We start from the raw sequence: 47563 nt of genomic DNA, 5'->3' as shown, positions 1-47563 counted from the left end.
TGTAGCGCGCTTTAGCTAGAGCTGGTTTGTAGGTACGAACTGGCATTATTTACGCTTTGCTAATTTTGCCAAGCTAAATCCATTTGCCAATCCTAATAGATAAGGAGTTATTAGTAGCATAAAAGGCATAAAATGTTTTGATGATATTCCTGCCCAGATGCAAACTCCTAGCCATGCTAATGATGTAAGAACTATAGCTATTTTCATTAATTCAATCCGTTTGCACTAGCCAAATGTTTCTTGACATAAACCACCGACACTAATGCCATGCAAATCATGTAAAAAATCTGCTTCCTAAATTCCTCATCCTCAGCAGTAGCATCCAGATTGCAATCTTTGAGTAGAGTTCTGGTTTTATCGGGATACATTGCCAGGTACGCAACCGTATCGAAAATGAATTCTCGTACTTCCTTGTTTGCAAGCAAATCTACAAAATTGCGATCGCCCCTCCACTGCAAAGGGCAGAAATCTAACTCTAGCTGCTCGGTAGGAGTATTGCTGTGCTTGATGGAGAATTGGTAAGCATTTTCTACAATTCTCGGTGGTAGGTGCGTAGCAATTTTAGCAAACGATTGAGCTTGATGCTCGTAATGTTTATGAATTTGTTGGTTGTTCATAATCTGTAAAAGGCATTAACTCATCAGCTAAAACATCAATTGATGGCAGATTGGCAAAATGCGTAAATAGAACGTTTAGAGCTTCTACTGGTGTTTTGTCACATCCAGCAATTCCAGATTGTAAATCTTCTCCGATTAAAGCGTACCATTCATCGCCGTCTTTAAAGACTCGAATAGTAAGCTTAAGCTCAAACTTTTGTGATTGCATCATTGCTGTTGTTCTATCTCTCGTATCATTTGCTTCATTCTCTTTTGTAACTTAATAGAATAAACGAGTATTGTAACTAAATAGCCAAATAAAATTACTCCAGCAATAAATCCTACAATTCCACCAGCAAGCATCAGCTTAGGACAGATTACGCTAATAGCTATCATTATGGGAAGCGGAAGTGTTTTTCTGAGGAGCTGTTGGTATGTCATTGCAATCATGTTTTAAACTCAAAGGTTCTAAAGGATTTTCTATCGATTCATGAAGTTTTAAAGCTTCCTCCAAATATCCTAATATCCAAGCATCTCCATCAGTAAAATGTCCTTTTTTCGCTTTGTATTCTAGTTTAGCTATTACTCTCTTTACTGCTGTTTCTAATATTGACATTACTGCTGCCCCTTTACTTCCTGCTCTATCTGTAACATCGCGCCTTGTACTGCTTCTTTCAGAGCATCCTCATAGCTCGTATCTTTAAATGCTAGTAATAGGATATCAACCATGCGTTGCGCTCCTGCTAATTCTAATGCAGCGCGATCGCTAATAAACTTCATCTGTTCGCGTTGTGCAGCTGATGAACGGGCTTCACGCATCAAGCTAGGCACGAGTGCAAACAACTTAATAATGTCAGGATCGAGTTTATTCGGCGCTTGCTGGTAGGTAGAAGTCAGCTGACGTACCATAGCAAGAGCAATACCTTCTACGCTTTGCAAAGAGCGATCGCCTTCTAACCCATCGTAAGCTTCAGCTAATTGATTGAGCATCTGAGCTTGAGCGCCAATCTCTTTGTAATCATTCCACCATTTGTAACAAGCAGAAAGACAGATATCGTATCCGTGCAAGATGAGCCATTTGTGGATTTGGGTGACATCCGTGTTAAACCGAGCCAGTTTGTCAAACTCGCGGCGTTCTCCTACGCTCATTGATGCGCGGATTTTGTCTAGTTTGTGCTGTCGTTTGCTACGGTTCAAAGTGAGAAATTTTGCTCTTATTTCTACTCCATTATGCGTTTAAACTTTTTAAGGTAAATCGGGGTTGAGATTTTGACTGGCTTCGAGTAATCCAAATTCATATGCTTCTTTAACTGCTAAGATCGCTTTATCTAGTAACTTATTTGCTTCTTCCTGTGTAATTTCTGGATTTATTCTCATTAAGCTATCAATATGTTTCTGTCTGTCGCTAATACCTTCCTGCATAAACTCCTCTTTGCTCTCCATACCTTCCTCCAAATGCCAATCTCGCTCTCGCAGCATCCATCGCTTTTTGAGTAGTTTCGTTCTGAAATCCAGCTTGCTGCATGGTTTTTTGGGTATCCAGATTCATTCCCAGTCGTTCTGTTTCTCCTTTTTGAGATTCGGTTGCTCTCCGTTCCTCGCTGCCTAATTGCATTCCCAACCGAGATGTTAAGCCTGCTTGCTCTCCTGCTGCTACGCGCTCGGTAGATCCGAGTTGCATTCCCAATCGGTTAGTTTGCCCTGTATCGGATAATCGCGCCAAATACTGCTGATTTCCAATATCGCGCTGCTGGTAGCCAGTTCTAAAATCGATATCTCTTTGCTGTTGCAATTCAGTAGAAGCAATTCCTCTTTGCTGTTGCAATTCAGTAGAAGCGATACCTCTTTGCTGTTGCAACTCTTCTGAAGCAATCCCTCTTTGCTGCTGCAATTGTTGATTCGCAATATCAACATCTTGATATTGTCTGTTGTAATCAAATTGTTTCGCTGCTGCTTGCATTTGATATTTAAAAGCACGTTTCTGAGCTTTTTTTCTGCTGCCTCCACCAAACAAGCCACCTAGTAAAGATGCTGCACCGCCTACTAAAAATCCAGTCATAATTAATTACTTGGAGTATAAGAACCAAATACAGTAGAAAATCCGCCAGTTTTGCCAAAAGCCTTACTCAAGCTCGCTATTCCTGAAATCGCAGCATCACGCTCCATCTTTTTATTCTCATATTTCTGCACTAATTTAAGTTGCTCCTCTGCACTCATCGGAGTTTGATAGCCGAGCAGATCGCGAGAGATGTAGATATTTCCATCGTTGCCAATTCTCGCTCCTGCTTGGAAGCTGTTATCGCGATCGCTCGTATCAATACTTCCTGCTGACGTACTCGATTCAATTTGAGGAGGAGCATTATCAGTTTGAGTTTCGGTACGATTGTTCAAAACGTATTGCAAGCGCTGATGTCCGTAATCGTATTTAGGAGAAGCTGTAGATGCTCCGGTTATTCCTGAATTAACTTTAGGCATGACCGCTTGTAATGCTGTCATTCCTGGGTTACTACGAATCATAAAAAATCTCACTCTTTACAGAAATTTTAACCTTCATCCGCACAACTACAGACGACATTTTTATGTAAGTTTCAGACGATAGATGTAACGAATGTTAAATGTGTGACAAATGAAACTTTTAGGATTGGCTATTGCAGTAACAATTTTAGTAATTCCAAGTACAGCTAAGGCAGAATGGATTTACGTATCTTCCAGCGAAACAGCCGATGTTTATGTAGAAGACAGATCGATAAATCAGCAGCAAGATATCGTTCAATACTCGAAGTTGGATGTGTTTGCTAAACCGCTCGGAGGTAGATTTAAAAGAGTTGTATCTCAAAATGCTATTAGTTGTAGTAGCAATACTACAGTTACTCTACAATCTAACGGTTTTGCTAGCAATGGTAGACCTTTAGATGGTAATCCTTACACTCTCAACCGCGTAACAGACATCGTTCCTGGCACTGTAGGACATGCAATTGAGCAAATGGTTTGTGGAAACTGATTTCAGCTTTTTGAGCTAAATTAGAGTGTGAAAAATTTTTGGGGTATCGAAAATTTCGAGCAATTTGCGTCTGCCAGCTAAAAAAAAGGTTTATGAGCGATCGCGGTATACTAACGATCGCAACCTCAATCCAGTTTTATCAAACAGGTTACCGTTTCAAACTTATCCTCTAGAGATGAGAAAGCTATAACTACAGCGCAATTGAGAGGATTGTAATCGTCAATAGCTGAAAGTATTGCTTTAGTTCTCTCGTGTTCTAATCCCGCTCGTTCCCATTCAGCGCGAGAATTGTAAATTAGCCAAAATCTGCCATCAGATAGCTTTAACCAAACCGCACCCCTACCTTGATTGATAAATCCAGTCCGAGAGATCGCACCAATCTCGATACATCGCTGGTAAATTACCTCTAGTACCCAAGTATTGTAAACTACGCTGCTACCATCGTTCATCTTCATAACAAGCTAAGATACAGCACAAAGAGTAGTAAACCAGGATTGCAACAATTGCTACAATTGCTGCAAGTATAACGATCCGAATCATCTACGTATACTCCGAGTAACAGCAATCGCGATCGCGCTGACAACAATACCGCCAACAATAATTCCTTTAGCAAAATTAACCGATGATGGTTCAATCAAGAAGATTGTCAATCCGATAAAAGCTACAGAAATTTGACCGAGAATAATTTGGAGAATAAATAACTGTCGAGCAATATCAGCTAATAACTTCTGCTCTAAGTTGTGCATAAGATAGAAGCGAGTATAGAAGTTTCCTCTACGATATTAGCTTTGTTTTATTCTTGAATTTCTCGCGGTCTTGCTAAGATTGTAGTCTGTTGGGAATCTACTGCTACATTGGTAGATTCTTTCTTAGCTCCGCTAGGATTTGGATTGACCCATAACGCTACACAACTACCGAGCAATCCAAAGTAAGCAGAATCGTTTCGTCGATCTGAATTAGATTGTCCTGATAGCTGCGACATGCAAAATAGGGCAACTCCAGCGCTGAAAGCTACAGTAACGACAAATTTGTAAAGTTCGATTCGTTCGTTTAAAGTTAAGTTATTTCTACTCATAGCAATTCTACAGATGGCAATACACAATTTAACAAAGATAATGTGTATTGCAAATATAGTTTAGATACTTACATTTACTCTCCTCGATCCCCGTCGAGGATTATTTTTATGAATACTCTTGAAACAATTGTTACTCCTGTTAAGTTGCAAGATGCCTCGATTGAAGTTGTTAAAGCAGTCCAATTAGAACTAGTCAGGATAGGATTGCTGGATAAAGTGGATGGAATTGCTGGAGCGAAGACGATAGGAGCATTTCATCAATTTAAACAATTAGCAAGTTTGGGCGATTACGATACTCTAGGGCAAACGACAGCTAAAAGATTGTTGGAGTTTCAAGTCAAGCGCGGTATAACTCCCGAATCAGTACTAAAGATCGCAACTTCCTACCTCGGATATAAAGAATCTCCTCCTGGTAGCAATCGGACAAAGTTCGGCGAATGGTATGGAATGGATGGACAGCCTTGGTGCGCCCAATTTGTAAGTTACTGTTTCTATATCGCTGGATTGCCTTTACCTGCTACTACTTCTAAAGGATTTGCTTACTGTCCTTATGGTGTAAATTGGTTTAAGCAACTGAAGCGATTTTATACTACTCCTGCGGTAGGAGACGTTGTATTTTTCGATTGGGGTAAAGATGGTGTCAGCGATCACGTTGGAATTGTAGAAGCAGTAAACCTTGATGGGACTGTAACCACGATAGAAGGAAATACGAGCGCGAGCAACAATTCTAATGGTGGAGAAGTACAGCGCCGCAAGCGATCGCTATCCCAGATTCAAGGGTTTGGCAGACCGAGCTATAAATAATGTTTATGATTCTGCATCCTTTATGCAACAGAGGTTACAGAGGTTACTAAAACCGCCATTATCGCAACCAAGTAATATTATCCTTACTGTCTGGTAGACTATCCAGCGTATAAACTGGCAGACGGTAGGGATGGAAATAGATAAAGTATCGATTACTAAGTTAGAAAAGCGTTACAGCATTGCTAAATCGGTATTGTACGATCGGATGAACGCGCTCGGTATCAAACCTGAGAAGATAGGCAATCGCTCCTATTTAAGCGGAGAGCAGTTGCAATTACTCGATGAATTGCAAGAGCATATGAAATCTGGTGGTAGTTTGGCAATGTTTGCAGATCGAATAAGCAAGCAGACAGCCGAACAATCAAACATGATGGTAGCCGGACAGACTACCGAACAATCTACCGAACAATCTGCCTTACTAAGAATCGTAACTGCGTCTTTGTTAGATCGACAACCTGCACCTACTACGCTAGATCCATTTGAAAATCGCCGTAAGCTTAAAGAAATAGCAGAGGAAGGATGGCATATCTCTACATCAGAATTGCTACCTCTACTCGGATTGAAATCGATTCCACCCCTTGACGACCACAACCGATTTACGCGCATGGGATTTGTATTTTGGAAGGTAGGCAAAGTAGGTAGAGAGTACGAATGGCGGATAACTAAAGTTCAGTCCTAGATTTCTGCGTTTGTGCTACCAACTTCTCTACAGTTTCGATTAACTCGATAATCGCTTGTGATTGCAGCGTCGTTACTGTTAATAACTGCTGCGCTACTTTTTGTTGAGTTAAGGTCGCTTGTGCTATTTGTCCTGCAATCTGTTGCAATTGAGTGTAGTTATCCGCGTTCATGCCAAGATATCATTACGGCAGTACTTTTGTATTATCGCGCTATGGCAGCAGTTAAAACCATCAAAATAGATAAGTTGCAACCGGACACGAACAATGCAAACGCTCATACTCAAAGAGGTATGGGAGTTTTAGAGAAATCGTTGCAGAATTATGGAGCTGGCAGATCGATACTTATCGATCGCAATAATCGGATTATTGCTGGTAATGCTACTACTGAGATAGCTTATTCAATTGGGTTAGAAGATGTATTAGTAGTAGAGACGCGAGGAGAGCAGCTCGTAGCAGTTAAAAGATTAGACCTGGATCTAGACGATCCAAAAGCGCGTCAACTAGCTTTGAGCGATAATCGTGTAGGAGAATTAAACCTCAGTTGGGATGTCGAGCAATTAGTAGCAGATTTCAATCTACTCTCCTCCACTAACTTATGGAATGAGAAAGAATTGCAACTCATCCAAGATGGAGCAGATTTATTGCAATTTGAAGCGATCGCAGCAGGAGAAGCAGTAGCAAAAGAGGAAATATCAACCTCTACTGCGACAGAGACAACTAAAGATGAATCGGGATTGTTACCCTTCCACGTCCTACTAAGCCAGCAGCAGCGAGAGCGATTGTTTACCGCAATATCTGAAGCTAAGAGCAAGCATGGGTTAGAGACGACAGCAGAAGCGTTAGATGTCATCGTACAGGAGTATTTAGGATGAAAAGCGATTTTGCAGATTATACAAATGTCAGATTTGAAACTGAAATTGAGACTAGAATTGCTCACGAACTGACTCAAAAGTTAGTTGAAAATCAATTGAAAATTATTGAGAAAGCGCAAAATCTAGTTTTATCAGATATAAATTCAACCAAAATATCTATAGTAACCGAAGCGATAGAAGGATTAGAAATATTGCTGTCAGGATTAAAAGCTGGGGATTTTGTCATAGTAGCCAAGCCATGAATAAATCATTCATTTCTTACGAATTGGAACACAAAAAGCTTGTCGATCTGAGCGATGATGAATTCCCGACTAAATTGCGGATGTGGAATGGCAAGGAAGTATCGCTTAACCTACCTTGGTCGGAATATTTTACTCACTTCGGATATGTTTACGAAGGGGTAATTAGATTGCATAACTCCTGCGGGGATAGTTACGAATTACGAGCAGGAATGTATTTCAGTTTGCCAGGAGGAGGAATTATCTGGGGAGATGGAAGCGGTATCGTAGTTACTCATCTGGAGTACAAAGGAATGTTTAGCATCGGTGGACCAGTAGAGGAGACGGGCAGGTTGCGCTATGTCTCAGGATGTACTGATAGTTTACTGATTCCGCCAGTCATGAAGGGCGATCCGTGTTTTAACGCGCTGTACTTTCCTCCACATATCGAGCAAGTACCCCACACACACCCAAGTATAAGAGTAGGTATGGTAGTCAGTGGTGAAGGGCAATGTGTTATGCCAGAAGGAGTAACGAACCTAGAACCAGGTCAGGCTTTTGTCATTCCTGCTAATCAGTTGCACTCATTCTGGACGCTAGAGCAACCGCTCGTAGTTGTCGCGTTTCATCCTGATTCTGACTATGGTCCTACTCATGAAGACCACCCGATGCTAAACAAAACAATAGTAGATGGGGTGTCAGCTGCAAAACTGGAGAGAGTACGCACCCATGCCAGTTAAGCAGCATATCGATAAATCAGTCTACGAGATGTCATTGGAGCGAATTCATTTACTCTACGACCGCTTCGATACAGTTGTCGTCTCCTTTAGCGGCGGGAAGGATTCTACAGTATGCTTTAACTTAGCTTTACAAGTAGCAACCGAACGCAACCGGCTACCTCTAGATGTCTGTTTTATTGATGAGGAGTGCTTGACTCCTGAGACTGAGGAGTATTTAGAGCGAGTGAGATCGCGTCAGGATGTCAGATTTGCTTGGGTGTGCGTACCAGTCAAACACCGTAATGCTTGCTCTAGGACTCAACCCTATTGGTATCCCTGGCATCCCGACGAGCGATCTTTATGGGTGCGGCAGCTACCAGCAGGGGCGATTACCAGTATTCCAGGATTTCAGGTAGGGATGAATGTCCCCGATATCATGGCGCTGCTCTATCCCCCTAAGAACGGCAATGTTGCTTGTATTCGAGGTATTCGGACTGCTGAGAGTATCAGGCGGTTGCAGTCAGTAACCAAGCGCGAAGTAGATAACTGGATTTGCCAGAATGCGACGGGGAAGTATGGAAACTACTACCCTTGCTCTCCGATTTACGATTGGAGCGTCTCAGACGTGTGGGTTGCACCGCAGCAGTTTCTCTGGGATTACAACCGCCATTACGATATTCAAGCGATGGCAGGAATATCTAAGAACCTGCAACGGGTAACGCCGCCATTCGGAGAGGAACCGCTGAATGGATTGTGGCAGTTTGCAACTTGCTGGCCGGAGCTATGGGAGCGGATGCTACTGCGAGTTGATGGAGTAGCAACCGCTTGGAGGTATGCACTGACTGATTTGTACGGTACTTCCCCCAAGGAACCGCCGCCAGGAATGAGCTATCGCGATTGGTGTTACTCGCTCATCGAGCTATACGAACCGGAGGATAAGGCGCAGATAGCAGCTAGCGTTACGCAAATGATTAAACTGCATCGCTCCAAGACTAAACGCTCAATTCCCGAAACTGAAGCAGATCCAGTTAGCGGGTTGAGTTGGAAGTGGCTTGCTAAGTGTATTAACCAGGGAGATTTGAAAGGGAGGAAAGCAGGGCAGCTATTAAAACACGCACAAGTTCGATGCGACAAGCTAGGAATAACTTATGAGGAGGCGCTGAAGCTAGATGATAACGGATTATAAGGATGCTCCTCCTGCAACAGTAGGACTCGTATTTCGAGAAGGATTGCGCGCTGCAATTATAAATCAACTTCAAGAACGTAAAGCTATCGTTAACGGCAATACCGTAAACATTTCAAGTTTTGGCACTTCTTTGAGCTTTCTTATCTACTTCGATGCCGAACAGGAAGAGAATTGCTTGGAATTTACAGATAGAGACGTATTAAGCAAGTATCTCAATCGGCGCGAAGATCCTCAAGCTTGGATGATGGTTTTACTTGGATTTCTAGAGAAACGTTACAAAGCTGCTTCGTGCAATCCTTCCTAATATGACTAAACTAGCGATCGCTAATACATACAATCAACCAATCGCTCAAGTACATTGGCTTGATCGCGATTTACTCGATCCTAATAATTACAACCCAAATACTGTATTTGCTCCAGAATTAGAACTACTCAAAACATCCATACTTGAAGATGGCTGGACGCAACCGATTGTTACTCTACCTGAACAGAATGGTAGGTATCAAATCGTAGATGGATTTCATAGATGGAAAGTATCAGCTGATGATGAAGTGTATCGATTGACAAATGGATTCGTCCCTACAGTCCAGGTCAAACTAGATCCGGTACACCAGCAAATGTCTACAATTAGACATAATCGCGCCAGGGGTACTCATGGAGTGCTGAAGATGGCGAGTATAGTTAGGGAGATTCTAGCAGCCGGAGTAAGCGAGAAAGAGCTGATACAGCGATTGGGAATGGAGCGAGAGGAAGTAGTTAGGTTGAATAACCGCGCGGGAATGCCAGAGCAAGCAGGAAAACAGGAGTTTGGGAAAGCATGGATACCGAAATCTAATCGTTAACGCCGTTTGAATCTCAGTTTTTTCATAGAAATACAGTTAATCTCCTGTGTCTCAATTACAGGATAGTTAGAAGATGTTAAATCCACGAAATTCTCCTGCGACTCCAGCCCAGGATAAACGTTAGATGTTATATCGGTCATCTTGAAACCTATTTGTTTTTTATTCCGCTCTCCATCATACATTAATCCTCCATATTCTTCTACTTTTCGCTTCCAAAAGACAATAATAGAACAATAACGTAAATATTTTTTAATAATTCGTTCTTCGTGCAGTTGAGAAATTATTTCACCAAGAGATCTACGATAAGCGATTATCCAAGCAGCACGAATTAAGCGATTAAGTTTTTCGTCTTCAACCTCAGTGTCTATTTGTTTATAATCTAACTTTGTTAAATCCAAATACTTTACAAGTAATTCTCCTGCATCTTGTGGATATGGATTGGGAGTAGGAGGATAACGCAACCACCTATCAAGATGTAATAGCGGATCGCCGCAATTTATACGTATACCTTCACGTTCATGTCTCCTAATATCAGAAAGTGACATTTCGCGGAGATTTCCGCAATCGCATTGAAATCGCCAAGTCGGTTTTCTGGAAGAATCTTTCTTTCCTGTAAGTGCAATAGCTGTCAAGTTTCCAAATTTTTGCCCAGATATATTTTGAGGACGACGTTTATTATCTATCAATCCTAATCTTCTAGCACATCCACAAGATGCTCGCTGATAAGAAAAACGGTCAAAATTTCCTCTAGGACGTTCAATTATAGTTCCGCAATCACATTGCAAGAGCCATAATTGCCTATTCCTTCCATCAGATGTACGCCGCCATTCTCCCTTACCTAAAACGGTCAGCATACCGAATCTCTGCTTAGTACAATCAGGTTTTGCTTTCATCTTTTCAAGCAAAACCTCCACCATTTTTTACCCTCATTAATATCCCACTCTATAGCTATTTTTCCGTTGTCAAAAGCTATTTTGTACTTATCAGGATATCCAGCATACAACTTCACAAAATCAGCTTGAACCCATTCTGGACAATCTAACGTTTTTTCAGCATAGTTAAAAGTCATAATCTACAAAATCTTCTATCTCAGAACAAAAATGTAAACCAAAAAAACTAACCCCACCAGGAACGAAGCTCATAATTGCTAGCGTTAGAGTTAACACAAATAAGCTATGATTAAAAGTTTTCTCATCTTTGGGATAGAGGATGAATTCATCTGCTCTCAAGATTAAGTGCATTGGATAATTGGGATTTTCATCTTCGCACTGTAACCAACAGCGTTCCTCATTACTCACACCGCCTCTATCTTTAATGTGCGTAATAAATTGAGGAACGTTGTGAGCAAGAAGACGTTGCATTTGATGAAACCAAAGTTGTTGCCGATCCAAATAAGTGACTCCAAATATCTTAAATAGTATATTAGTACTAAATCACTTTATTTATTAATGCTCCTCCACCACGACCCACACTCTCTACACGTTTACACGTCTGCTGGTCGGCTTTATCGAATTGGTGATCGCTTTTACCCAGGAGTCGGTACGATTCAGGATGCGACCAACCCAGAACAGACGAAGAAGTGGGAAGAGTGGCGCAAGATTCCTGAGAATGCTGCTAAATCCAAAGCTGCTTGCGATCGCGGTACGCTGTTTCATCAAGCGATGGAGTTTGAGATAATGGGGTCGCTATGGATAGAATTCAGCGTATATCCAGACACGTTTGCTGCAATCTCTTCCTATATCAAATCAGTAGAATCAGTTTTACCTAAAATTACCAATCCGCAGCTAGTTGAATCCGCTATCTGGCACGATGTAGGATGCTACGCCGGAACTGTCGATTTAGTAGCAGAGTATGAAGGAGAACTCAGCATTATCGATTGGAAAACATCGGAGCGACCTAAAGATGGAGTCGGCGATCGCTATCCTCTACAACTTGCTGCTTACTGCGGCGCGATTAACCGGATGTATGGAACGAAGATAAAGCAAGGGGTAATCATTGCTGCTAATGCTGAAAGTGAATGCCAGGTATTTAAGTTTAACCTGAGTAGTTTCTGGCGGATGTGGATCGAGAAAGTTAAACAGTATTGGCGAACAAAAACACCTGACTCGTTTGCCGAGCAGGTGCTAGAGGGATTGAGAGGAAAGTATTAGTTATTGTTCTACCAAACTATCAATAACGCTACCTAGCTCGTCACAATAGACATCCGATACTTCTTGCTTTACTTTCCATTCTAGTTTTTTAATAGTTGCTAACTGCACTGTATAAGTATCTAAAATTCCATCGTATTTAACATATACGTAACCTTTAAACTTAGCACCATTAACTTTAAATTTTAATCCATCTCCCATGTCTACATATTCTCTCGCCCCCCAGCAAAACATCTCAGTTTTTGCTGTCGCTCTTAGCTGTTCGTAAATCGTTTGTCCTACTGTCATTACCTTACATCTTTTATTTGGTAGTCAGACAGTTTAGAGACGTGTCTAGGTCACTTAATTAAGCTACTTGATTAACGTATTCTTTAACGTTTTTCAGCGTTCCGATTGTATGAGTTAAATATTTCTTTCCAGCTACCGTAACAACGTAGTGGCAAGCTTTGCTGTGGTATTTAGCAGTTGCTACAACTTCGTCATTCTCGTTTACAAACTTTACTGATTTGAACTCTTGACCGATTTGCTTTAACATTGTTTTATCTCCTTTCGCTCTCATATTACTATAATAAACTCATTCCAAGAAAAGTAGGTAAAGCAAGTATAAATCTTTTGCTTTAAAATCTTTATCGGCGCTTTACCTACTTACATTCAGTTGAGTTGATAATAGTATGTAGAAGCAAAAGAGTTAAACAAATGACTATTTTAATTGAACTTACTAGCTGTGGAGATTTTGAACATTTTACCGTACAGCAAGAGACAGAGAAAGCATGGAAGATTAACGGTCAATGGTTTCCCAAAAGCGGATTTACTGAAGATGTTAGCGAATGGGTAAACTCAATCGATAAAGTTACAGTTATGAGAAACGTATCTTACAGAATTAAACCCTGGCTCTACAAGAAGTTAGACAACCGACAGCAGAAAGCTCTCGGATTGTTAATGTAAATGACAAAACCATCTTACAAAGGTGGTTTTTTATTCTCTATTTGGATCGTCCAGGGGAGCTATAAAAAATATACCCCAAGGATAAATTCTTTCAGCTTTACATTTGGGACACTCAAAGTAAGGACGATCGCCATAGGTAGGATGATTAACGATAGATTGAATGCATTGCGATTTACAGCGAGAGCAGTTCTTTAGATGTTTCATCTGTCGATACCTTCCTGCAACTTTTACACTGATAGCGTTGCCGACCTTTGCGATCGCTCCCTAGCTTGCGTGTCTCTCCCTCGCAATGAGGGCACGTAGGAGAATCGCTTTTAGGTCTGCCAACTGATAGCGCACCATCGACAAATTGATAACCGCAATCTTTGCAGAGTAGAGCTGGCTTACCTCTACGGATACCAGCTTTGACGACGTGAGTTGAATTACATTTAGGACAGTTCATATTAGAGTTAATCTCCGTCAAATGACGGAGAGATTAATTTATTTACTTAAAACGTTAGAAACTAGAACGGTAACAGTAGCACTTCCTATTAAAGCGAAAGCGAGATTGACAACTTGACCCATAGCATTTTTATAAATTTCTACTTTGTCATTTACATCTTTCATCTCTGTTCTTAATTCTTCAAAGTCAACTCTTAGCTGTTCTACTTCTGACAAATTACTTTCCATGAAAGTACCCCCATAATACTGCTACATTCATAATTACAATCAGAATCCAAGATAACCAAATCATTATCTGTATTCTGTCAACCATAGTTTTACCTCCTTAACTCATACTACTATTCTACACTCAGCTTAATGCAAATAGGTAAAGCTAGGGTAAACTCTACTTATTTAGCTGCTATCAATCTTTGCCGAATCATTACATAAACAAAATTAAGCTCTTGATAAAATTATTTTATAACATTAGATATTTGGTAGTATGAATGATTTTGACACTTCTAAATTTGTATTAGCGGTAATTTGTAAGCGCAATTACGATTGGAATCAAACAAGACAAAGCTTACGCTACACATCTACTCGTCAATGTGTTGAATGCCAAAAAGCTTGGGGTAAAGAATATAGACCAAGATACTATGCAGAGAATCAAGATAGATTGCAACGCAAAGCTAGAGAATACCATTGGGAGAATAGAGATAAACGATTAGAGCAAATGGCAGAGTATAGTAAAACAGAATCTGCAAAAGCTAGCAAAATTAAACACAGAGAGCAGAACAAAGATTCTTTAAATGCTAAGACGAGAAAATGGAGAGAGCGCAATGCTGAACACGTATCAAGTTATAATCAAAAGCATTACCAAGAAAATTTAGAGTATCACAAGCAACGAAGTCAAAAGTACCGTCAAGACAACCAAGATAAAATATCTACTTACGAGAAAAATCGGCGGCAGCAGAATCGAGATTTCTTTATTTCCATTAACAGAGTTTACCGTCAGACAGAACACGGTAAATTAGTTCGCTTGCTTAACGAACAGCAACGCAAAGCTCGGAAGTGCAATGCTTATATTCCTTATACTGCAAACGACATTAAAGCTAGGTTTAATCAGTTTGAGTACAAATGTGCTTATTGCGGAAAACAGGAATCATTAACAATTGACCATGTAATAGCTATCAGTAAAGATGGTAAAGATTGTATTTCTAACATAATCCCTGCCTGTCTTAGCTGTAACTCTAGTAAGTACAACAGGGAAGTTTATACTTGGTATGCCCAACAATCTTTCTTTGATGAAAAACGCTGGGCAAAAATTCAAGAACTGCTATTTGATGAAGTATAAAGCTTGTTTAGCGCGAGTATATGCAACATACTGGAGGTTGGCTTCCTGCGTCCTTTCCCATTCTTGCTGATTTTGCCACTTTAAAGGTAGTTTGTCAGGTTGCAGTATGAATACTCGATCATTCTCTAAACCTTTGCATCGATGTACCGTAGAGAGCATGACAGAAGCTCTACCATCACTAAATAGAGATTCGATTTCTCTGCACAATTCCTCTACTGAATTAACCTCAAAAGCTTCAAAGCAAACCTCAATTCCTTGAATGCGATCGCGTAACGATTCAATTTGAGATTGAGCGTTTTTCTTCTGCTCTAATTTCGCTACTTTCTTTTCCTCGTACTCTTTTAGAAAAATGCCGAAGTCGTCAAAGGTAAAATCAGGATGCTTTGCTACTTCTTTGACAATTGTAGTTAAACTTTTACCGATATCTCTACCTCTTACCCGTGCTGGTATCCTCTTAGCGATCAGCTCGATGCAGAGTTTAATGACGGGAGCAGTGCATCTGCTAATAACTAAATCCCCTTCTTGGATACGATCGCTTACTTTATTGCGCTTAATTTCCTCAATAATTCCTTCTGGTGCGTTCTCTCTCGCAACGATTGTCGGAACGATAGTTTGAGCGAGTTTGATGTGAGAGCTAGGGCAGCGATAGCAAATCGAGAGTGGTAGTACAGTTGCATTGGTGCGCTTAATGATTTGCTGAATGCTCTCGCTCGATGCTCCAGCGAAGCCAAAAATCGCTTGACTCTCATCTCCGACAAATAGCATCCGACCTCCAGGCGATCGCAACTTGAGAACTAAATCGAGTTGAGCTGGGGATAAATCTTGCGCTTCATCACACATAACCCACTGAACTTGTTTAGGAATTAGCCCCCAAGCATGAGGTAGGTAGAGCATATCGTCATAATCGATAACTCCTCTATTTCCTGCTAACCTATCTCCTTCCCTCAGCATCCCCAGCAAGGGACGGTAGAGCAGATCGAGAGTAAAATCATTCTCTAGCACGCTGTAGTGGTAGCAGGTTTCTTCTACAGCTGCGCGATCGCTTACATCAGTCAAGGTAACGCGGATAAAGTGAGCGAGTTGCTTGAGTTGGGATGCAACAGCAGCAACAGTTGGCGGTTCGTCTGGTTCGGGAATGTCTTCATCCTCTAGCTTCTGTTGATTCCACATCTGCAAATCTTGGATGTAGCGATATCTCAATCCTTCTGCTATTTCTTCAGCATAGAGTTTAGCCAACTCTAAGTATTTATTCTCATCTAACACGACTCTACCTAAATGCGATCGCAAAGTAGTGTGACCGATGCTATGGATGGTTTTACAAATCATATTGCTGACTCGTTTGGATAGCTCATCGGCGATATGCTTGTTAAATGCGAGAAATATCGCGCTATCGGTATAGAGGAGTTTGGATGCTTCTACTAGCGTCGAGGTTTTACCCGATCCAGCTGCTGCTTTTACTACTGCATCTCCTCGCCCTTCTTTGATCCAATTGAATATCGCTTGCTGGTAGTGGCTAGGGGTAAATGTTTTCTGTAATATTTGCATATAATTAACCTCGCAAACTTTCCCAATACCCTATTTGGCTTAACTTAGAAATTGCCTCTTCAACAGAAATTCTTTCTAGTTCGCTAACAACCAAAGCTTGCTTATATCGCTGCATTAAAATGTAAAAAGCTTTGCCAAACGGTAAATTGTGCTGTTCTGCTACTTTCATAACTTCGGCATGAATGGCTAACTGTATTTCTATTGGCACATCTGGTAGAATTTCCATTTCTCTAATTCCAACTATCGATTAATTCTTCTGCTGCGAATTCAGCTTGGTCTAAACTTGGGTATGGATAACTACTTACTATGTTCTTCTGATTTGGCATTTCAATCGTTGTCTCATACCAGAAAGTCTTCTGTTGAAAATCAGTATTAAGCAAAATATTAATCCAAAATCCTTTGTATTGGTATCGCTTGCTGTGTTGAGCTGCTCTACATTTAAAATTCATATTGATGCGAGTAATAGTTTGAATAAAGCAGTTTTAAATCTTACTCAGGACACTAAGTTAAGCTGCTGCAACCTCGTGAAATCTACCTCCTACTTGCCAGTTCTTAAAGTATTCATTCAATGAACCGCAAGCTAATGTAGAGAGCGTAGCGTAGATATGTTTGCAACACCTTGTAGATTTCATTACCCGCCATAAGTAAGGATGCTGAGGTAAATATTCAGCCATTTCTTGAAAATCTTTACACGAGCAGGTAACTAAATCTGGAGTGGCGATAACTAAATATCCTGCTTCTGTAATATCTCTGCTATTAACTACATTGAATTGTGCGGGGTTACTACGCTGCGTTACTACATACTCGCTAGCTCTTTCTTTTCTCACTCCCATCGCTAGCTTAAGAAATGCTCTAACTGATACGAATAACGAGCAGATGCCTTTAACCGTGCGGTACTTTACCCACACACAGCAAGTCATAACCTTAACTTCCATCACTTTTAAAACTTCAATACCTTGAGCAACTAAGATTGCTAGAGCGCGGGAAGCTGTATAAACGTATTTCAAAATCCCTTTCATTTGAATATCCTTTTATCTGGTATATCATTATTATACTAACCCGTTAGTTTATTGTCAACAGGTTAGAACTAATTGGTTAGAATGTTTTGACAAAAAGAAAGCTCTCACGATAGAGAGCTAACAGAGTATGGAGTTAAGTAGTTTTGTTATGCGACTAAAGTATTTGCTTCGCTGTAGATGCTCTTAACAGCTTTGTACAGCTCCTCTAAGGTGCAATCGTATAGCTGACAGAGCTTGACAAATTGATCTATCCGCAACTTAGGAATCGTTTTGCCTTGCTCCCAGTTACGAACCGTACTCATAGCAATATCCAACTCAACAGCGACCTGTTCGGCTTTTAATCCGCTTTTCTTCCTTAACTCCATCATGGGACTACGCATATACAACAGATTCTTGACTCTTTTATCCATAGGTTAACACTAAACGGTTAGAACTACCAGTATTATACACTAATCGAGTAGCTCTAACTAATTAGAACTAATCTGTTGACAAATAGCTAACCAGTTAGTATATTAGATATATAAGCAAACGAGACAGCACCTAGAAAACCAAATAGCCAATTCAACCGCCCTGGTTGGGGGTACGCAAGGGGAGAGTGGCAGTAGAGCAAAAGAAAAACCCCGCCCTTGCAACAGACGGGATACCAAATAAAAGGATGTAACTAGTATGACATACGTAACAGAAGCAACAGTAGACGAGATTCCAACTTTGATTTCGTTTTTAGCGGTAGGAGGAATTCAAACCTATCGCTACTTCGTACAGCTAATAACGGTAGCGCAAACGATAGACGATGATTTCTACCAAGTACCTGTAGATCATAAAGTGCTTGATGTGGTGGTAGTTGAGCAAGGTGCGAAAGCGATTGAAGAGTTACTAGAAGAGAAAGGATATCTTAAGGGTTGGAAAATAGTTTGCTTTTGGCAACCTGAAGAATGCGATTGTTTTTAAGTTAACAAGGGTGGATGGTTGATAAAGGGGTGAATGCGATTCACCCCAACAACCGTTTCTATCCACCTCTATTTTATTAGGAATAGAGCAATGAGTGAAATAAACGAAATACGATTTCTATCCAGCATTCCGAAACGTGGTGATTATTATGTTGTATCCGAATACAAGGATGAAAAAGTTTTCTGGTACGCTGCTAAAGGATGGATGGGGATAACACCAATCGAAAGCTTTGTTGAATATGTAAAACGAGGACAATGTAAAACTGTTGTGATTACAGACAAAAATGCGATCAAACCAGTAAAGCTTTCATTCATTAGGAACAATCATGACAACTAAATATGCATTAGAAATGTCGACAAACAACGGGATGAATTGGCAACTAGTAGCGATATTCGATGAGTATTTTGCTGCTACGAGAGCGCAATCCCAGTTCATGTTCAACTATCCTGCAACTGCAATATTCCAAGTTAGGTACATTTACGTATGAGAACTAAAAACATATCCGTTACCTATGGTAGGAAGTTTAACTTAGGTAACTACGAATCGTTAGAGTTATCAATTCAAATGTTTACTCAAGTTGATGAGGATGAAGACCCTGAAGCAGTAGCACAATTCTTATGGATGCAAGCGCGAGATAGCGTAAAATTGCAAGCAGAGCCGATACTTAAAAAAGCAAAAAATCGAGTTAACGTTAAATATAACGTTAACAGTTTTGAAGAACTATTACCCGATTTAGGAGATTGTTATGAGCGACAATAAAGCAGCATTGTTTCAAAAAATACTGGCAGTTCAAAAAGCATTAGAACCGTTAGAAAAATCTGGTAAGAACACTTTCCAAAATTATAAATACACGACTGCTGGCGACGTACTCTTACCAGCTCAAGCAGCTTGTAACGAGCATGGATTAGTTATTATTGCAGATGTCATCGAGAGCAAAATAGAACCAGGAAAAGCAAGCTGTATCGTACAACTTACAGTTATCGATACAGAAACGGGAGAATCACATTCGATTACTGCTCCTGGATACGCTGAGGATTTTAGCTGGAAAGAAGGTAGACCGACAGGAGATAAAGCGATTTACAAAGCGACAACGGGAGCGACAAAATACGCGGTTCGCTCGTTTTTCCTCCTACCATCGGAAGACGATCCAGAAAAAGTTCCTAAATCCGTTCCTCAAAATCTAAACTTACTGAAAGCTAGCGATGCCGAGTTAAAGCGTTTAGGTTGGGGTAACGAGAAAGGTAAATTGTTTTTACAGGAAAAATTTGGTAAGTATAGCCGCTCTCAACTTACTGAAATTGAATTGCAGCAATTTATTGCACATTTAAAAGCTTTACCTACTCCAGTAGTACAAAACGCTCAGAGCTAGTTATCTTTACAAGCGTGTTTTTCCACAATGTAATCAATAATCATTTTGGCTAAACGCGCTACTTCTGTTTGAGGTAGCTGTCGCACAGTTAGCATGATATCTTCAGCTATCCAGTACTTTTGTTCTGTCTCGATTAGGTCTTCCTCTTGCATTGCGATCGCTTGCAACTGACGAACCGTGAACCCAGTATGAGGTGCTAGCTTTTCTAAAGTCGAGTATTCTGGCATTTTAGAATCTTCGATTTCAATCCTGCGAATGACTCCATGACTAATACCTGTAATTCTCTCAAATTCTCGATAGCTCGAATTGCCCCTCGCTTGTCTGCAAATCTTTGCTAGCTTCTTTAATCCGTTAAACGTATATCCTCTACCATTGATGCTCATGTTACTATAGTCGTTACATTTGATACAACATAAGTAACATGAGTTACGCTACTTGTCGATAGTAATTACTACAGACGTATATCTATCTCTAGAGAGATTACAAAGCTAAGGTAGCTCAGAACCTTTTTGTTCCGCCGCCGCTGCCGCAGAGTCGATAATTTTAGCAACGACTAACCAAGCTGCATCATCTGTTTGCTGATCTTCAGCTTCCTTATGAGCATAATTACTTAAAGCTCTTAAAATTTCGCTAAATCGGCATTTTTGCTGTTCTAGCGTTCGCGTCCAAACTTCAATCATTCCAAGTAAAATCGAGCGATGATAGTAGTTTGTTATACCTTCCGCAACTTGCAAATCTATAGTAGCCGAACGACGCTCTAATTGAGTTGAATCCAGTTTTTCTGCTGCTGTAGCTAATAAAGAACTAACTAGTTTCCAGTTGGGATTTTCAGTTTCTTTATTACTTTCAATCTCAGCATATTCAGCTAGAGCTACTAGCACATCGCTGAAATACAGATTTTGATGGTTCTTAACGAACCGGATGGTTTCGCGAATCATATTGAGTAGAGTCAGTTCTTTCGCATACTCCGCCATTCGTTGCAAGACTTCTGAATATTCCATTCTGTAACTTTCTCCTCTACACCCTAAACTGAGATCTTGATTCAACCGTAAAAACACGGATTTTTCCTCAAGTACTAATTTTACTTTTACGTAATTTTACGTTTTTCTTTACTGTATTTACAGTAGTAACGTTTGTATCTAGAATAAATACAAAATATTTTACCGAGATTAGCGATGGAAAATTCTCAGCTCCAAAGAGGAACTCCTACATTTATCCGTATTGATAGTGGATTGCGGCATAAATTGAGACATCAAGCGTTTGCTCAAAATACTACGCAATACGATTTACTAAACAAAATCGTAGCTGAATGGTTAAATTCTCAAGCACAAATGGCAATACAGTAGGAATTGCAAATGAGGAATTTTTTGAAACAAGAAAATGCTAGATTGTTGCAACAAATTGAAATATTACAGAATTGTAATGATGCAAAGAATTTAGAAATTGAGCGATTGCGACAACGGATTAGAGAATTAGAGCAACATCTGAACCCATCTGCTGTATAGGAGGAATATGGAAGCGATTCTGTATCAAGGGCAATTTGCAGCATGGTGCAAAGGTGGATGCGGTAGGTTTAGAAAACCGCATTGTTATGTAGAAAACTCGCCAATTTGCTGTATGTGTGCTCGTTCGATGGAGTTGGAGTTAGTAACACAGCCTAAGTTTAAACGGCGTAACAACGTCATGACTGTTGGTTCTGGTAATTCCCTTAAAAACCGAGAAATGCGAGTAGCCGATCGTTTACTCAAATTACTAGTTCAACCGCAGCGATCAAGCGATTTAGCGCAAACTTTAGGATGTAACTCTCAACATTTAACGGCAGTAGCGCGAAACTTAATTGAGGAAGGAAAAATTATTGCAGCAAGGGAGCAATCGAAAAATCCTAAACTGTGGTACGCATTACCGGAACAGCGAGAACAGCTCATTCAACTTACAACCAATGGCAAATCGAACTACTAGGAGAGCGTATGATTTCAAGCAAATGGCGCGAGATGCTTGGAGCGAATGGGAGTGGCTCGATGTTGCTAGCCATGAAAAAGCTCCTCACGATCTACTCAAAGCTTGTTTGAATAACGTTTATTCGGTGCAATTTTTCCAAAAATACACTGCTTGGGGAATCATCAACCATCTGATGGTACGCCGTCACGATGCAAAACCGATCCGCTCCTGGTCGGATATGCAAAGGATTAAAAACGAGCTAATCGGGAGCGATCGCGTAGGAGTTGAAGTTTACCCTTCTGTTACTGACGTAGTAGATGATGCCAATATCTACCACCTTTGGGTTCTACCTGCTGGATATACTTTACCCTTTGGATTGCATTTATGACACTGACTCACGTTTCTGAAATTGTCTCGCCTCAAGAGCAAGCAAAAATTCTCAGCGCTTGTCCTGCCGCTCACACGCTCGAAGGTATATCGGTTGAGGATATCGAAGCAATCTTACAATGGGCTGAGACAACTAGGTTAGCTAATCTCTGCTTGGATATGGCGATCGCAGGACAGCTCAATATTATTTTGATTAACGGCGAACCTTGTTTTAGTACGGCTGAAGATGTTAAAGCAGCATGAGCGAGAAGTAACTGTAATTGCTCCCAACGGCAATACCCCATCCTTACCGATGGGGTGGACGGTGATGGGTGAGGATAAAGAAGGAGAGCGAGCTATCTTTTACCATGAAGAACTGGAGCGGATTAGCTAGCTTGAAGTTCTGCATCAAATTTTAATGTTTGATCTAAACTCTTTCTTATTACCTCTGAAACCGCAATATCAAGCCTTTCCGCTTCTGCTTTTAAGCGTTCTAGCTCTTTATCAGTTAATCTGACCCTAACCACATTTTCTCTTGCCATGACCGTAGGACAAATAGGCTACAATAGAATTATACTTTAGAAAAGCTACCTGATCTGCGTCAACAGATCAGGAGTTACACAATTAACATACGTTATATCTATGATACCCAATGTAGATCGATTGGAGTACGGTGCGCCGCATAATACAGAAGCGGAAATCGCGCTGATCGGAGCTTTACTATTTGATACAGCAGCATTCGCGCAAATTGGCGATTTAGAACCAGAGCATTTCTACCACAACAACCATCAGCTGATATTTACCGCGATTAAGGATCTAGCAGCGCGATCGCAACCAACCGATTTGGTTTTCGTGACAAATTACCTGCGAGAGAAGACTTGGTTAAAGACGGTTGGAGGGAAAACAGCATTAGCTAAAATCTGCCAACAATGCGTAACATCGATAAACGTTGCAGCATATGCAGTAGAAATCAAAGCTCATTGGGAGCGGCGGGAGTTAATACGACAGGGAGAGGAGTTAATTCAATCCGCAAGAGATGAGTTTAGAGCAGTAGCCGAACCTGTAAAGAAGTCAACAAAAGCTGCAAGGGCAACGTCTGTAAAGTTATCCTTTGAGCAGTTGCTCTCTAAAGTAGATGAGATGTTTGAGCTGTACGAAGATGACCCAGCTCGGTTTGAATACGAACTATGGCAGATGCATCTAGAGTCAGGGATGCCAGTGTCAAAGATTCGCGCTCTACATCGGCTACACAAGGAAGGAAAGAAGAAATTCAACCCGATTGACGTTACAGATTTCCTAGCTAATGGACCATCCGAGCGGGAATGGCTGATCGGTAGCTTGATTGGCAAAGGAACCACAATGGTATTAGTTGCTGATGGTGGAGTAGGTAAATCGCTTCTCGGATACGATATTTGTAAAGCGATCGCGACGGGACAGCATTGGAACGGATACCCAACGCAGCAAGGCAAAGTTTTAATCGTACAGACTGACGAACCAGAAATCGATACTAGGGAAAGATTGGATATCGCTCGATTTGGTGAGATTCCTAAAGGTACGGTAAGCATTATTAATGATTGGCAGTTTAGCCAAATTAAGCAATTAGAAAAATGGATTGAAAAAGAGCGTCCGGCTTTTGTCATGATTGACAGTTTGAGCAGCGCTAACCGTACGGCTGATGAAGATGAGAAAGATTCATCGTATGCTTATCCGCTCTACGATCTGCGTGATATAGCGAACTCGTATGGATGCTCAATTGTAGTGTTGCACCATGAGAACAAAGCAGGATTATCGAGAGGAACGACAGCAATCAAGAATGCTGTATCGGAGATGTGGCGATTACGGCGCGGTGAGAAAGTAGAAGCATTAACCCCGAATCAGCGCATCTTAGAAATTGTTAAAACTCGCTCTGTAGATTTCTCTGCTATAAAAATTGAGCTGAATGTAGAAGATTATAGCTGGCAGCACCAAGGAGAGTTTGGAGATTACACGCTGGATAAAGGTAAATTACCTCTATCCGCAAGGGTTTTGCAATACTTACAAAGCTCACGCGGAGTTAGATTTGAACCGGAGGAGCTAACCCATGAATTTGCTGGTAGTACTAGGGATGCAATTCGCATGGCGTTAGAGCGGATGCGGAAAAAAGGATTGGTACTTTCTGAAGAACGACTTAAGCATCGAGACAATGGAGCAGTTAGATACAAAGTTTATTACTGCCCTTTACTAAATCGTTCAGCAGATACTCAAATTCAAGCACCATCAGACATTGAGCTGCTGAACGCACCTCAAGAGCTGCTGAACGCATCCGAAATACCGTCTTCTAGCGTTCAGCGGCTAGACACTACACAGCAAGGGGATTCGAGAGCTGCTGAACAACAAAATTCGATAGATGCGATAAATGTTGAAACACTTCCTCCAGTTGGACAAAAAGTAACAATCTCATCCGGCTCTGAAAACATGGATGGTAAGGTAGCCATTGTTAAGGAATACTCTAATGAGCCAGATGGGATTTACTGTGCTGTCGTAATAGAAACTGAATGTGAATATAAAGGGTATAAACTTCATTACAAACCAGAACATTTGCTGTGGTAAAATATGATACTAGTACTTCTTATGTATGTATCAGTTTTTATCTCAATCGGACAGATATCGAATTCCAGAGCTAATGTATTCTGATGCATTAGCAGCAGAAATAGGAGGCAAGCGAGAGGTAGTATGCGGAGCTGGACGGATAGATGTTTTAACTAGTAAAGAAGTAATTGAAGTTAAGCGCATAGCTAATTACAAAGAAGCTGTAGGACAGGTTACGCTTTACGGAACGTACTATCCAAGCTTAGGCAAGAGAATTCATCTAATCGGACATCCTACATTAGAAGAAAAAGAGGATATTGAAATCGTTTGTAATCGAGCAGGAATAAGAGTTACATGGGACGAAATGAAAGTTGGAGTATCTGTATCCTTACCGAAGTTTTTAAAAGACCATATCGATCAAATTACTCTCCTTTACGAATTTTTAAAATGGTCTGCACCTAGAGCGTGGGAAATTTTTTATTTAGCATTAAAATTTAGACTTGCACCCGAACATTGTCAGCAATTATGTCATTCAATGTTAATTGAGAAAATGGTTGAAATAGCTCCTTTAAAACCTTGGGATGAAAGCCAATCTTTTTACATACCAATCTTAAAGGATGAAACTGTTAGATTTGGTAATGATGTAACTCGCTCTGAGATTTTTGAATCTTTTATGCGTAGTAGAAATAATTAAGTAATGCCATAATGCATGAATAGTTAACTTGTACTACTCATGCAGCAACTCGATTTATTCCCCGTGCCCGAACAGCCGCAGCCAAAGCAAAACCGATCCTTAAGGGTAGGCGATCGCATCCGCGTACCTACTTGGGGATGGCAAAAAGCAACCGTAATCGGATTGAAACCTGTTGTCGTAAGGTTTGATGGTAGAGAGGAGGAAACGCGCTTATCAGCTCAAAATGTTAAAGGTGTGGAGCTAATAGAAGATGCAAGCTAGCTTTACCTCTCCCTTGCCACCTACTTTAAACGAGCAAATCGACTATGCCCGTGGAAATCGCTACAAAAGTGCTGAAATTAAAAAGCGCTGGACGAACGCGATCGCGACCGAGTGCGGTGTTGCAAAACTTCCGTTTTTTCCTGGGCTAGTATGGCTGAGCTTTGAGTGGCAGGTAAAAACACACGCTAGAGATCCCGACAATATCGCTGCCAGTAGTAAATACTTACTCGATGGCATGGTAGCAGCAGGGGTAATAGCTAAGGACAACTTAACGATTATCCAATCTCCAATCATCCACCACTACGTTAAAGGAAGCGATCGCGTCATCGTCACGATTAGCGATACTTACATTTGTGGCGGCGGCGGAAAATCAAGCGGGTAAGCTGCCCGTTTGAAGTTCAACCCATACAGGAAATCTTTGTGAAATTGAAAAGTTCTGCCAGCCTGACAATCAGCTACGCAGTCACCATTAATTAACAAATCGCCATCGTTGTCGGCAATCGTCGTGATTCCGTTATCTGGGCTATTATTATTGCAAGCTTCTAAATCGTCCAATTTTGAAGAGGGACAAACCACCCACCACTTATCTCTTTCGTCGTATTGAGCTTGAGTAAAATTATGTTCGTTGCGCTGCCAACCTAAATAAATCTCTTGCTCGCTCTCGCTTAAATCTTCCATCGATCTGCCTGCTAAACTTACCAACAAATCGTCTAATTGTTCTATGACGCTTGACATTTTTTTGCTCGTTTCTAAGAAGTCAACTCATTCTTAGCTTTGAAATTTTAAAATGTCAAACTTGCCTGCCCAGTGCCGTTTGTAGTGCTTGAACTCTCTGGTAAAACAACAACATTTGTGCGTCAGTCATTAAGGAACTAAAGGCAACAAACGAAAATCTTTTTGTCAGGTGTCCGAAAGCAGTCCCATTAAGGTTATAAGCGGCAGCATATAGATCGAGCGTTCCCGTATTTACCGTAGTGCTAGCTGTGCTTGTCGCGATCGGAACGCCATTTTTATAGAGCCTTTGGTTATCGTTCGCAAATCTCGATCCTCCCCAGAATCCAGCAGTTGACGATTGCGTAACTGTAGCGTAAGTAGAATTGATACTGTGATTGAAAACATCTTGAGAGTTACTAGCTCCTCTACCCAAGAATGTTCCGTTACTCCCGCCTGCTCCCAAATACCAATTATTAGTACCACCTGTAATATTGCCTTCTCTCAAATAGAAAGCAACTGTAGGAGTTGCGCCAAGGTCATTAATCGCGATCCTTGAATTTAAGTATTTATTCGCCGCTCCAAGAATTCCTTGATTCTCTGAATAATTCCCACCTGAATATCCGAAATTAGAATAATTTAACTGCTTGCCTGGAATGTATTTCAACTTAACTAAAGCCGAATTTAATGAGTTTCCAGCAAATACTCCAACATCTAACAACAAATCCCAAATACCATCGATTTTACACTCTTTAACAAAGTTATCGACGGCTTTTAAGGAAGAAGTATTTATACTTCCTCCTACTTGAATAATTCTAGCTCTATAGTCTTGAGTTGCAGGTTGTAAAATCGAACGATTTGCTCGTTTGGTGTAGAGCGGACAAGGCATAGTTAATCTTGTAAGATTGCTAATTCGATAAAAAACTGTTCGCCGCTTGCAGGACCATACGCAGCCAAAGCTTGCAGAATTCCAAATAAAGAAGTGCCTCCATTAAGTTTGAAAGCGTATTGGTTGTTAGGAAAAGCGCCAATAAAAGAAACGCAGTCGGCTCCTTGGATAGGAGAAGTGAAGTCAATATATCCCAGCCGCACCGTTCGATCTGCCCACTGTTGAGCAAAGGTAGCATTGTCGTTGGGCACTCCAGGAACGCCCGCGTACAACCACAACCGGAAGGAAGCGTTTGTTAAGTTATTGTTATTCTTGGTCAATCGAGCGCCGACGACTACGCCGCTACCTGCGTCAATTCGAGCGCTAGACGCAAAGTTGATTGGCTGTGGCGTAGATGTAGAATTGGTAATAGCATCGTTTGCAGCATAAACTGTCGTGTCAGCAGGACGGGTTAACGTTGCTTGAACTAGCGTTGTTTTTCCACCGACAGAACCGATGAAATTTTCTCCAGATGCTATAGCATCGCCGCTACCGCCACCGCCGCCACCGCCGCTATTAACACCACGCTCGATCATCTCATCGACAATCGCTTTGGCTAACGCCTGCTCTCTGCTACTGTAATCTACTTGAAAAGGCATGTTTCACACTCCAAAATAATGTCCTCTACGGCGTATGGATTGCAATCGTTCTGGACGAATTTGAGTACTCGGTTGCGGCGGATCGGCAATTGCTACATCTATAGGAATTGGAAACTCATCTAACTTTCCTTCAGCTAATATCGCCGCCCAAATGTGTTTGCAGAATTTTCCTGGATCTACTCCAGCGTCGCTATTACTCCAATTCCTATCTACTTGCTCCGATAAAGATTGAGCGTTAGGATTTTTAGATGCGCGTTTGGTAAAATCTGGGCAGTTGCACGAATATGTATAATCAGTCATATTTCAATCTTGCTCTCTTATTTTCCAAGCATAAGTAATAACTACTGGTACTCCTACAGCATCGTAACCGACTACTCCTCCAGAAGCATTATATCTTGGTTGCAATCTTACAACCCGTTCGTCCCAATTTGTTAAAACTGTTTCTCCGTTTGATAATGTTACTGAATGCTGCTCTATTTCTGGATAATAGAAAATAATTAATCCATTTTCGCGCAATCTAACTTCATACGGAGTAAGCTGTTCTTCGGGATTGGGATTGTCTTCATTCTTTTCAGCATAAACAGTAGCAACAGCGCCATCTATAGTAACGCTGTATCCTGCGGCGAAATCAATTTTTTCAAAGGTAGAATTAAATTTAGCTGGTAGATAAAATGCTGAAATTGAGTTTATGTTTCTAGTCTCATGTGGATAAAGAGTACTGTACGTTTCTTGCTGCGGTATAGGAATTGACGGCGTTACTCTCCAACTTAAATCTATAACTAATTGTGAAAGATTGTTTTTTAAAACTCCACAATTTACCGATTGTGTATAGTAATCGCCACTGACAAAATGAGGTGGATTGACAATTTCTGTAGCAGAAATCGCGTTAGTCTCAGCAGTTCCTTGAATTACTATCCATTTATGAGTTGAAAGATTCCATTCCAAAATTGCATTCGTATGAATCCAACTCGTTCCATCCCATTTAAATTTTCCTACTACCAATCCTTCATACAAATTTGCCCAATCATCTAATCTTAAATCCCAATAGTAAATAGGCTTGTCTACGTAGTCAATTCCATCATTTGTTACCAATCTACGTAAAGTTAGAGGAGGATAGTTAGGATCGGGTTTGATTGCAGTATACAAAACAGCATTAGGATCGGGAACCCAGCGATTATTGTGCCAAATAAAAGGTAAAGCTAAAAGACCTTCTTCTAAATTAGTCCAAACGCTCTCTTGATAAACAAAACCTCCATCTATTATATCGTTAAACGGATGACCTGTTGCTGGATTAATTAGCGGTAATCCAGGTACTAAATATTGATATTTGTATCCCGAAGAAGTCAGTGCATAGCGAGTTGGCGGCGGTGAATACTCTTCTAGAATACTTATCCATTTGTTACCATTCCATTTCCAACCGCTCTTGGTGATTAACTGCGGGTAAACTAAAGCGAGTCCTCCCCAGTTTCCATATGCAGCAGGATCGTAATAATTAATTACACTTCCATCTACTGCATAATTAGTGGCTGGAGGACTAGTAAAGTCACTTACTGATAAAAGCGGTGTTTCTGGAGGTTTTAAGTTCTCTTTACTAAATTGAACGTTTACTCCATTTGCTAAAAATTGACTACTTGCGCTCGTAAGAATTGGCATTTCGTGATGTTCCCAACAGTACTCATTATCAGTAAATAACTGTCTTAAAGAGTTGCCATATAAAACAATTCCATCATTGAGATGAATGACAAAAGTAGCATTGCCTAAAAATGTATAGCTATTAATTACTGCCATAACTAAGCTTCAATCCAAGTATAGTAAATTGCAATCGGTACTTGTACGCATCCAGGACCAAATAAAACAAAACCAGTACTGAATATGACGCACTCTCGATAATTAGTAGGTACTGGCGCTAATGGATTAACGTTGTAAACGGGCTGTCCTGTGCTAGTTAATCCAGTTTGTACGTAAGGAGCGCCATTAAAGCTTAATATCCTTACTGCTGGCTCTCCATCAATAAAAACATCATATAAACTCGAATCGCTAATGTAAACAAAAGCAAAAGTCGAAATAAGCTCGAATGTATTAGTTCCATCCATGTAGGGAAGTGGAACATAAAGACTGCCGTTTTCAGGTATTGTAATCTCGTACTTATCTCTAAAATGAGTAGGTTTGGTAAATTGAGTTGAACTCCAATTCAAATAAGATGCATTATCTTTCAAGAATCCATAATTTATCGATTGCGTATAAAAATCAGTAGTATTAAAAATCGGAGCATTGTTACTACTTTCAAATCTTACATTTACTCCTGACGCTAAGTTTTTGTTATCTAGATGTGTAAATTCGACTCCTGAATGCCCTAACTCCCAAGCATTACCATTCCAACCGTAAGCACTCCAGCAGTAAGTATTATCGGTAAATAATTGCCTTAATCCTTGAGAGTTTAAGACAATACCACTATCTAAATGAATTAAAAACGTTCTCGCTCCAATTGCCGTATAATTGTTAACTACCGCTAAAAAAAAATCTAATAGCGCTGTAGATGTAATGAGATAATTTTTATAAAAAGCGATCTTAAATAAAAATACGCTCCCCCAAGTTGGATGGTTTATAGTTTGAGAGACAATTGTATTGGTCTGAGTTGAATCTTTATTCCTCGCTAAACCAAAATACAATTTTCTCGCAAACATGTTCGTGCCAGAAGTGTAAGTGGTCGCCCAAAAACTACCTACATCCGATACATCAACTGCTGCCGTCCAAGGTTTGACGTGGATGTCTTGGATTCCCGATGTTGCTTTTTGAAAGTTTAGTGTCCCATAAAATTCAAATTCAGAGATCGCTAAAATATTTGTACTACTAGCATTAAGTCCAGTTTGCAATATCCTCATCCAGCGATAGCCGACACTCGGAGGAGTAATAGAATAACTTCCCCAAACGCTAGCTATATTTGCCATAGAAGCATCGTTAACGCGAGTGTCTAAATCTACCCAAGTAGCAGCAATAATCCCTGCTGGTGTGTTTGCTCCAACGTTGTTACTTCCTTGTAATTTCCAATTTCTAATTGCCGAGCTTGCAACATTATGGTTTTGCAAAGTATAACTATTCGGAGTAAATAAAACATCCTCTCCTAAATCAATTGCTATCCAAGCAGCAGCAGCGTTAGTAGTATTGTGAGAATCAGTAGTACGGGAAGTAAGGTTAGTAACCGATCCGCTATTTGTGGCGCTAGCGATTACAGTTACAGTTGCAGCAGTATGAGGATTTGTCCAGGCTGTTTCTTGATTGTTGTAAGTACCGCGATAGTAACAAATACCATTATTATCGCCATTACTACTATAGGTAAAAGTTATAGGTTGAGGATTAACTCGTAACCAAACAATTTTGTTGTTCGCGCTCGGTACGGCAATAACCAAAGCTAATCTATCTTCAACATGTTCTGGGTCTGCTTTGAGATAGTAGACGTTGCTCCAATTACCATCTGTAACTCCGGCGTATGTAAAAGCAAAAGCGTTACTCCAGTCAGTAGAAGCATACAACCCGCCTTCTACAAGCGCGTAAGCTACTCCACCTCTTCCAACATCAACTCCATAGCAAGGGTAAGTAATCGGGCGCGTAACGCTATTTGCAGCAATGTCAATTACCCACAATCCCGTCTGTCTGCATCCTACATAGATTTTTTGATTATTTGAATCTACTGCTACTTGCCGTGCTTGAGTGCAAGCAAGTACTGGAGTCGTGGTAGCTTCCCAATTCTGGTAAGCTCCGTCTACTACATCTAGTAAAGTTACTCCGGTTTCATCATATTGGACGATTTGAGTATTACTGTAGCGATGTACGTCATTATCAGTTTCTCGCCAGCCATGCATTTTAGGAGCAGCAGCAATTTTAGGATTGCGGTAAACGCATTTGACAATTCTATCCGTATAAGTGTTGCCTTCAAATCCTAGATGTTTGCGTACCGACCATTTGTAAGTTGCAACTCCTATATCTCCACCTGTAACAATATCAATTCGATAAAGTTCGGGAAATTTCCCCGTCCAGTTACCCGCTAACCGTACTTTTCCATTTCCTAAAGGTAGAGCTAAAGAATCAAAAAATGGAGTAGTAGCAGTACTTCGATGCCCGAACATTGCTTGAAATACGCTTGGTACATTTCCAACAATATCTAAGATTTCATCTGTATGCGTGTAAACCGATTGCAAATCCGTGCTGACACCAAGAGTACTACTTTTCCCATGCATCATTAAGTTGAAAATTGTGCCGACATGAGCGGTTTCCTTCCATTCTTTATTGAATCTCGTATTATAGTTGTCGTTGTTTATAGTTACTGTATCCCAGCGAATTTCAGTGTTGCTAGCTCCTCTAGCAGGAGTTGTAGTAATAACAGCATTGTCTGAATGAAACCAAAGATTAGTATATTCTTGTTGAGGTTTTTTACCGAAGTAAGTTGATAGATAAAAGAACTGCCAGTATCTTGTATCAAAGAATCTTCCGCCAAAATCTAGCAATCCAGTTTTAGTAATTCCAGTAGCGCTAGGAAATTGAATGCGATAGTAAACGTCAATATAATCGTAAGCTCCTTGAATGCAAGTTGTAGCTAAAGATAAATAAGCGATTGCTTTTGCGTTTGTATACGTACCTTCTTCTCTAATTAATCCGATTCCTTGAAAACTCCGAGCGAAACCTGTGTAATCGATCCGATTGTAAAGCTCTCCATAAGGAGGATTGGCTTCTTCGTACCAAGTAGGAGATGTTAGCCCAGTAGGGACGTATCCTACTCCTAAAGGCGTTCCAATCTGATATGTACCGCTTGTAGGATTGAGATTGGCAAAAATTCCTATAACTGCGCCTACTCCAGCTCCAAGAGATTTTAAAATTAAATTCTGCGATTCCTCTCCGAGTACTAATTTAAAAGTATTATTAGGAATTAAATTGTCTTGCTCAATTATTTGTTTGATTTCTCCAGATTTAGCATCAACAATTCTAACTTCAACTGCACCTTTAATTTCAATACTCATAATTACCTATCCGATAATGACTCCACCTAATTTTAACCGAGTAATTGCGTACGATCCGTTAAGCTGAAATCCAAAGAAAAAAATCTCAACTGTCTTATCTCCTACTTGCGCTCCTCTTCCTACTTGTCCTAAAGAATTAAACTGAGTTCGCTTCGATATATCGTTAAAATCATCGAAAAAATTGAATAGTTGACGGTTAAGCGGCAATCTAGTTAACTCGTACTTCGACCATCTAGGTAGATAAAAAGTTGTTTCATTCTCGGTAGTTAAATAGCTAGAATGCTTATTGCAAAATGTGTCATCTGCCAATAGTAGACTATTAGCATTTGCTCCGGTGTCTGCGAAAGAGAAATAAGTTTTAGAAATTATTTGAGTCGAATTAAAAAGCTGAAAAATAGAGAGGATGCGGTATTGCACTCCAATATCAGCAACAAACAATCTTAAATCAGTAATCGAGTAGCGTTGAACGTCAAAGTAAGCTTGTGTAGAAGTAGTTTTTTGAATTATAAAGCCAACTAGTTTGTCAGCATCGCAAGTTGGATTTTTCCATCCAAAGTATCTTTTGCGCTCTGAAGTACATTCGTAAAAATATGCATTTCGCGATGAATTTGGCGGATTGACCTGAGCTATTGTTAGCTCGACAAGTTGACAGTCTAAAGGTACATTAATAATTCCTCTACCAGGAGTAAAAGACAAACTATCAATAATATCTGTAGGAGTAGTATAGATGGTAAGTTCGTCTTTTATTTCCGGTTGGTTTAAAACAGAAATTTCTAATCGAATAGGTTGAATACTTCTAGGATCGTCAAGGATATTAATTTCTGGATTAATAACATTTACTGGCTCAATTGTAACCGTTCGTCCCGACAATTGTTTCCAAACAAACTCGCTAGCATTTGATTCAACTTGTTCGATGACAAATGGAGCAGGACAAATAATATTTAGAGGATCGCCAGCTTCAATATAGTAACTAGGAGGTACTGGAGGCGTAATCGTAACCGACCAATAGCCTGTAGGGGAAGAATGCGAACAAAATAAATAATTAATAACTCCATTATCAGATTCAACTCTTCCATCGTCGTTTAACGCAATTGCTCTTTCAAATCTAGGATATTGTTTTTTATAATTTTCAATTTGTCCGCCTGAATACTCTACTGCAAAACCTTGCGCTCTACCTACATTTTTATTGTTGCGCGTGTAATCAGGTATGGTAATCTCGCCGCAATCGTTATCTGGTTTTGGTTTATCTCCAAGTACGCGGAAGCTAAACCGATTTCCTGGTTTGTAATCGCCGATTGCTTTTGGTTTTGGGAGTTTTCGGGGTTTGAAATCTCCCGTGTCTCCGAGCTTTTTGGGCATCTTTTAATTGCTTGTGATGCTGTTTGTGACACGATCTACAAAGTGTTGTCAAATCCTGTAGGTAAAGGTGTTCTTGTCCTCTGTGCGCGTAACTGAGATGGTGAACTTCTAACCGCTTGGTAGCTCCGCATTTGGTACATTTGCGATCGCGATTGATAACTGCTGCTGCTACTGCTTGCCAGTAAGGAGATGCTAGATAAGCTTTGTACTCCTTCTGTCTCGCTCGTTTCCCTGGTTTTTTAATTGTAATCACCGCCTGTTAATGTCACAATTACTCCTCCTGCGATCGCTACTCCTAGCGCACATCTAATCTCTATACCCGCTGGCACTCTCAATCCATCATTCGGTACAGCAGGGTTAGGCGATGCTGGAGCTAAGATTTTTGGTAACGCTACTCGAATCGGATATCCCGTCAATACATCATCGTTTACTGCTGCTGTAATCGCTGGTAAAACTGTTTCTCGAAATAGAAAATATCCCGTTTTAAAAGGTTGAGTGTAGTACAAACGTAGTACGCTCTTTACGTTAACTCCAAGCGGGTAAACTTCGATGGATTCGATTAATCCGCCTGCTGCTCCTCCGGTGTAGAGCAGTTCCGGTACAGAGGAACCTGGATCGCGGTTTGCGGTTTGAGCTGCAAGTTTTACCGAAGTTAGCTGAGGAGTGCGGATAAAGATTGGAGAAACATTAGGAGATGGTGTAATAGATCCGTTAGTCATTTCTTCATAAGAATAGGTCTAATTTTATACCAGTAAAATGGTAAAATTAACGTAATGCTTGAGCGATGCTAGTAACATCCTCAAGCCGATCAACTAGGATAGTTAGCTGATATGAATAGCTTAGCATTTGATACTGAAAAATACTTTTTGGGAAAGCTTTGCAAAAATAAACATGAATGGGAGAACGCGGGACAAAGTTTAAGGTCAAAAGGTAATAAACATTGTGTAGCTTGTATGCAGATGCCTAACGCTGCTTTACAAAAAGCAAGACAAGATAGAGCTAAAAAAGAAGCAGCACTTCGAGATGAATGGAACGAGCAGTTAATCCAAAATGGAATAGATGTAAAGGTTTTTAAATTGTCTACGTTGTGTGAAAATAATCACGATTGGAACGAGACAGGAAAGAGCTTAAGGTATAGATTGCAAGGTAGCTGCGTAGAATGTAGAAAGAATTTTTTGAAGGAACGCTACCAAGCAAATAAAAAAGGACATCTACAACGTTGTAAGCTTTATGCTCAAGCAAATTCTGAACTAATAAAAGAAATTAAAGCTCGTTACAGGGAAAAACATAGAGAAGAACTACGAGAGAAAAATAGACGTTACAGCGAACTAAACAAAGAACAAATTTGTGCAAGAGCGAGAGAAAAGATAAAGCGTGAAGATTACAAAGTAAGAATAAAACTTTACTCTCAAAGACCAGAAGTGAAAGCTATGCGTAAGCAGTATCTTCAAACCGAAGCTGGTAAAATTTCACAAGCTAAAGGTAGCAGAAATCGACGCGCTAGAGATAGGCAAGTTCATCGTACTCCTTACATTAAAAAAGACATTAAACAATTGCGAGAAAAGTTTAATAATTCATGTGCTTATTGCGGCTGTTCTTCATCAGGAATTCAAATTGACCACTGGTTGCCTTTGTCAAAAGGGGGTAGCGACACGCTCAGTAATTTCTTGCCAGCTTGCAAAAACTGCAACATGAGTAAGTTTAACGCTGAAGGTAAAGCTTGGTATGAGAAGCAATCCTTTTATTCAATTAAGCGATGGCGAAAAATCGAGCAGCATTTGGGTAAGCTTGTTTGCAAAGGTCAACTTCCGCTATTTTAAGCATAGTTCATAGATAAATCTATTTTTCCTCCTATAGCTGTGTCTGCTGGTCCTAGCGGATGTCCAAAAGGAGGAAAGACAGATACACTTCCCATCCTTTGAAATCTATAACGCGCTTCAGCAGGACGATGATATCCCGCAACGTTCAAAACTTGAGCAAGCATATCGCAGCGTTTGTAATACTGCTCGATCCACACGCGCCAATCATTCGGGGTCTCGACTACAGTTGACCGATTGATGTCTAGTTTCCTTAAGGTTTCCCAAAAGACTGGACTATATCATCCTCTGTTCTAGAGGCGGGGCGCTGTCGGATTATCGCTTCCGCTCACCGTAGTCTCTGCACCTTCTACAACCATTGGTTATCCTTTGTAGCTTGGCTCAGGATCGCCCTCGACTTTACGTTAGGATTTTCCTGAATTCACCCCATTTTCCTAACTTATCCCTAAGCTAGGGGGCAACATTTACCCTGAATTAATTGTCGAGAATCAAACGTTTCACCTGTCATGAGGTTGTTGAATATATCATCCAACGCATCCAACATGAATCGAATATAGTTGGCAGTTGAATTATCGCGAATACGATCCATGGCAGTTTCTAGCCTCATAGCATCACCATCAGGAATGCTATCTAAGGCTGAATAATTAAGGTGAAATCGTACCCGTGATTTGTCTTCAGGAGTCAAAGAGACCATAACTTATGTTACTTCTGTTGCATTCTTGGTAATTTTCTTATACTCTAGGGGGTGGCGGTTGGGGTTAGGGAAGGAAAAATTTCGAGCTTTTTTTAATTTTTTTTTCTCAACCAAAATCTAGCTTGCCTCCTACTTCGATCCAATTAACCTGGCTCAATCCCATCCGATTCTGCAAATCCTCAATCGATTTGAAATCGCCGTTATCCTCGCGCTCTTTGACAATCTTCCTTGCTACAACTCCTTTACCTCCAGGTAATCCAGGAAACGCATCGCGCAGCACGGTATGAGGAACTTTGTTTATGGCAACGCGATCGCCTTCCTTGAGCGGTGCTTCTAATTTGGGTACAGATCTGATATCGCTCTCATGGACGTTGAAAGTTTCATCGCCATAGGTAGCATTCCAAATGATTCTGCCACCACTTGAAAATGCAGTACCTAAAACGATCTCTCTCGCTCGGCTGGATTGCCAGACTACATCGCCTGGAAGGAATGGTAAATGGATGTTTCCTGCTTGCATATTACTCAACTATTTTTGTGTTCTGAACTGCTTCAACTCATCTACTGTAATGCCTTGATTCGCGAACATACGGCATTGTTGTAGAGCAAACAAAGCCATTTTTTTGCAATCTTCGTCTACAATTTCCAAACTGAGAGCTTTAGCAAACTCCATAGACAATTGATTAATTAGGTCGTGCTTTCGCTTACGTTCTGCTGTTCCTGGAGGATGATAGCGGAAGTATTCTTCAATTGGTAAATCCATATCAAATTGCTGATTGTGTAAATGGTGTATAAGGATATCCTGTTCTTTCAAAATCTAATGCTTCTGCTGCCATTTTGAAGCAGATTTCTGCAATTACATAAGCTTCTCCACTACTGACTCTGATTCCATTTCCTGCTGCTGTATTGCCAGCATTCGAGCAATAGATTTTGTAAGTAGTATCAGCTCCTAAAGTTTGCAGTTGCCCTGTTAATGCTTGCCATTCATTGATGCAAAGTACAGCACTAGCATTCGGTAGATAGGAGTTACTAGCAGCAACAATAGCAGGAGAAGTAGCAGTATGAGCAGCAGTCGTAGAAGCAACTTTGAGATTCTCGCCTGTCGTGCCGATGATGGTTGCTCCTTTGGGTAAGATGCCATATTTAGTATCCTCATCCGCTCTTAAGGCGCGGGGTAAGCGTAACCCAATTCTGTAAATTGTTGCGCCGCTAGGAATAGTAAACGGTTTATCTGCTTTCCTGCGTTGATGAGATGGCAGTACAATTTCAATCTCGTTTCTGAGTGTAGTATCGAGTTTTGCCCATCCTGCAAATTGATAGGTATCTAAACCTTTCTCTAACATTGCTGATTGCATTGCCCAACCATATAGAGGTTGCTGAGATACGTTAGCTGGATCGATTCTGTTCGGCATGATTAATCCTTCCTAAATGTATTTGGTTCGATAATTGCAGGAGTTGAGTTTAGATTGAGTGAGATCGCAAGCGCTCTGAGAGCATCGGATTTCGTCTGACCAAAACCACAAGTACCCGATTGAATGTCATCTCCAATTAACGCGCACCATGCATCTCCATCTTTGTACAAATTGATTTGTGTTACTTCTGTTTCCATGTCTGCATAGGTTACAATTGATACATCAAATCCCCGCACCGCTGCGAACGGTCGGGGGGTGACAACCTTAATAAGGAAGGCTGTAATTTCATGATAAGTGAGAAACTTCTCCAAAGAGTTTGGAGCAGAGCAGAAGATTTGAACGATTGCAAAATTTGGAAAGGGCAAGTAAAAAGTGGTGCGCCGATTTTCAGTACACTTGCCAAACATGGATTAAGCAGCGATGTTGCTAAAGCAATGTACCAGGTAAAAAAAGGAAGTATTCCCGATGGAATGACGATTGCACATAGCTGCAAAAACAGATTATGTATAAACGTTAACCACATCGAATTGATTCCAGTTCCTACATCTGATGATAGATTCCTATCCAAAATAGACAAGACACCAGGATTAGGAACAGGAGACTGTTGGGATTGGCTAGGTTGCTGCTTCAGCGATGGATACAGTGCTTTCGTTCCCGAACATGGAAAAACAGTTCGAGCGCATCGATACTCATACGAGCTATTTGTTGGAGCTATACCAGAGGGTATGGTAATTCTACATTTCTGCGATCGCCCAACCTGTGTAAATCCAAAACACCTATCAATAGGAACTGGTTTTGACAATATGCAAGACATGGTCAAAAAGGTTAGAGGAATGCAAGGTGAAAGATGCCATTTATCCAAACTAACCAAAGCCGATGTTATCCGAATCAAGAAATTTTTAAAAGAAGGAGTAATGACCCAGGTAGCGATAGCTTCAATGTTCAAAGTTACTCCTACTATCATCAGCAGTATTAAGAAAGGAAAGATTTGGAAACACATTGATTAACCCATCCTAAAAATTGACTTTTGCTGGTTTACCTGTTACACTTGTGACAAGTACAACATAAGTAAACCAGTTATCAATCTCCAAAAGTTCTGGCAATTTCTACAAAGCTAGGATTCAGCAATTGAAGCCCCATAAAGCATTGCCACACAAGGATCAGGAATCGCAACTCCTATCTTGGTTTCCCAAGGGTTGGACTATATCTTCATCCGTTCTGGATGCGGGGCGCTAAATCTGGTTATTAAGGAGACTGTACTCCTCCAGTAGTCTCTGAACCTTCATCAAGTGTACTTGATGCTTGGCTGCTGATTGCCGTCGTCTCTACGTTACGGGTTCCAGCAATTCACCCCGTTTGCACTAATCCGTTCCCGAATTAGGTAGCCGAGCTTAATGAAACAGTACGTCGGAAAGCGACAATATTGTTTGAATAAGCATAACCATAGTCCGAGTTTTCGTTCTTTTTGACGCGCACTGGGAGATGAGTGGCTAAAGCTTCGCCCAAAGCTTCTTTACCCATAAAAATTCCCAAATAAGCGGTACGATTCGCTAACCCTGTAGGATGACGAGTCGGATTCGCGCTGTTTGTATACGTCATTGGCACGACTGCTGTAGGCAAGTTATTACTCATAAACAACCGGAAGCCTTCAAAGATAATTCCGACTGGCATAGAAGCATTACCAAACCCAGTTTGATTGAATCCCATCCCTTGAAATATCAATTGGTTAGGTTGAGTTTGATAATTGATTCCTGCTGGCGGCATCCGAGCAGGAGCGAAAATGCGTGGATCTTGCACGTACTCGGATGGAACGTAACTCGCTACAGCTGCTACTCTACGGAAATCCTCATCCTGCCTAAAATGTTTCAGCATCCGAGGAGAGAGTAAGCCGTAGTAATACCCATCGTCAAACTTGGGAACGTTGCGGGTTTCCATCTGCTCCGCGATCGTGTTTAAATCGTTGCGGATATCAATTTTAGGAGGACCATTAAGATAAGTTCCACCATCAGGAACATCGCCAGGATTGTAGATATAAGTGCTTTTCAGCAGCTCGTTCATGTAAATCCGATCCTGCCAGCGCTGGTAATCATCCAGCAATGTCAAGCTACCAATACTCTGATGGAATTGGTAAGCTAGCATCGGATTATCGAACGCAGTCGGATCGTAAAGCATCCGCTGTGCTAGCTGAATTGTTTCGTAATCCAGCGTCAAGTTACCAGGAGCATTAGGATCGTTAGGATCTCCTTTGGATGGTCCTGTTAATTCGTTAATCGTTACCATTACCTTTTCTTTGGTAATCTGACGCTGATTAGAAGTACCGATAATCTGCTTCGGCTGTCTGATTCTAGCCTCGTAAGTCAGCGATCCATCATCGCCGAAGTAGTTGTACCGATCCATCTGCGCTTGTTTGCCGCGCTGCAAATTTGCATCCCAGACGAATTGCGGCTGTACGACATATCGCGCTATATATTGCGGTCTAGGACGGACTAGTTCGCGGATCAGAATAATTGGAAAATCGTCATCAAATGTCATTTATTTCCCTAATACGTTTGTACTCGGCTAAAATACATCAGGGAAACAAACTGTTTTATTGCTCCTTTCAATAGCTCTAAGATGTTGTAGCGAATATCTTAGAGCTTAATTAATGATTACCTTTGAGTTAATCCAGCAGCTTGTAAGTTAGCCAAGAAATTAGCATTAGTTTGTCGAGCTTGGTTGTAGGAATTAAGGACGTTAGCAGCTGCATTAGCGCGGTTTGCCATGTCTCCTATTGCTACATCATTAACCAAGTTTGCTTGTCTGCGGGCATCGTTTGCTGCTTCATTGCGATAGAACATGCGATCGCCTAGCGTTCCCAAGTTATTTAAATCTTGGTTACTAGCATTTTGACTGACACCGATCATCTGCGCTGGATCGTAAGGTGTTTGCCCTTGTACCGTCCCGATATTGCCAGCATTCATGTTAGTGCCGCCATATCCACCACCAGTAAAGTGATCGAATATTTGTTTAGCGGTTGCTCCACTTGATAGTAAATTCGCTCCTTGCTGAAGTAAAGTATTTGCTCCTGCTGCTGCTCCACCCGCTGCTGTTAAAAATCCAGCCATGTTTGTTCCTCCTAGTTATCAGTTAATGGTTATTAGTTATCAGTTGTTAAACATTTCTCGCCAATCTTGCGGCGATAGCGTATCTACACTCCGCAAAGCTTGTAATATGTTGCCTTGTTGCATATTCTGCCGTACTCCGTTCCATCCTTGCGCTGCTCCATTCTGCGCGGGAATCGGAGGAGCGGGGACGGCTGGGCGCTGAAACCCATTCTGCTGTCGAGCTAATTGCTGCATTTGCTGCAACTGTTGCGTCTGTGTATCCTGCTGTACCTGTGGCAATGTCTGCATCGGTTGCTGTTGTTGCGGTTGTTGCGGTTGCAGAGATGGATTGCTGTTAACTTGCTGCTGCATTTGTGCGATCCGTTTTAATGCATCCGCTTCGGTTGGAGTTTGCTGTCCTGGTAGCGGGTTTAATTCAGATAGCTTCAAATATGCTTGGCTTAACACTTCCATGAATTCAGGTGTAAGCTTTGATTGACACCACAATTCAAAAGCCCAGTACAAAATATAAACCGGATCTGCTAGCATTCCCGCCAGCATATCGATCAGTAAATCTTGACCGTGACTGAATTCTGCCAGTGCAGTTTCTCCTAGCACAAACGTGCTGAGGTAATCGATAATTTGATGCTGATAGTTGCTGAACTGGATTTGCTGCTGTAGCGCTGGCTGTAACCGCTGGATAATCTGCGCTGCTAGAGCAGTTTCATTTCTCAGACCAGTGACGAGCTGATTCAATACTTGATTAGCTTGCCGTATCTGCTCTAACTCGCTCTGCTGCTGAGTTTGAGGAGATTGAGTTACCGGTAGATTAACGTTTGCGCTTCCTGTTTGAGGAGTTGCTTGCGCTGCTGTAATCGGCGTAGAGACTCCATAAGTAGGGATTGCTGATAAATTCTGCTGGTATTCCTGCTGAAATGCTTGCGGCGCTCTCGGAATCGCGATTGCCGTACCCAACGGACTGAACTGATCCTGGGTTTGCGGCGACGGTTGCACCTGGGGCGGGGATTGTCGCGTTTCTCGCTCCCGCAAAAAATCGATGATCTTGCCCAGTTCCGTAAGCTGGTTGGGTTGTTGGTACTGGGGCGCTTGCTGGTAAGCCGTAGGCAACCATTGAGGCGGTAGGACTGTAGGCTGGGTAATCTGTGGGAGATTTTGGTTTACTGTTTGAGGTTGCAGTTGTGTCTGTTGCTGGGGTTGCTGGGGTTGCTGGGGTTGCTGCGGTAGCTGTATTACCTCCCCCTGATAGCCGTAACCTGGCGGCGGCATCATTAATTGTTGGGTTGGATTCTGCTGGGTCATACTTTGGTTTCCCGTATTGCAATTCTTTTTGTAACGTGAGTAAAGCTTGGTCGAGCATTTCTCCGATCCCTAACCTGATACCCCAAGGCATATTTGGATCTGCTGGATCTGGCATCTGCATGAACTGCTGATACAACTGTATTAGCAATTGCAACGAATTTCCAGCATTTTCTACTACTCTTGGAGAAAAACCGCTCATCACGTCGCTGATTTCCTTATCGGTCATGTCTGGATGTTGAAGTCTCAAGCAGTATTCTTGAGATAATCCATCCTCTCTCGCATTACGAGCAGCAATACTCAAATCGAGCATTTCTCTAGTGCTGTTTTTGAAGACTGGGCGGGTATATCTCCAGTTAATCGTGCGATCGCCCAGAGGTATTAAGCCTTGCGGTTCCTGCGACAATTTGATTTGTCCTTGCTGGTACGCTTGATAGATGACAAAAGCGATATCGTCGGTAATTTGGGCTGGATCTTGCAATCTTTTCCATCTTTTCGGTTCTGCTTCAATCATTCCTAGAAATAGCGAATCCTTGAATAAACGCTCCTCAAAGTAAAGGATTTGCTCGAAGACAAGAGCAAGACCATGCGTATACAGACCATCAGCTTTCCCGTCAGCGGTATTCTCAACCCGACCGAAAAGGGTTTTGATCTCAAACGCTGTAGCTCCTGAGCTAATTCCCAAAGGGTCAATACCCCCCAGCGCGTAATGTATAAGTTCGCGCTCTTGTCGCTGAAATTGATTGAGATCTCCCGTAACCGGATCGGGAACGATATATCCAAATCTTTCACCTTCTGCTACTCCGCCAATAATCTCAGCAATCCGCTCCTGTGTGCTTCCACCATATCCAGGTGCGCGGCGGGTAAGCGGATCTGCAACTCTGCTACTACTTGAAAATGCATCGCCAAAACCATCTACATATCCTTGTTGCTGCGCCCAGGTAGGATTTTGTAACCCATTGTTAACAGCTTGCGTAACTTCGGATGGCGATCGCGTAGTTACTAAAGTCGGATTGCCAAAGAATTTCAGGTTGCGGCGGATGTGACGGACATCCGACTCATGCCCTTCAATCTGATTTCGTAACCAGTGATAATCGCTCGTTCCTTGCTGTCCCGATCGCTTGGGATTGTTCGGGCAAATTACGACAGGAATGGTAGGAGCAAATGGGTTGGGATACTGCGCGACATTTGCGTAAGTCCCATCGTAGTTAAATTGCGGATTTAACCCGTTCATCGCTGGTTTGTGCGGTAAATCTGCTTGCTCGATGAATTCCTCAGTAATTCGCAATCTTACCCAGCGCTCGATCTCAAATCCTCCCGCTTCTGCTACAGTCCGATAAGCGTAAGCGATGATGACAGAATCAATCTTTCTCCCACCTGGCTTGTAGAAGATTTTATATTCACAATCTGCGTTCGTCTCTCCTCCTGCAAAAAAATCAATCCAGTAGCCTCCGTCTTCGCCAGGCAATACCAGCCAAAGTACCTCGCCTTTCGTCAAAAATAATGACATCGCATATTCTAAACGTTGGCTTAATCTGTTATCTTTAAAAACTTTAGCTATGAATTTTTTGCGAGTATCCTTCTCATCATCCTGTCCTGGGTAAAACTCAACATTTCCTCCTCTGACAGAAAATTCTATTTTTTGCCTTAGATCGACGGCAACAACGGTGCTATCACCGCCGCTCTTACCGTCTCTATTAACTGCTGCGTCAATAAGTGATTCTAAACTCATTAAAAGAGGGATAATTGACCTATTGTTGCTTCACTTAATCCTAATATGCGTAGAATGTTTTGCCAACGATTTTTGGAGAAAAATGATTGAGATTTGTACCAAAGCTCTGGATCGAAATCAGTTTTCCTACCATTGCATCGGCAACAAGCCGGAACTAAATTGCTTAGTGTATCTGTACCTCCTTTACTCAAAGGGATGAAATGATCGATTGATGTAGCAAGTTCACCACAGTAAACACATTTATTGTCAAAATCCTTAAACCTTTGTTTAAGTTGCTCTGAGGTGTATGGAAAAGAGTAGTTATTTCTTTTGATTTTTCTACGGTTTTCCCGCTTTCGCTGATTAGCTATTTTTGCTTTAAAGCTTTTTTCCCATTTCTCAATCCATAGCTTTACACGCTCCTTATTTTTGCTGCGATAATCTGCTCTGTATTTTTTGATACTCTCTTTGTTCGCAGCGTAGTATCTTGCGTAATACTTCCTAAAATATTCTCTCTTCTTAGCGCGATATTTTCTTCTTTGTTTATTAACTCTCTCTTTATTTCTTGAGTAATGTTCTGATGCATACTTTTTAATATCTTCCTGGTTTTCCTGATAATGTTTTTGATGGCATTGAATACAGTTCTTACTGCTTAAATACCTCAAACTCTGTTCAGTACCATTCCAATTGTGGTTACGCTTGCACAAACTCCCCGAGAAATACTTGGATGTGTCAAAATTATCCATGTCGCCTACTCGTCTTAGGTTGACCGCGCTCCTGGTGCTACCAACACGCAGGAGCTATGTAAATTTTATCACTCTTCCTCTTCTTCCTCAGCTTCCAACTTCGCTTCAAAAGTTTCTCCTTGCTCTGCTGCGAGTACTTCCTCTTTCGATTCCTCTCCTTTTACCTCCTCTAATTGCTCTGCTTCAGGTGTCACAATTGTTAAGTCATCAACATAGGATTTAGGAGTAGGTTGCGTTTCTTCTGGATTAAATACTGGCACTACTGGTTCTGTCGCTTTATCAGTAGCGTCGATTTGAGATGAGGAGCTTGCTGCTGCGGAAGGTTCGCCTTGATGTTCTTCAGGTAGCATATTTCTTATTAAGTATTTCTGTACTAACTAATCATCCCTCATAGATTTGATTTCTTCAACTGCTGAGTCTAATTCTGACTCAGCTTGATTTTCCAGATCGATTAACTTATTACTTGCTCCTTCCTGTGCTGCCAAAATAGCGTTAAGCTTTGTCTGTATTGCTTTAGAATCGCGATTTTGAGAAGCTTGGACGAGAAAAACCATGAGGTAGGTAATTACGGTTGTTCCCGTGTTAATCGCGAGTTGATGCGCTTCGCTCCATTTAAAGTATGGTCCACTAGTTGCCCAAACAATTACGCTAGCTAGAGCAGCAAGGAATGCCCAAGGAGTTCCCATTGCTTGAGCCGATTTCGTAGCAAATTTGCGGAAAAACTCATTCATGTGCATTCAAGTACGAACAATCCCGAACTAGCTGAATTACCTGCTAGGATGACAATTTGCCTTTCAGGAATGTAATCCTCAATTGCTTTTTTCATTGACAAATGTACCTGACTCTTTCCTGATTGAATTTCTGCAAGCGGAGCGTACCGCAATCCCATCCAATCACTACTTTCTTTCAGCTCAGCAACAATTGCACCTCTACCAGTTTTAAAAAGATTCTGAATAGCAAAATCTTTCAATTGCTCAAAATGCTCTTTCAAAATGACTTCTATTTGTAAAAGTTTTTGCTCTTGTTCTTCTGAAAACGTCATGCGACCTCCAATTTTCTTCTAGCTCTCAAGCCTTGCAAACAGTATATCAGCGCATCCATTGCGTCATCATGATCGATGCTTCCAAAGTTGATTAATTCGTCTTTAACTCTACCAAGCATGGCATACTGGTTAAAAACAACCAACCGATTCTGAAATAATCCGCTTACTCCTCTTAATCTTGCTAGTTTATCTCCTTTAGCAGGTACGGGAGTGCAGGTTAAATCGTAGATGCCGCAATCGTTAATTACATAGGTTGTGAAATCTCCTGCAATAGAACCTTGATAAGCTACATTCTCCGTCCAAATATCTATCCTAGGGCATTCCCAATCTCGCCACAATTCGATGATTGCATCCAATTTTTCAATGTTACCTATGCAACGCATTCTACGCATATCAATAATGTAAAATTTGTTACCTAACCTACCTCCGAGAATCATTACCGTGTAATCCGCTCTCTCTTTAATAGAAGAGGATAAATCCAAGCCTAAAACCAGTGAATCAAACTCATCAATATCTGGTATCTCTCCAGAAATAATCCAATCTGGATCTATGCTTTGCTCGGATACTCTGACGACAATGTTTTGATATTGAAAGCTGTACGCAATCGGATCTAGCTCTCTAGTTTCTTGTAAGAATTTAAGTGATTGACCTTCTTCCCAATAACTCTTTTCTTCTCCTAATTCATCGGTCAGGATTGCAGATTGAATTAACTGCTGCCATCCTTTTTGAGGAATGAAATCAGTTTCATAGATGTCTGTAGGAAGCATTCGCGTACCTAAGCAAACCGCTCTACCTCCTTCAAACATAGTCGGGCGTACTACATTTGTCCAGTTTCCTGCCATCTCCTCACGAATAGCGAGAGATTCAATTTGTTTTGGAGATTTGATTAAATCGTCTAGACAAATTAAATGTGAACGCTTCGAGGTAGTTGCTCCTTTTAACCCGCTACAAGCGAGAGTGTAAGGTTCGTCAATAGTAGATAATCCAGCCCATTTCCTATCGATGACCCATTGTTTATCGCTCCATTTCTCTCCAGGACGCACCCAAGGAAAAACGCGCTGATATTCAGGAGATTCGAGGATTTGTTTAATCTGAACGCTCTTTTGCATCGCCACGTCAATCGTGTAGCTGACGTATAATATTTTGATGGGTAGCTTGACATCGGGAGCCGTCTGCTGCCCAATCTGAAAAGCTACCCATTCTACTAAATACGTTGACTTTGTAGAGCCGCGCGGAGCTAGTATTAGCTCGTTAGTACCTGCAATTCCCTTGAGGCATTTACTATCCTCTCCTGTATTTAACGCTCTATCCCAAACATAGTGATGGAAAAAAGTTTCATGCTTGCAAACATATCTTCTAAACTCTGCAAACGATTCTCGTGCTGCGATCGCTTCTGGTGGCGATGATTCTACTACAGAGTTTTGCACCATGTAGCGCGCTTTAGCTAGAGCTGGTTTGTAGGTACGAACTGGCATTATTTACGCTTTGCTAATTTTGCCAAGCTAAATCCATTTGCCAATCCTAATAGATAAGGAGTTATTAGTAGCATAAAAGGCATAAAATGTTTT

76 protein-coding genes are annotated in these 47563 nt (G+C 41.1%); 28 read left to right on the top strand and 48 right to left on the bottom strand.

The genetic code is table 11. The features are described from left to right. Positions 1-206: 206 nt before the first annotated feature. The 7 genes from ACRC32_RS04615 to ACRC32_RS04585 form a co-directional block, all read right to left on the bottom strand. Complete coding sequence (locus tag ACRC32_RS04615; RefSeq protein ID WP_438552883.1) at positions 207-617, bottom strand: hypothetical protein; 411 nt, start codon at positions 615-617, stop codon at positions 207-209. Beyond that, positions 595-828 (bottom strand): hypothetical protein, encoded by a 234-nt coding sequence (locus ACRC32_RS04610; protein WP_438552882.1) that lies wholly within the window; start codon positions 826-828, stop codon positions 595-597. Before ACRC32_RS04610 ends, ACRC32_RS04615 begins: the two co-directional genes overlap by 23 nt. 150 nt (positions 829-978) lie before the next feature. Beyond that, on the bottom strand, positions 979-1212 hold the full coding sequence (locus tag ACRC32_RS04605) for a hypothetical protein (protein ID WP_438552881.1): 234 nt from the start codon (positions 1210-1212) through the stop codon (positions 979-981). Then, positions 1212-1745, bottom strand: coding sequence for a hypothetical protein (locus ACRC32_RS04600; RefSeq protein ID WP_438552880.1), 534 nt, complete (start codon positions 1743-1745; stop codon positions 1212-1214). The genes ACRC32_RS04605 and ACRC32_RS04600 overlap by 1 nt, the downstream gene beginning before the upstream one ends. Positions 1746-1841: 96 nt before the next feature. Beyond that, the gene (locus ACRC32_RS04595) at positions 1842-2018 is read right to left on the bottom strand and encodes a hypothetical protein (protein ID WP_438552879.1); all 177 of its coding nucleotides are present in this window, start codon (positions 2016-2018) and stop codon (positions 1842-1844) included. Continuing rightward, positions 2002-2655 carry a hypothetical protein gene (locus tag ACRC32_RS04590; protein ID WP_438552878.1) on the bottom strand — a complete coding sequence of 218 codons (654 nt, stop codon included), beginning with the start codon at positions 2653-2655 and terminating at the stop codon, positions 2002-2004. The genes ACRC32_RS04595 and ACRC32_RS04590 overlap by 17 nt, the downstream gene beginning before the upstream one ends. Positions 2656-2657: 2 nt before the next feature. After that, positions 2658-3113, bottom strand: coding sequence for a hypothetical protein (locus ACRC32_RS04585; RefSeq protein ID WP_438552877.1), 456 nt, complete (start codon positions 3111-3113; stop codon positions 2658-2660). 109 nt (positions 3114-3222) lie between these two features. On the opposite strand from ACRC32_RS04585, the gene ACRC32_RS04580 reads away from it, so the two are divergent. Then, entirely contained in the window at positions 3223-3597 is a 375-nt protein-coding gene (locus tag ACRC32_RS04580) for a surface-adhesin E family protein (protein ID WP_438552876.1), read from the top strand. Between the two features lie 125 nt (positions 3598-3722). On the opposite strand, the gene ACRC32_RS04575 is transcribed toward ACRC32_RS04580, so the two are convergent. From ACRC32_RS04575 to ACRC32_RS04565, 3 genes are all read right to left on the bottom strand, one after another. Further along, positions 3723-4052 (bottom strand): hypothetical protein, encoded by a 330-nt coding sequence (locus ACRC32_RS04575; protein ID WP_438552875.1) that lies wholly within the window; start codon positions 4050-4052, stop codon positions 3723-3725. An 81-nt stretch (positions 4053-4133) separates the two neighbouring features. Continuing rightward, positions 4134-4343 (bottom strand): hypothetical protein, encoded by a 210-nt coding sequence (locus ACRC32_RS04570; protein ID WP_438552874.1) that lies wholly within the window; start codon positions 4341-4343, stop codon positions 4134-4136. A 47-nt stretch (positions 4344-4390) separates the two neighbouring features. Then, entirely contained in the window at positions 4391-4672 is a 282-nt protein-coding gene (locus ACRC32_RS04565; RefSeq protein ID WP_438552873.1) for a hypothetical protein, read from the bottom strand. Positions 4673-4780: 108 nt separating this feature from the next. On the opposite strand from ACRC32_RS04565, the gene ACRC32_RS04560 reads away from it, so the two are divergent. Then, positions 4781-5476 carry a CHAP domain-containing protein gene (locus tag ACRC32_RS04560; protein WP_438552872.1) on the top strand — a complete coding sequence of 232 codons (696 nt, stop codon included), beginning with the start codon at positions 4781-4783 and terminating at the stop codon, positions 5474-5476. A gap of 130 nt (positions 5477-5606) precedes the next feature. Then, positions 5607-6155, top strand: coding sequence for a hypothetical protein (locus ACRC32_RS04555; protein WP_438552871.1), 549 nt, complete (start codon positions 5607-5609; stop codon positions 6153-6155). On the opposite strand, the gene ACRC32_RS04550 is transcribed toward ACRC32_RS04555, so the two are convergent. Further along, entirely contained in the window at positions 6139-6327 is a 189-nt protein-coding gene (locus ACRC32_RS04550) for a hypothetical protein (RefSeq protein ID WP_438552870.1), read from the bottom strand. The two genes, ACRC32_RS04555 and ACRC32_RS04550, sit on opposite strands and share 17 nt — an antisense overlap. Positions 6328-6368: 41 nt before the next feature. On the opposite strand from ACRC32_RS04550, the gene ACRC32_RS04545 reads away from it, so the two are divergent. From ACRC32_RS04545 to ACRC32_RS04520, 6 genes are read left to right on the top strand one after another with little or no spacing between them, the layout of a single operon-like run. Then, entirely contained in the window at positions 6369-7028 is a 660-nt protein-coding gene (locus ACRC32_RS04545; protein ID WP_438552869.1) for a hypothetical protein, read from the top strand. After that, positions 7025-7270, top strand: coding sequence for a hypothetical protein (locus ACRC32_RS04540; protein WP_438552868.1), 246 nt, complete (start codon positions 7025-7027; stop codon positions 7268-7270). The genes ACRC32_RS04545 and ACRC32_RS04540 overlap by 4 nt, the downstream gene beginning before the upstream one ends. Continuing rightward, positions 7267-7986 (top strand): cupin domain-containing protein, encoded by a 720-nt coding sequence (locus ACRC32_RS04535; RefSeq protein WP_438552867.1) that lies wholly within the window; start codon positions 7267-7269, stop codon positions 7984-7986. Before ACRC32_RS04540 ends, ACRC32_RS04535 begins: the two co-directional genes overlap by 4 nt. Beyond that, positions 7976-9151 carry a phosphoadenosine phosphosulfate reductase domain-containing protein gene (locus tag ACRC32_RS04530; protein WP_438552866.1) on the top strand — a complete coding sequence of 392 codons (1176 nt, stop codon included), beginning with the start codon at positions 7976-7978 and terminating at the stop codon, positions 9149-9151. The genes ACRC32_RS04535 and ACRC32_RS04530 overlap by 11 nt, the downstream gene beginning before the upstream one ends. Beyond that, positions 9135-9455, top strand: coding sequence for a hypothetical protein (locus tag ACRC32_RS04525; RefSeq protein ID WP_438552865.1), 321 nt, complete (start codon positions 9135-9137; stop codon positions 9453-9455). The genes ACRC32_RS04530 and ACRC32_RS04525 overlap by 17 nt, the downstream gene beginning before the upstream one ends. A gap of 1 nt (position 9456) precedes the next feature. Then, positions 9457-9993 carry a ParB N-terminal domain-containing protein gene (locus tag ACRC32_RS04520; RefSeq protein WP_438552864.1) on the top strand — a complete coding sequence of 179 codons (537 nt, stop codon included), beginning with the start codon at positions 9457-9459 and terminating at the stop codon, positions 9991-9993. Here the strand turns inward: ACRC32_RS04520 and ACRC32_RS04515 are convergent. The 3 genes from ACRC32_RS04515 to ACRC32_RS04505 are packed head-to-tail and all read right to left on the bottom strand — an operon-like array spanning position 9990 to position 11354. Next, on the bottom strand, positions 9990-10910 hold the full coding sequence (locus ACRC32_RS04515; protein ID WP_438552863.1) for a hypothetical protein: 921 nt from the start codon (positions 10908-10910) through the stop codon (positions 9990-9992). The genes ACRC32_RS04520 and ACRC32_RS04515 overlap by 4 nt on opposite strands. Further along, positions 10883-11062, bottom strand: coding sequence for a hypothetical protein (locus ACRC32_RS04510; RefSeq protein ID WP_438552862.1), 180 nt, complete (start codon positions 11060-11062; stop codon positions 10883-10885). Before ACRC32_RS04510 ends, ACRC32_RS04515 begins: the two co-directional genes overlap by 28 nt. Continuing rightward, positions 11052-11354: a hypothetical protein gene (locus tag ACRC32_RS04505; protein ID WP_438552861.1), complete on the bottom strand. Its 303-nt coding sequence runs from the start codon at positions 11352-11354 to the stop codon at positions 11052-11054. Before ACRC32_RS04505 ends, ACRC32_RS04510 begins: the two co-directional genes overlap by 11 nt. 87 nt (positions 11355-11441) lie before the next feature. On the opposite strand from ACRC32_RS04505, the gene ACRC32_RS04500 reads away from it, so the two are divergent. Continuing rightward, positions 11442-12143: a PD-(D/E)XK nuclease family protein gene (locus ACRC32_RS04500; protein ID WP_438552860.1), complete on the top strand. Its 702-nt coding sequence runs from the start codon at positions 11442-11444 to the stop codon at positions 12141-12143. On the opposite strand, the gene ACRC32_RS04495 is transcribed toward ACRC32_RS04500, so the two are convergent. Both ACRC32_RS04495 and ACRC32_RS04490 read right to left on the bottom strand, forming a co-directional pair. Next, complete coding sequence (locus ACRC32_RS04495) at positions 12144-12428, bottom strand: hypothetical protein (RefSeq protein ID WP_438552859.1); 285 nt, start codon at positions 12426-12428, stop codon at positions 12144-12146. 58 nt (positions 12429-12486) lie between these two features. Continuing rightward, positions 12487-12699: a hypothetical protein gene (locus tag ACRC32_RS04490; RefSeq protein ID WP_438552858.1), complete on the bottom strand. Its 213-nt coding sequence runs from the start codon at positions 12697-12699 to the stop codon at positions 12487-12489. A gap of 137 nt (positions 12700-12836) precedes the next feature. Here ACRC32_RS04490 and ACRC32_RS04485 point away from each other — a divergent pair, with 137 nt between their 5' ends. Next, positions 12837-13085, top strand: a complete 249-nt coding sequence (locus ACRC32_RS04485) for a hypothetical protein (RefSeq protein ID WP_438552857.1) — start codon at positions 12837-12839, stop codon at positions 13083-13085. 172 nt (positions 13086-13257) lie between these two features. On the opposite strand, the gene ACRC32_RS04480 is transcribed toward ACRC32_RS04485, so the two are convergent. Beyond that, complete coding sequence (locus ACRC32_RS04480) at positions 13258-13527, bottom strand: IS1/IS1595 family N-terminal zinc-binding domain-containing protein (RefSeq protein ID WP_438552856.1); 270 nt, start codon at positions 13525-13527, stop codon at positions 13258-13260. Between the two features lie 38 nt (positions 13528-13565). Further along, positions 13566-13754 (bottom strand): hypothetical protein, encoded by a 189-nt coding sequence (locus ACRC32_RS04475; protein WP_438552855.1) that lies wholly within the window; start codon positions 13752-13754, stop codon positions 13566-13568. Between the two features lie 253 nt (positions 13755-14007). On the opposite strand from ACRC32_RS04475, the gene ACRC32_RS04470 reads away from it, so the two are divergent. After that, positions 14008-14859, top strand: coding sequence for an HNH endonuclease (locus ACRC32_RS04470; protein ID WP_438552854.1), 852 nt, complete (start codon positions 14008-14010; stop codon positions 14857-14859). Here the strand turns inward: ACRC32_RS04470 and ACRC32_RS04465 are convergent. From ACRC32_RS04465 to ACRC32_RS04450, 4 genes are all read right to left on the bottom strand, one after another. After that, the gene (locus tag ACRC32_RS04465; RefSeq protein ID WP_438552853.1) at positions 14842-16404 is read right to left on the bottom strand and encodes a UvrD-helicase domain-containing protein; all 1563 of its coding nucleotides are present in this window, start codon (positions 16402-16404) and stop codon (positions 14842-14844) included. The two genes, ACRC32_RS04470 and ACRC32_RS04465, sit on opposite strands and share 18 nt — an antisense overlap. 4 nt (positions 16405-16408) lie before the next feature. Beyond that, complete coding sequence (locus tag ACRC32_RS04460; RefSeq protein WP_438552852.1) at positions 16409-16630, bottom strand: hypothetical protein; 222 nt, start codon at positions 16628-16630, stop codon at positions 16409-16411. 280 nt (positions 16631-16910) lie between these two features. Next, entirely contained in the window at positions 16911-17423 is a 513-nt protein-coding gene (locus ACRC32_RS04455) for a hypothetical protein (RefSeq protein ID WP_438552851.1), read from the bottom strand. 146 nt (positions 17424-17569) lie between these two features. Then, complete coding sequence (locus tag ACRC32_RS04450; protein WP_438552850.1) at positions 17570-17833, bottom strand: helix-turn-helix transcriptional regulator; 264 nt, start codon at positions 17831-17833, stop codon at positions 17570-17572. Between the two features lie 256 nt (positions 17834-18089). On the opposite strand from ACRC32_RS04450, the gene ACRC32_RS04445 reads away from it, so the two are divergent. From ACRC32_RS04445 to ACRC32_RS04430, 4 genes are all read left to right on the top strand, one after another. Further along, complete coding sequence (locus tag ACRC32_RS04445; RefSeq protein ID WP_438552849.1) at positions 18090-18371, top strand: hypothetical protein; 282 nt, start codon at positions 18090-18092, stop codon at positions 18369-18371. Between the two features lie 90 nt (positions 18372-18461). Then, positions 18462-18707 carry a hypothetical protein gene (locus ACRC32_RS04440; RefSeq protein WP_438552848.1) on the top strand — a complete coding sequence of 82 codons (246 nt, stop codon included), beginning with the start codon at positions 18462-18464 and terminating at the stop codon, positions 18705-18707. A 147-nt stretch (positions 18708-18854) separates the two neighbouring features. Further along, positions 18855-19130: a hypothetical protein gene (locus tag ACRC32_RS04435; RefSeq protein ID WP_438552847.1), complete on the top strand. Its 276-nt coding sequence runs from the start codon at positions 18855-18857 to the stop codon at positions 19128-19130. Further along, positions 19117-19740, top strand: coding sequence for an ERF family protein (locus ACRC32_RS04430; RefSeq protein WP_438552846.1), 624 nt, complete (start codon positions 19117-19119; stop codon positions 19738-19740). The genes ACRC32_RS04435 and ACRC32_RS04430 overlap by 14 nt, the downstream gene beginning before the upstream one ends. Here the strand turns inward: ACRC32_RS04430 and ACRC32_RS04425 are convergent. Together ACRC32_RS04425 and ACRC32_RS04420 are read right to left on the bottom strand one after the other, a co-directional pair. Beyond that, the gene (locus ACRC32_RS04425; protein WP_438552845.1) at positions 19737-20123 is read right to left on the bottom strand and encodes a hypothetical protein; all 387 of its coding nucleotides are present in this window, start codon (positions 20121-20123) and stop codon (positions 19737-19739) included. The two genes, ACRC32_RS04430 and ACRC32_RS04425, sit on opposite strands and share 4 nt — an antisense overlap. Positions 20124-20228: 105 nt before the next feature. After that, on the bottom strand, positions 20229-20741 hold the full coding sequence (locus ACRC32_RS04420; protein ID WP_438552844.1) for a hypothetical protein: 513 nt from the start codon (positions 20739-20741) through the stop codon (positions 20229-20231). A 174-nt stretch (positions 20742-20915) separates the two neighbouring features. Here ACRC32_RS04420 and ACRC32_RS04415 point away from each other — a divergent pair, with 174 nt between their 5' ends. The 6 genes from ACRC32_RS04415 to ACRC32_RS04390 are packed head-to-tail and all read left to right on the top strand — an operon-like array spanning position 20916 to position 22438. Then, the gene (locus tag ACRC32_RS04415) at positions 20916-21086 is read left to right on the top strand and encodes a hypothetical protein (RefSeq protein WP_438552843.1); all 171 of its coding nucleotides are present in this window, start codon (positions 20916-20918) and stop codon (positions 21084-21086) included. Between the two features lie 9 nt (positions 21087-21095). Beyond that, positions 21096-21245: a hypothetical protein gene (locus tag ACRC32_RS04410; protein ID WP_438552842.1), complete on the top strand. Its 150-nt coding sequence runs from the start codon at positions 21096-21098 to the stop codon at positions 21243-21245. 7 nt (positions 21246-21252) lie between these two features. Continuing rightward, positions 21253-21699, top strand: coding sequence for a hypothetical protein (locus ACRC32_RS04405; protein WP_438552841.1), 447 nt, complete (start codon positions 21253-21255; stop codon positions 21697-21699). Next, on the top strand, positions 21680-22066 hold the full coding sequence (locus ACRC32_RS04400) for a DUF7694 domain-containing protein (RefSeq protein ID WP_438552840.1): 387 nt from the start codon (positions 21680-21682) through the stop codon (positions 22064-22066). The genes ACRC32_RS04405 and ACRC32_RS04400 overlap by 20 nt, the downstream gene beginning before the upstream one ends. Beyond that, the gene (locus tag ACRC32_RS04395; RefSeq protein WP_438552839.1) at positions 22063-22308 is read left to right on the top strand and encodes a hypothetical protein; all 246 of its coding nucleotides are present in this window, start codon (positions 22063-22065) and stop codon (positions 22306-22308) included. The genes ACRC32_RS04400 and ACRC32_RS04395 overlap by 4 nt, the downstream gene beginning before the upstream one ends. Continuing rightward, a complete protein-coding gene (locus ACRC32_RS04390; RefSeq protein ID WP_438552838.1) occupies positions 22292-22438 on the top strand; it encodes a hypothetical protein in 147 nt (48 codons plus the stop codon). The genes ACRC32_RS04395 and ACRC32_RS04390 overlap by 17 nt, the downstream gene beginning before the upstream one ends. On the opposite strand, the gene ACRC32_RS04385 is transcribed toward ACRC32_RS04390, so the two are convergent. Continuing rightward, a complete protein-coding gene (locus ACRC32_RS04385) occupies positions 22431-22586 on the bottom strand; it encodes a DNA-binding protein (RefSeq protein WP_438552837.1) in 156 nt (51 codons plus the stop codon). The two genes, ACRC32_RS04390 and ACRC32_RS04385, sit on opposite strands and share 8 nt — an antisense overlap. A gap of 100 nt (positions 22587-22686) precedes the next feature. On the opposite strand from ACRC32_RS04385, the gene ACRC32_RS04380 reads away from it, so the two are divergent. The 4 genes from ACRC32_RS04380 to ACRC32_RS04365 are packed head-to-tail and all read left to right on the top strand — an operon-like array spanning position 22687 to position 25949. Next, positions 22687-24633, top strand: a complete 1947-nt coding sequence (locus ACRC32_RS04380; protein WP_438552836.1) for an AAA family ATPase — start codon at positions 22687-22689, stop codon at positions 24631-24633. Positions 24634-24658: 25 nt separating this feature from the next. Next, entirely contained in the window at positions 24659-25306 is a 648-nt protein-coding gene (locus ACRC32_RS04375; protein WP_438552835.1) for a hypothetical protein, read from the top strand. A 39-nt stretch (positions 25307-25345) separates the two neighbouring features. Further along, on the top strand, positions 25346-25567 hold the full coding sequence (locus ACRC32_RS04370; protein ID WP_438552834.1) for a hypothetical protein: 222 nt from the start codon (positions 25346-25348) through the stop codon (positions 25565-25567). Continuing rightward, positions 25557-25949 (top strand): hypothetical protein, encoded by a 393-nt coding sequence (locus ACRC32_RS04365; protein ID WP_438552833.1) that lies wholly within the window; start codon positions 25557-25559, stop codon positions 25947-25949. The genes ACRC32_RS04370 and ACRC32_RS04365 overlap by 11 nt, the downstream gene beginning before the upstream one ends. Here the strand turns inward: ACRC32_RS04365 and ACRC32_RS04360 are convergent. The 9 genes from ACRC32_RS04360 to ACRC32_RS04320 are packed head-to-tail and all read right to left on the bottom strand — an operon-like array spanning position 25913 to position 34895. Further along, on the bottom strand, positions 25913-26302 hold the full coding sequence (locus ACRC32_RS04360) for a hypothetical protein (protein ID WP_438552832.1): 390 nt from the start codon (positions 26300-26302) through the stop codon (positions 25913-25915). The two genes, ACRC32_RS04365 and ACRC32_RS04360, sit on opposite strands and share 37 nt — an antisense overlap. A 55-nt stretch (positions 26303-26357) precedes the next feature. Next, positions 26358-27167: a hypothetical protein gene (locus ACRC32_RS04355; RefSeq protein WP_438552831.1), complete on the bottom strand. Its 810-nt coding sequence runs from the start codon at positions 27165-27167 to the stop codon at positions 26358-26360. Positions 27168-27169: 2 nt separating this feature from the next. Continuing rightward, on the bottom strand, positions 27170-27805 hold the full coding sequence (locus ACRC32_RS04350; RefSeq protein ID WP_438552830.1) for a hypothetical protein: 636 nt from the start codon (positions 27803-27805) through the stop codon (positions 27170-27172). 3 nt (positions 27806-27808) lie between these two features. Next, complete coding sequence (locus tag ACRC32_RS04345; protein ID WP_438552829.1) at positions 27809-28105, bottom strand: hypothetical protein; 297 nt, start codon at positions 28103-28105, stop codon at positions 27809-27811. Positions 28106-28108: 3 nt separating this feature from the next. After that, positions 28109-29593, bottom strand: a complete 1485-nt coding sequence (locus ACRC32_RS04340) for a hypothetical protein (RefSeq protein ID WP_438552828.1) — start codon at positions 29591-29593, stop codon at positions 28109-28111. Positions 29594-29595: 2 nt separating this feature from the next. Further along, positions 29596-32817: a hypothetical protein gene (locus tag ACRC32_RS04335; RefSeq protein ID WP_438552827.1), complete on the bottom strand. Its 3222-nt coding sequence runs from the start codon at positions 32815-32817 to the stop codon at positions 29596-29598. A gap of 6 nt (positions 32818-32823) precedes the next feature. Next, entirely contained in the window at positions 32824-34176 is a 1353-nt protein-coding gene (locus ACRC32_RS04330) for a hypothetical protein (protein ID WP_438552826.1), read from the bottom strand. Then, complete coding sequence (locus ACRC32_RS04325; protein WP_438552825.1) at positions 34082-34429, bottom strand: HNH endonuclease; 348 nt, start codon at positions 34427-34429, stop codon at positions 34082-34084. Before ACRC32_RS04325 ends, ACRC32_RS04330 begins: the two co-directional genes overlap by 95 nt. Further along, complete coding sequence (locus tag ACRC32_RS04320) at positions 34416-34895, bottom strand: hypothetical protein (RefSeq protein ID WP_438552824.1); 480 nt, start codon at positions 34893-34895, stop codon at positions 34416-34418. Before ACRC32_RS04320 ends, ACRC32_RS04325 begins: the two co-directional genes overlap by 14 nt. Positions 34896-35006: 111 nt before the next feature. On the opposite strand from ACRC32_RS04320, the gene ACRC32_RS04315 reads away from it, so the two are divergent. Further along, a complete protein-coding gene (locus ACRC32_RS04315) occupies positions 35007-35996 on the top strand; it encodes an HNH endonuclease (RefSeq protein ID WP_438552823.1) in 990 nt (329 codons plus the stop codon). Here the strand turns inward: ACRC32_RS04315 and ACRC32_RS04310 are convergent. From ACRC32_RS04310 to ACRC32_RS04285, 6 genes are all read right to left on the bottom strand, one after another. Further along, positions 35993-36193: a hypothetical protein gene (locus ACRC32_RS04310; RefSeq protein WP_438552822.1), complete on the bottom strand. Its 201-nt coding sequence runs from the start codon at positions 36191-36193 to the stop codon at positions 35993-35995. The genes ACRC32_RS04315 and ACRC32_RS04310 overlap by 4 nt on opposite strands. A gap of 245 nt (positions 36194-36438) precedes the next feature. After that, entirely contained in the window at positions 36439-36687 is a 249-nt protein-coding gene (locus ACRC32_RS04305; protein ID WP_438552821.1) for a hypothetical protein, read from the bottom strand. A 106-nt stretch (positions 36688-36793) separates the two neighbouring features. After that, entirely contained in the window at positions 36794-37204 is a 411-nt protein-coding gene (locus ACRC32_RS04300; RefSeq protein WP_438552820.1) for a ComEA family DNA-binding protein, read from the bottom strand. A gap of 9 nt (positions 37205-37213) precedes the next feature. Further along, entirely contained in the window at positions 37214-37447 is a 234-nt protein-coding gene (locus tag ACRC32_RS04295) for an Acb2/Tad1 domain-containing protein (protein ID WP_438552819.1), read from the bottom strand. Between the two features lies 1 nt (position 37448). Next, a complete protein-coding gene (locus ACRC32_RS04290) occupies positions 37449-38096 on the bottom strand; it encodes a hypothetical protein (protein ID WP_438552818.1) in 648 nt (215 codons plus the stop codon). Between the two features lie 2 nt (positions 38097-38098). Beyond that, entirely contained in the window at positions 38099-38293 is a 195-nt protein-coding gene (locus ACRC32_RS04285; RefSeq protein ID WP_438552817.1) for a hypothetical protein, read from the bottom strand. 90 nt (positions 38294-38383) lie between these two features. Between ACRC32_RS04285 and ACRC32_RS04280 the strand changes: the two genes are divergently transcribed. After that, the gene (locus ACRC32_RS04280; protein ID WP_438552816.1) at positions 38384-39103 is read left to right on the top strand and encodes an HNH endonuclease signature motif containing protein; all 720 of its coding nucleotides are present in this window, start codon (positions 38384-38386) and stop codon (positions 39101-39103) included. Between the two features lie 370 nt (positions 39104-39473). Here ACRC32_RS04280 and ACRC32_RS04275 read toward each other — a convergent pair whose 3' ends face one another. From ACRC32_RS04275 to ACRC32_RS04240, 8 genes are all read right to left on the bottom strand, one after another. Continuing rightward, positions 39474-40628 carry a hypothetical protein gene (locus ACRC32_RS04275; protein ID WP_438552815.1) on the bottom strand — a complete coding sequence of 385 codons (1155 nt, stop codon included), beginning with the start codon at positions 40626-40628 and terminating at the stop codon, positions 39474-39476. Between the two features lie 116 nt (positions 40629-40744). Continuing rightward, positions 40745-41200 (bottom strand): hypothetical protein, encoded by a 456-nt coding sequence (locus tag ACRC32_RS04270; RefSeq protein ID WP_438552814.1) that lies wholly within the window; start codon positions 41198-41200, stop codon positions 40745-40747. A gap of 808 nt (positions 41201-42008) precedes the next feature. Next, on the bottom strand, positions 42009-44228 hold the full coding sequence (locus ACRC32_RS04265; protein WP_438552813.1) for a hypothetical protein: 2220 nt from the start codon (positions 44226-44228) through the stop codon (positions 42009-42011). Next, entirely contained in the window at positions 44228-44953 is a 726-nt protein-coding gene (locus ACRC32_RS04260) for an HNH endonuclease (RefSeq protein WP_438552812.1), read from the bottom strand. Before ACRC32_RS04260 ends, ACRC32_RS04265 begins: the two co-directional genes overlap by 1 nt. A 68-nt stretch (positions 44954-45021) precedes the next feature. Further along, positions 45022-45303: a hypothetical protein gene (locus ACRC32_RS04255; protein WP_438552811.1), complete on the bottom strand. Its 282-nt coding sequence runs from the start codon at positions 45301-45303 to the stop codon at positions 45022-45024. Between the two features lie 27 nt (positions 45304-45330). Continuing rightward, complete coding sequence (locus ACRC32_RS04250; RefSeq protein ID WP_438552810.1) at positions 45331-45684, bottom strand: low affinity iron permease family protein; 354 nt, start codon at positions 45682-45684, stop codon at positions 45331-45333. Then, positions 45681-45995 carry a hypothetical protein gene (locus ACRC32_RS04245; protein ID WP_438552809.1) on the bottom strand — a complete coding sequence of 105 codons (315 nt, stop codon included), beginning with the start codon at positions 45993-45995 and terminating at the stop codon, positions 45681-45683. The genes ACRC32_RS04250 and ACRC32_RS04245 overlap by 4 nt, the downstream gene beginning before the upstream one ends. Continuing rightward, positions 45992-47470, bottom strand: coding sequence for a hypothetical protein (locus ACRC32_RS04240; protein ID WP_438552808.1), 1479 nt, complete (start codon positions 47468-47470; stop codon positions 45992-45994). The genes ACRC32_RS04245 and ACRC32_RS04240 overlap by 4 nt, the downstream gene beginning before the upstream one ends. Positions 47471-47563: the final 93 nt, after the last annotated feature.

The organism is Chroococcidiopsis sp. (assembly GCF_051657925.1).
Classification (GTDB): domain Bacteria; phylum Cyanobacteriota; class Cyanobacteriia; order Cyanobacteriales; family Chroococcidiopsidaceae; genus Chroococcidiopsis.
The sequence above is the reverse complement of the archived record's forward strand: the minus strand, read 5'-3'. Positions and strand labels throughout refer to the sequence as shown.

Bases quoted from the DNA above. Each gene is read 5' to 3' on its own strand.
- ACRC32_RS04615 (WP_438552883.1), bottom strand. From the start codon at position 617: ATGAACAACCAACAAATTCATAAACATTACGAGCATCAAGCTCAATCG.
- ACRC32_RS04610 (WP_438552882.1), bottom strand. From the start codon at position 828: ATGATGCAATCACAAAAGTTTGAGCTTAAGCTTACTATTCGAGTCTTT.
- ACRC32_RS04605 (WP_438552881.1), bottom strand. From the start codon at position 1,212: ATGTCAATATTAGAAACAGCAGTAAAGAGAGTAATAGCTAAACTAGAA.
- ACRC32_RS04600 (WP_438552880.1), bottom strand. From the start codon at position 1,745: ATGAGCGTAGGAGAACGCCGCGAGTTTGACAAACTGGCTCGGTTTAAC.
- ACRC32_RS04595 (WP_438552879.1), bottom strand. From the start codon at position 2,018: ATGCAGGAAGGTATTAGCGACAGACAGAAACATATTGATAGCTTAATG.
- ACRC32_RS04590 (WP_438552878.1), bottom strand. From the start codon at position 2,655: ATGACTGGATTTTTAGTAGGCGGTGCAGCATCTTTACTAGGTGGCTTG.
- ACRC32_RS04585 (WP_438552877.1), bottom strand. From the start codon at position 3,113: ATGATTCGTAGTAACCCAGGAATGACAGCATTACAAGCGGTCATGCCT.
- ACRC32_RS04580 (WP_438552876.1), top strand. From the start codon at position 3,223: ATGAAACTTTTAGGATTGGCTATTGCAGTAACAATTTTAGTAATTCCA.
- ACRC32_RS04575 (WP_438552875.1), bottom strand. From the start codon at position 4,052: ATGAAGATGAACGATGGTAGCAGCGTAGTTTACAATACTTGGGTACTA.
- ACRC32_RS04570 (WP_438552874.1), bottom strand. From the start codon at position 4,343: ATGCACAACTTAGAGCAGAAGTTATTAGCTGATATTGCTCGACAGTTA.
- ACRC32_RS04565 (WP_438552873.1), bottom strand. From the start codon at position 4,672: ATGAGTAGAAATAACTTAACTTTAAACGAACGAATCGAACTTTACAAA.
- ACRC32_RS04560 (WP_438552872.1), top strand. From the start codon at position 4,781: ATGAATACTCTTGAAACAATTGTTACTCCTGTTAAGTTGCAAGATGCC.
- ACRC32_RS04555 (WP_438552871.1), top strand. From the start codon at position 5,607: ATGGAAATAGATAAAGTATCGATTACTAAGTTAGAAAAGCGTTACAGC.
- ACRC32_RS04550 (WP_438552870.1), bottom strand. From the start codon at position 6,327: ATGAACGCGGATAACTACACTCAATTGCAACAGATTGCAGGACAAATA.
- ACRC32_RS04545 (WP_438552869.1), top strand. From the start codon at position 6,369: ATGGCAGCAGTTAAAACCATCAAAATAGATAAGTTGCAACCGGACACG.
- ACRC32_RS04540 (WP_438552868.1), top strand. From the start codon at position 7,025: ATGAAAAGCGATTTTGCAGATTATACAAATGTCAGATTTGAAACTGAA.
- ACRC32_RS04535 (WP_438552867.1), top strand. From the start codon at position 7,267: ATGAATAAATCATTCATTTCTTACGAATTGGAACACAAAAAGCTTGTC.
- ACRC32_RS04530 (WP_438552866.1), top strand. From the start codon at position 7,976: ATGCCAGTTAAGCAGCATATCGATAAATCAGTCTACGAGATGTCATTG.
- ACRC32_RS04525 (WP_438552865.1), top strand. From the start codon at position 9,135: ATGATAACGGATTATAAGGATGCTCCTCCTGCAACAGTAGGACTCGTA.
- ACRC32_RS04520 (WP_438552864.1), top strand. From the start codon at position 9,457: ATGACTAAACTAGCGATCGCTAATACATACAATCAACCAATCGCTCAA.
- ACRC32_RS04515 (WP_438552863.1), bottom strand. From the start codon at position 10,910: ATGGTGGAGGTTTTGCTTGAAAAGATGAAAGCAAAACCTGATTGTACT.
- ACRC32_RS04510 (WP_438552862.1), bottom strand. From the start codon at position 11,062: ATGACTTTTAACTATGCTGAAAAAACGTTAGATTGTCCAGAATGGGTT.
- ACRC32_RS04505 (WP_438552861.1), bottom strand. From the start codon at position 11,354: ATGCAACGTCTTCTTGCTCACAACGTTCCTCAATTTATTACGCACATT.
- ACRC32_RS04500 (WP_438552860.1), top strand. From the start codon at position 11,442: ATGCTCCTCCACCACGACCCACACTCTCTACACGTTTACACGTCTGCT.
- ACRC32_RS04495 (WP_438552859.1), bottom strand. From the start codon at position 12,428: ATGACAGTAGGACAAACGATTTACGAACAGCTAAGAGCGACAGCAAAA.
- ACRC32_RS04490 (WP_438552858.1), bottom strand. From the start codon at position 12,699: ATGAGAGCGAAAGGAGATAAAACAATGTTAAAGCAAATCGGTCAAGAG.
- ACRC32_RS04485 (WP_438552857.1), top strand. From the start codon at position 12,837: ATGACTATTTTAATTGAACTTACTAGCTGTGGAGATTTTGAACATTTT.
- ACRC32_RS04480 (WP_438552856.1), bottom strand. From the start codon at position 13,527: ATGAACTGTCCTAAATGTAATTCAACTCACGTCGTCAAAGCTGGTATC.
- ACRC32_RS04475 (WP_438552855.1), bottom strand. From the start codon at position 13,754: ATGGAAAGTAATTTGTCAGAAGTAGAACAGCTAAGAGTTGACTTTGAA.
- ACRC32_RS04470 (WP_438552854.1), top strand. From the start codon at position 14,008: ATGAATGATTTTGACACTTCTAAATTTGTATTAGCGGTAATTTGTAAG.
- ACRC32_RS04465 (WP_438552853.1), bottom strand. From the start codon at position 16,404: ATGCAAATATTACAGAAAACATTTACCCCTAGCCACTACCAGCAAGCG.
- ACRC32_RS04460 (WP_438552852.1), bottom strand. From the start codon at position 16,630: ATGGAAATTCTACCAGATGTGCCAATAGAAATACAGTTAGCCATTCAT.
- ACRC32_RS04455 (WP_438552851.1), bottom strand. From the start codon at position 17,423: ATGAAAGGGATTTTGAAATACGTTTATACAGCTTCCCGCGCTCTAGCA.
- ACRC32_RS04450 (WP_438552850.1), bottom strand. From the start codon at position 17,833: ATGGATAAAAGAGTCAAGAATCTGTTGTATATGCGTAGTCCCATGATG.
- ACRC32_RS04445 (WP_438552849.1), top strand. From the start codon at position 18,090: ATGACATACGTAACAGAAGCAACAGTAGACGAGATTCCAACTTTGATT.
- ACRC32_RS04440 (WP_438552848.1), top strand. From the start codon at position 18,462: ATGAGTGAAATAAACGAAATACGATTTCTATCCAGCATTCCGAAACGT.
- ACRC32_RS04435 (WP_438552847.1), top strand. From the start codon at position 18,855: ATGAGAACTAAAAACATATCCGTTACCTATGGTAGGAAGTTTAACTTA.
- ACRC32_RS04430 (WP_438552846.1), top strand. From the start codon at position 19,117: ATGAGCGACAATAAAGCAGCATTGTTTCAAAAAATACTGGCAGTTCAA.
- ACRC32_RS04425 (WP_438552845.1), bottom strand. From the start codon at position 20,123: ATGAGCATCAATGGTAGAGGATATACGTTTAACGGATTAAAGAAGCTA.
- ACRC32_RS04420 (WP_438552844.1), bottom strand. From the start codon at position 20,741: ATGGAATATTCAGAAGTCTTGCAACGAATGGCGGAGTATGCGAAAGAA.
- ACRC32_RS04415 (WP_438552843.1), top strand. From the start codon at position 20,916: ATGGAAAATTCTCAGCTCCAAAGAGGAACTCCTACATTTATCCGTATT.
- ACRC32_RS04410 (WP_438552842.1), top strand. From the start codon at position 21,096: ATGAGGAATTTTTTGAAACAAGAAAATGCTAGATTGTTGCAACAAATT.
- ACRC32_RS04405 (WP_438552841.1), top strand. From the start codon at position 21,253: ATGGAAGCGATTCTGTATCAAGGGCAATTTGCAGCATGGTGCAAAGGT.
- ACRC32_RS04400 (WP_438552840.1), top strand. From the start codon at position 21,680: ATGGCAAATCGAACTACTAGGAGAGCGTATGATTTCAAGCAAATGGCG.
- ACRC32_RS04395 (WP_438552839.1), top strand. From the start codon at position 22,063: ATGACACTGACTCACGTTTCTGAAATTGTCTCGCCTCAAGAGCAAGCA.
- ACRC32_RS04390 (WP_438552838.1), top strand. From the start codon at position 22,292: ATGTTAAAGCAGCATGAGCGAGAAGTAACTGTAATTGCTCCCAACGGC.
- ACRC32_RS04385 (WP_438552837.1), bottom strand. From the start codon at position 22,586: ATGGCAAGAGAAAATGTGGTTAGGGTCAGATTAACTGATAAAGAGCTA.
- ACRC32_RS04380 (WP_438552836.1), top strand. From the start codon at position 22,687: ATGATACCCAATGTAGATCGATTGGAGTACGGTGCGCCGCATAATACA.
- ACRC32_RS04375 (WP_438552835.1), top strand. From the start codon at position 24,659: ATGTATCAGTTTTTATCTCAATCGGACAGATATCGAATTCCAGAGCTA.
- ACRC32_RS04370 (WP_438552834.1), top strand. From the start codon at position 25,346: ATGCAGCAACTCGATTTATTCCCCGTGCCCGAACAGCCGCAGCCAAAG.
- ACRC32_RS04365 (WP_438552833.1), top strand. From the start codon at position 25,557: ATGCAAGCTAGCTTTACCTCTCCCTTGCCACCTACTTTAAACGAGCAA.
- ACRC32_RS04360 (WP_438552832.1), bottom strand. From the start codon at position 26,302: ATGTCAAGCGTCATAGAACAATTAGACGATTTGTTGGTAAGTTTAGCA.
- ACRC32_RS04355 (WP_438552831.1), bottom strand. From the start codon at position 27,167: ATGCCTTGTCCGCTCTACACCAAACGAGCAAATCGTTCGATTTTACAA.
- ACRC32_RS04350 (WP_438552830.1), bottom strand. From the start codon at position 27,805: ATGCCTTTTCAAGTAGATTACAGTAGCAGAGAGCAGGCGTTAGCCAAA.
- ACRC32_RS04345 (WP_438552829.1), bottom strand. From the start codon at position 28,105: ATGACTGATTATACATATTCGTGCAACTGCCCAGATTTTACCAAACGC.
- ACRC32_RS04340 (WP_438552828.1), bottom strand. From the start codon at position 29,593: ATGGCAGTAATTAATAGCTATACATTTTTAGGCAATGCTACTTTTGTC.
- ACRC32_RS04335 (WP_438552827.1), bottom strand. From the start codon at position 32,817: ATGAGTATTGAAATTAAAGGTGCAGTTGAAGTTAGAATTGTTGATGCT.
- ACRC32_RS04330 (WP_438552826.1), bottom strand. From the start codon at position 34,176: ATGCCCAAAAAGCTCGGAGACACGGGAGATTTCAAACCCCGAAAACTC.
- ACRC32_RS04320 (WP_438552824.1), bottom strand. From the start codon at position 34,895: ATGACTAACGGATCTATTACACCATCTCCTAATGTTTCTCCAATCTTT.
- ACRC32_RS04315 (WP_438552823.1), top strand. From the start codon at position 35,007: ATGAATAGCTTAGCATTTGATACTGAAAAATACTTTTTGGGAAAGCTT.
- ACRC32_RS04305 (WP_438552821.1), bottom strand. From the start codon at position 36,687: ATGGTCTCTTTGACTCCTGAAGACAAATCACGGGTACGATTTCACCTT.
- ACRC32_RS04300 (WP_438552820.1), bottom strand. From the start codon at position 37,204: ATGCAAGCAGGAAACATCCATTTACCATTCCTTCCAGGCGATGTAGTC.
- ACRC32_RS04295 (WP_438552819.1), bottom strand. From the start codon at position 37,447: ATGGATTTACCAATTGAAGAATACTTCCGCTATCATCCTCCAGGAACA.
- ACRC32_RS04290 (WP_438552818.1), bottom strand. From the start codon at position 38,096: ATGCCGAACAGAATCGATCCAGCTAACGTATCTCAGCAACCTCTATAT.
- ACRC32_RS04285 (WP_438552817.1), bottom strand. From the start codon at position 38,293: ATGGAAACAGAAGTAACACAAATCAATTTGTACAAAGATGGAGATGCA.
- ACRC32_RS04280 (WP_438552816.1), top strand. From the start codon at position 38,384: ATGATAAGTGAGAAACTTCTCCAAAGAGTTTGGAGCAGAGCAGAAGAT.
- ACRC32_RS04275 (WP_438552815.1), bottom strand. From the start codon at position 40,628: ATGACATTTGATGACGATTTTCCAATTATTCTGATCCGCGAACTAGTC.
- ACRC32_RS04270 (WP_438552814.1), bottom strand. From the start codon at position 41,200: ATGGCTGGATTTTTAACAGCAGCGGGTGGAGCAGCAGCAGGAGCAAAT.
- ACRC32_RS04265 (WP_438552813.1), bottom strand. From the start codon at position 44,228: ATGAGTTTAGAATCACTTATTGACGCAGCAGTTAATAGAGACGGTAAG.
- ACRC32_RS04260 (WP_438552812.1), bottom strand. From the start codon at position 44,953: ATGGATAATTTTGACACATCCAAGTATTTCTCGGGGAGTTTGTGCAAG.
- ACRC32_RS04255 (WP_438552811.1), bottom strand. From the start codon at position 45,303: ATGCTACCTGAAGAACATCAAGGCGAACCTTCCGCAGCAGCAAGCTCC.
- ACRC32_RS04250 (WP_438552810.1), bottom strand. From the start codon at position 45,684: ATGAATGAGTTTTTCCGCAAATTTGCTACGAAATCGGCTCAAGCAATG.
- ACRC32_RS04245 (WP_438552809.1), bottom strand. From the start codon at position 45,995: ATGACGTTTTCAGAAGAACAAGAGCAAAAACTTTTACAAATAGAAGTC.
- ACRC32_RS04240 (WP_438552808.1), bottom strand. From the start codon at position 47,470: ATGCCAGTTCGTACCTACAAACCAGCTCTAGCTAAAGCGCGCTACATG.